Source organism: Microbispora sp. NBRC 16548 (genome assembly GCF_030268985.1).
Taxonomy (GTDB): domain Bacteria; phylum Actinomycetota; class Actinomycetes; order Streptosporangiales; family Streptosporangiaceae; genus Microbispora; species Microbispora catharanthi.
On the sequence record NZ_BSSF01000030.1, the window covers coordinates 1 to 55169 of the forward strand.

Sequence of the window (55169 nt, forward strand, 5' to 3'; positions counted from 1 at the left end):
AACGTCCGCCTGGCCCCCGACAGCCGCATCCTGACCTCCACCATCGCCGGCCAAAACGGCTGGGACGACACCTCCGAAGCCAAAGCCAGGGAAATCATGCCCGGCGGGCACCGCACCTTCACCGCACACGTCACCGGCACCTGGCCCCTGGGACCCATCGGCACCACGATCACCGCGATCCCCTCCCCTGCGGGCAAACCCCTGCCCGGCGTCACCGCCGAACGCATCGCGATCGACACCACCGTCTGGGCCATCCCCTGGCCCCAGCTCACCCTCCTGGCCCTCCTCGCCCTCGCCATCCGGATAACCAGCCTCCGCCGCCGCAGGCGACTCCAGAAACTGATCATCCTCAGCGGCCGAGGCACGCCTCTCGGAGCGTGAACATCCGAGCGCGCGGGTGCAAAGAGTGCGCGCAGCAGCGGCAGACGTGGCGCATCCAGGAAGAGTCGCTGTGCTTCCGCAAGAGGTTCAGGTCCGGCGCCGAGCAGGGCCGCTCGCACCCATCGCAACGATGGATGACCGCGCGGCCCGATGCCCCCACAGCATGCAGGCCGCGCGGCGAGAGGAGGGGTCAGACGCCGGTCAGGGTCCAGGCGAGGTTGGGGCTGGAGACGGGTGCCCACAGCTTCACGTTGGAGCCGGCGGTGGTGGTGCCGCCGCTGTCGAGGGCGGTGCCGGTGCCGCGGTTGACGATTTGGTACTGGCCGTTGCCGAGGCTGTTGAGCTTCCACTGCTGGTTGTTGCCGCCGTTCCAGGCGGCCTGCTTGCAGTAGGCGCCGTTGGTGGCATCGCCCCAGCTGTCGGCGACCATGCCGTTGGTCCGGTTGTTCAGGCGGTAGTAGCCGTTGCCCAGGTCGACCAGCTGCCACTGCAGGTTGGTGCTGCCGTCCCAGTTCCACTGCTTGAGCGCCGAGCCGGAGGCGACGTTCCCACCGCTGTCCAGCACCAGACCCGTCGCCACGTTGGTGACCCGCGCCCAGCCGGTCGGGATGCCGGTGCTGTTGCCGCCTGAGCCGTACCCGGCGGCCACGAGGTTGGCCTGCACGGCGTTCTCCGTGGCGTCCGACGGGTAGCCGGCGGCAATCGCCCCCTCGTAGAAGGTCCCCGCGCTTTGGTTGGTGTTGGTGGCGCAGCAGTCGCCGCCGCTGCCCAGGACGATCGCTCCCTGCTTCTTCATGGGGCTGTATCCGTTGGGAAGCGCGCCGTCCCACAGGGTGGTCAGGCCACCCGACTGCGTGTTTCCGCCCTTGATCGCGAACCGCGACGTGCCGTTGTTCTTCAGCATCGCCGTCACGTACTTGCTGGTGAATGCCCGCTGGTTCGGGTTCCACGACGAGCTGCCGCCGGGGTAGAGGCCCCATTCCAGGTCGGCCTGGACCCAGGGACCCGTTCCGGAGCACCCGCCGAACCAGCAACTGGTGCCGAAGTAGATGGCGTCCATCGCGCCGGCGCCGTCGGCCTTCCTGGTCGTCTCGCTGTTGCCGTAGTCGAAGCAGCAGCCGCTGTTGACGTGGGTGCCGCTGGTCACCATGTACATGCCCTCGGGCGCGCTACCGGTCGGCACGCCGGTGAGGTGACCGTCCCGCCAGTAGCTGTTGCCCGCGTTGATGTAGAGCGAGTAGACCTTGTCGCCCCCGACCGTCAGCGACTCCCTGGTCGCGCCGGCGGGGGTGTCCTGGCCGCCGGCTCCACCGGGTCCCTGGTAGGCGAGGTTGTTGCCGTGCCCGGACTGGTCATAGATCACGGTGATGACGCAGGAGGTGCCGGCACAGAACGAGTCCTGTGCGGCGGCGTCGGCCCGGCCGCCCGCGGCCAGCACGCCGATGTTCCTGGTGGTGTTGTCCGACGAGCGCCTGACCTGGTACAGGTTGCCGGTGTAGGAGCCGTAGAGCGCGCGGACGGTGCTGTGCGCGGCCACACAGGGCGTGCCGCCCGAGGCGTAGATGTCGCACGGCTGGGACGTCGCGGCCTGCGACGGCGCCGCCGACCAGGTCAGCGCGGTCGCCGCCACAGCGGCCAGCGCCGTCAGCAGCCGTGCGGCGACGGCCGCCGGTGAGCGCCGCCGAGGGCCGCCGCGGCCTGAGGGGGAAACGGACGAAGGCTCCACGTTCTGGTCCTTTCACGTGGGGTTGGGGGGTCGCGGCCCAGGCGGCCGGGAGCGGACGGCCGCGCGGCCCGATGCCCCCACAGCATGCAGGCCGCGCGGCGAGAGGAGGGGTCAGACGCCGGTCAGGGTCCAGGCGAGGTTGGGGCTGGAGACGGGTGCCCACAGCTTCACGTTGGAGCCGGCGGTGGTGGTGCCGCCGCTGTCGAGGGCGGTGCCGGTGCCGCGGTTGACGATTTGGTACTGGCCGTTGCCGAGGCTGTTGAGCTTCCACTGCTGGTTGTTGCCGCCGTTCCAGGCGGCCTGCTTGCAGTAGGCGCCGTTGGTGGCATCGCCCCAGCTGTCGGCGACCATGCCGTTGGTCCGGTTGTTCAGGCGGTAGTAGCCGTTGCCCAGGTCGACCAGCTGCCACTGCAGGTTGGTGCTGCCGTCCCAGTTCCACTGCTTGAGCGCCGAGCCGGAGGCGACGTTGCCGCCGCTGTCCAGCACCAGACCCGTCGCCACGTTGGTGACCCGCGCCCAGCCGGTCGGGATGCCGCTACTGCTGCCCGATGTGGAGTAGCGGGCGGCGACGATGTTCGCCTGGACCGCGTCCTCGGTGGCGTTCGACGGGTAGCCGGAGGTCATGACGCCTTCGTAGAAGGTGCCGCGGGCGCCGTTGCTGTTGTCGCCGCCGATGCCGAGGAGGATGGCCCCTTCCTTCTTCATCGGGTTGTAGCCCGGGACGTTGGGACGCGCGCCGTCGTAGAAGGTGCCCAGGCTGCCCGACTGGGCGTTGCCGCCGCGGATGGCCCAGTGGTTCGGCTCACCCTTGATGATCGCGGTCAGGAACCGGTGGCTGATGGACGGGTCGCCGGGGTTGTTCTTCTGGTTGACGCCGGAGAACAGGCCGTTCTCCAGGTCGGCCATGATCCACGGGCCGTTGCCGGCGCCGGTGCCCCAGACGGTGTTGTTGCCGAAGTAGATGGCCTCCATGGTGCCGTTGCCGTTGTCGCGGCTGTTGGTCTCGGCGTTGCCGTAGTCGAAGCAGCAGCCGCCGTTGTAGTGGGTGCCGTCGAAGATGGCGTACATGCCCTCGGGCTGGTCGCCCTTGGCGACGCCGTTGGTGGCGTTGTTGCGGTAGCCGGTGCCGGGGGGAATGTAGACGCCGTAGGCCTTCTGGCCGCCGACGGTGATCGGCGCGGCGGTGGCGTTGGCAAGGTTGTCGTATCCGCCCGGGGCCGGTCCGTTGAACCCGCCGGGAGGCGCCTGGGTGAGGCGGTTGTTGCGACCGGACTGGTCGTAGATGATCGTGATGAGGCAGGTCGTGTTCGCGCAGAACGAGTCCTGCGTCGCGGCGTTGGCGACGCCGCCCGCGCTCAGCACGCCGATGTCGCGCGTGGTGTTGTCGGAGGCGCGGCGCACCTGGTAGAGCGGGCCGTTGTAGCTCCCGTACAGGGCGCGGGTCGTGCTGTGGGCAGCGACACACGGGGTGCCGCCCGCGGCATAGATGTCACACGGACCCTGCGTCGCGGCCTCCGACGGTGCGGACAGACCGGTCAGCAGGCCGGCCGTGAGCGTGATCGCCGAGCCCGCGGCCAGCGATGCCCTCTTCAGGCGTCGTAATGCGGAGATCATGATTACCTTCTGTGCCTTTCTGGTGATGGAGGGTAACGCCGCCGGCCGTGGTGGAGATGGTGGAAGACCGGCGGCGGGAGCGGCCGTCAGACCGCGGTGATGGTCCACTGGAGGTTGGTGCTGGAGCCGGTCGCCCAGAGCTTCACGTTGGAGCCGGAGGTGGTGTTGCCGCCGCTGTCCAGGCACGTGTTGGTGCCGCGGTTGACGATTTGGTACTGGCCGTTGCCGAGGTTGTTGAGCTTCCACTGCTGGTTGTTGCCGCCGTTCCAGGCGGCCTGCTTGCAGTAGGCGCCGTTGGTGGCGTCGCCCCAGCTGTCGGCGACCATGCCGTTGGTGCGGTTGTTGAGGCGGTAGTAGCCGTTGCCCAGGTCGACGAGCTGCCACTGCAGGTTGGTGCTGCCGTCCCAGTTCCACTGCTTGAGCGCCGAGCCGGAGGCGACGTTCCCACCGCTGTCCAGCGCCAGGCCCGCCGCCACGTTGGTGATCCGCGCCCAGCCGGTCGGGATCGTGCCGCCGCCCGTGCCCAGGGTGGGGATCTGACCGGAGAAGGTCAGCTTGACCACGTACGCGTTGGCGGCGAACGGGGCGCCGGACGACGGCATCGAGATGCGCAGGCCGGAGGAGTCCTGCGTACGGTTGGGCAGGTTCACATACGACCCGGCCGTGGAGTCGAGCAGCTGCACCGAGACCAGGCTGCTGAGATTGATCCGGCTGGAGTTGAGCGTCGTGATGTTCAGCGTGCTTCCCGGCCAGCCCAGCACGGTGGCGTACAGCACCGTGTTGTCCTTGCTGCGGGTGAAGCGGATGTCCGTGCTGGTGCCCTCCCGCGGAGTGGTGAAGGAGCCGCCGCCCATCTGCGTGGGGCCCTCACCGTGCGTCACCCAGGCCCGGGTGGAGTAGACGGACTCACCGAAGCGCTTGAGGTAGTCGCCGAAGCCCTGCAGGATCGTGCGCTGCCCAGAGGGGATGGTGCCGTCCGCCATGGGGGCGATGTTCAGCACCATCGTGCCGTTCTTGCTCACCCGGTCGATCAGCGCGTGCAGCAGGGCCTTGGTGGAGTAGTAGCCGATGCCGACCGTGTAGCACCAGCTGGAGCTGGAGACGCTGTCGTCGGTCAGCCAGTAGGGGGTCTGGATGCCCGCCGGCCCGCCGCGCTCGAAGTCGTAGATCTCGCCGCGGTTGTTGAACCCGTCCTTGTAGGTGGCGGTGACGTCCTTGTTCCAGGCGACCGCCTGGTTGTAGTAGTACGACAGGAAGTTCAGCCGCTGCGCCTCGGGAATCTTGCTGAGGTTGAAGTCCTGGTAGATGATGTCAGGCTGGTAGCCGTCGATCACCTCCTTGAGCTTGTCGTACCACAGCTGGTATTCCGTGTTCGCGTCGAGCTGTCCGTACAGCTTCTTCAGGGTGGTGGTGGACTGCGCCGGGACGTGGTCGTAGTACCCGGTGAAGTTGTACGCGTGGTGCAGGGAGACGTACAGCTTCAGGCCCTTGGCCCGGATGGCGTCCGCGTGCAGGCGCAGCAGGTCGAGCTTGGGCCCGGTGGCGACCGAGTTCCACTCGTTCACCCGGCTGTTCCACATCGAGTAGCCGTCATGGTGCTCGGCGACCGGCCCGGCGAACTTCGCGCCGGCGTCCGCGAACAGCTGGGCCCACTCGTTGGGATCGAAGTTGCCGCCGGCGGACTTCAGCTTCGGCGCGAACTGCACGAAGTTGCCGGCCTTGTCCCGGGCGCCGTTGATGAAGTTGTGGTAGGGCCACACCGACGGATCGCCGTAGACGCTCTTGTGGTGGGTGTTGCAGCCGTCGCCCGCGATGTACATCTTGCGCGGATACCACTCGTCCGCGTAGGCGGGGACGCTGAACACGCCCCAGTGGTAGTAGATGCCGAACTTCGCGTCCTGGAGCCACTCGGGTGCCGGCGGGTGCTGGTCGACCGACGACCAGCTCGGCGTGTAGCTCTGCGGACCGGCGGTGGCCCACGCGGGGCCCACCCTGAGGATGCCGGCGGCCGTGCCGAGGCCCGCCACGACAAGCAATTGGCGGCGGCTGAATTGGAACGATGAGGAAGACATGAGGCGAACCTTCCGAAGGGGGGCGTTCTTTCGGTTACTTCCGCCACTGGGTGACGGTCCCGCCGGGACCGTCCCGGCGGTCGGCGGTGCTCCGGATCGGGAGCAAAGGCGGGCTGTCTCGGGTGTCCCCGCGCAATCGGAGCCGCTCGGCGGCCGCAGTGCGGGACACGCGGACACCTCAGGCGGCAACACCCGGCGAGCACGATCTCCGGCCGCTCCGGCGCCGGCGCCGAGCAGTCCAGTCGCGGTGCCGAGCCTTCTTCGTGGGAAGCGACTGAGACATGACCGTTCCAATCGGTAGGGAGGCGCCATCGGAACCGCCGTAGGACGGAGGCGTGCAGAAGAAGTGCCACAACACGAGATGTGCGGGGGAAAGGGCCTACCCCGCGAACTCCACGGCCGACCCGCGCCCGGTGCACGCCGCGATCGGCGTCACAGCCCGAGATCCCTGCCGCTCCACCACCGAGCCCGGCAGGAGGCCGTTTCGGGACTCAGTGTGGAAACCCCAGCGAAACATGTCAAGGCAATGTCACGAAGCTTTCGGTCGGCCCACGTGGACTGAACCTCGTCTACCTGCGCTGATCTCTTCCCTGGGCTGCGTAAGTTTCCGTCCCTCCCGCAAATCTGCTCTCCCATCCTCACAGACGCCTCCTCCGGAACGACGTCGCGGCGGAGATGTCATGAAAGTTTCATACGGTGCTCGACGGGTGACCGCCCCCCGCTTGCGTAGCAGCAGATAAGGGGGTTCGCAGGCTGAGGGGCGGCGGGTAGAAGAGCCAGGGCCTTGACAGAAATCATCGGATCATATTTGCTCCGCCGCACCACCACCACCCCAAATCCGCCAGGAGAGAAGGGCGCATCAGTAGACCAATTGTTAGCGCTAACACCCCTTGGAGCACGGTCGATGGCTGGAGCAACCCGAAGCGGCCACAGAGTGGCCTCGCCCTCACGCTGAGGTGCGTGTGACGTCATACATCATATGTTAACGCTAACAAAACTTTCCTTCGGACGTACCTCCAGGAGTACATACAGATGAAGCTTCCTCGCTTGCGGCTCTGGCTCGCCGCCGGGGTCGCCGCCATGACCGGCGCGGTGGGTGCCCTGGCCGCACCTGCCGCACACGCCGCCGCCGGCTATCGCTGACGGCCTCCGTAGGCCGCTGCCCGTCCCTCCCCAGACGGGCAGCGGCCTAGGGACAACCCGCCGGCCAGGTCCGGCATTCGGCGTACGAGTCGCGGATCGACCAGTGCGCCGACGACCACCGCGACGACCAGTCCGTTCGCGCCCCGTGACCCCGGCGCGCGAGAGGAACGCAGGCCGCCGCGCAGGCTCCACCCCTTGATCAGAAAGGCAAGTTCGTGACCCTGTCCCGGAGAGATTTCACCAAGGCTGCCCTCGCCTCCGCCGCGCTCGCCGCCACCGGCGTGGTGAGCTTCCCCCATGCGGCGTCGGCGGCGACGTACACCGCCTATGTGTTCGCCTACTTCACCGAGTCGCCGAGCTTCCAGGGGGCGGATTACGGCCTGCACCTGGCGGTCAGCCGGGACGGCCTGAACTGGACGCCGCTCAACCAGAACAACCCGGTGGTCACGCCGACGGCCGGGCAACTGGGCCTGCGCGACCCGCAGGTGTTCCGCAAGAACGACGGCGCGTTCGTCGTGATCGCCACGGACCTCAAGGGCACGAACTTCGGGCTGAACAGTCAGTACCTGCACGTGTGGGACTCCACGGACCTCACGAATTTCACGGGATATCGCCGCATCCAGATGCACACCATGAACACCCACACTTGGGCGCCGACGGTCTTCTGGGACGCCTCCCGGGGGCAGTACGGCATCGTCTACTCGGCTGACAGCGGCGGCCGCGCTGTCTTCATGGTGAACTACACGACGGACTTCCGGACCGTCAGCGCCGCCCAGACCTTCTTCAGCCCGAGCTTCGGCGTTCTGGACGGTGACATCGTCGTCGACGGCGCGACCACCTACCTGTACTACAAGAACCTCAACGACGGCCGCATATACGGCGCGCGGTCCACCACCGGCGCCCCCAACAGCTTCACCACGTACGCCAGTGGCCTGATCCAGGGCAACGCCATCGAGGCGCCGCTGCTGCACAGGACCAACGAGGGCGGGTGGCGCTTGTGGGGCGACTCGTTCAGCCCCGTCAACAACGACTACTACGCCTGGTCGACGAGCAACGTCGGCGGCGGCTCCTGGACGCTGCTGAACCAGCGGGACTACACTCCGCCGCTGAACTCCAAGCACGGCTCGATCGCCCAGATCACCGACGCCGAGTACAACGCCCTGGTCACCCGCTGGGGTGCCCCCGCCTGGGTCCGGCTGAAGTCCTCCAACTTCCCCGACCGTTTCGTACGTCACCTCAACGGCGTCGCCCGGATCGACGCCTATCCCTTCGACCCGTATCGGGACCAGCTGTGGCGGATGGTCCCCGGCCTCGCCGACGCAAATGGCGTGTCCTTCGAGTCGATCAACGTCCCCGGCAGCTACCTGCGGCACAGCAACTACGAGCTCAGGCTCGCCGCCAACGACAACACCTCGACGTTCCGCGCCGACGCCACCTTCTACCGCACCGCCGGCCTGGCCGACTCGGCGTGGACGTCGTTCCGCTCCTACAACTTCCCCGACCGCTACATCAGGCACAGCAACTACGTGCTGCGCATCGACCCGCTCAGCGCGTCCTCCAGCGCTTCTGACCGGCAGGACGCCACCTTCCGCATCACCTCCTAGGACCTCCGGCGACCGCTCGGCCGAATGGCTCGCTACGCCATCCGGCCGGGCCCGGCCGGATGCTGCCGTCGGCGGGCTCATGCTCGCCCGTCTCCCGCGGTACGCGTCTGATCCATCTCGGTCATGTGCACCTCGGCCCTCTCGTAAGCGAAAGGACCCGCTGTGGATCGACAAACGGGGCCAGGGCGGGAAGCCCGGGAAGGGGAGCAGGCCGCACAAGGTCGTGGAGGGACAGGCCGAGCTCCTCGCACTGGACGAGGTGCTGCCCGCCCCGGCGTCGCCTCCCGTCACGCGGTCGGCCGCCGAGGCGGCCGGCTTGTCGCCGCGGGAGCGTTTCCTGGACGAACTGCTCGCCTCGGACCTGTTCGAGGAGCAGCGAGCCCGGGCCGGCAGAGCTGCCCCGGAGGTGACCCGGGTGCGCGGTGTGCCGGCGGCGCTGCTGGAGGGCGGCGGCAGGCTACACGAGTCCACGCTGTCAGGGGCGGCGCAGGTGTCGGCCGCGCGACTGCGCACTGCGCTGGCCGCCGTCCGGCGCGTGATCAGCGTGGACGGATACGACCCCATCGGCTACGACCCGGACGGCGTCACCGTGGTCCTCTCGGTCGACGTGCTCGCCGAGCAGTTTGGTATATCGGCACCATGACAGCGGGGTCGGTGAAGGTCAGCGAACGCCGCCGCAAGATCGAGCACCGGCTGTTCTCCCACATCACGATGAACTGGCGTGGACGGCCGCTGACCAGCCACGAGGTCGTCGTCAACACCATCGCCTCAACGAAGACCCGCACCGGGCTGCGGGTCGAAGCCGAACTCGACACCACCTCTTGTGAAGCGACCCAGGACAGAGCATCCGGCTTGCACTGGCTGCAATCCCCAGCATGCAGAACGCCTCGGTCTCGCCCAGACCGGAGCTACCGGCGACGCCTTGTCCGGGGCAGCGCGCCCCGCCCCAACGTCAGTCTGGCATGGGAGGTGACGGCTCATCGGAGGTCAGGTTGGGGTCAGTGATCAAAAGACGCATCCCTGACTCGGGGCCCAGCGCGTCGCGCTGTAGGCGGAGATTCCCGCGAACGACAATCGTCCTCCCATGCTGCTGACCTGCACGATCGCGCCGGACCGCCGTGCCCGCAGGTGGGGGAGGGCGGCGCGGGTCAGCGCGGCGGGGCCGAAGAAGTGGACCTCGAACAGGGCCCGCTGCTCGGCCTCGCCGGTTTCCTCCACGGCACCGACGTGGCTACGTCCGGCGTTGTTCACGAGGATGTCGATGCGACCACGTCGAGCGATGACCTCGGCCACTGCCTCGTCATGGCTCGGGTCCCGGGGAGGGCGCTGGCTTCTGCGCAGGTCTCGCCTGCTTCATGCTGATCTGCTTGAGCACGGGCTGCGGACCTGTCGCGGCAATCAGTGACCTCGTTCCCGGCCGAGGAAGCACGACAGGAGTCGCCTGAAGTCGTGCGGGTGCTCGAGCGCCGGCACGTGCCCGCATCGGCCGAGCACGTGCAGACGGACATCGGCCAGGTGTTCGAGCAGGGGCAGGGCTGCCGTCCCGAGCGGGGTGACTCGGTCCTCGGCGCCGTGGACGAGCAGCACAGGCGCGCGGACCCCTGCCAGCGTTTGCGCCGAGAGGGTGAGGTCGTCGGCCCAACGTGCCCTGGGTGGAGGGAACAACGACGCGTATGCGGCCGCCCCCGCTTCCATCGCAGCCGCACGGGCCGCGACGGCCGACTCGGTCACGAGCGCTTGGTCGAAGACGAGGCGACTCAACATGTCTCGTGCCCCGGGCGGGCCGGCGGGGGCGGCCCAGACCGCGTCGAGCTCGGCGGACAGCGGCGCCCCGGGGGCGCCCATCGTCGAGACCGCCACGACACGGGTGACCTGCTGGGGACGCGCGGCCGCCAGCGCCAGCGCCACGGCACCGCCCATGGAGTGGCCCACCACGGCGTAGTGCTCGACACCGAGAGCATCCATCAGGCCCGCGGCCTGCTCCGTCCACAGCCGGAGCCCACCCCTGGAGCCCGCCGGGATCGGTGTACGGCCGAACCCCGCCTGGTCAGGAGCCACCAGGTGCCAGGACATGCCCAGCGCCTGTGCCGTCGTCGCCCAGGCGCCGGATCCGGTCGTACCGGGTCCGGAGCCGTGCAGCATCAGCACCGCGGGCCCGGTGCCGCTCTCCATGAGGTGGACGGGGGAGCCGTCGACTGTGAGGGTCCGAAGTGCCGTCACCGGGACAGGCCAGGTGTGCTCATGCCGATGCGGAGTTGATGGACTTCGAGAAGACCTCCATCATCACCCTGCCGAACTGCGGCATGTCGGGCCAGCCGCGGCAGGAGACGAGGTTGCCGTCCACGACGTCGGGGGCGTCGATGACCGTCGCGCCCGCGTTCTCCATGTCACCGGTGATGGGGGGGAAGCAGGCCGTCTTGCGGCCCTTCAGCAGCCCGTACACGGCCGGCACCTGTGCGCCGTGGCACACCAGTGCGATCGGGAGGTTGCGCGCGAAGAAGTGCTCGGTGATGCGCCTGACGTCGGCGTCGGTCCGGATCCACTCGGGGGCGCGTCCCCCGGGGATGATGAGGGCGTCGTATCGCTCGACGTCGACCTCGGCCCAGGGCACGTCGACCGGCAGCTTCCGGCCGTTCTTCTCCACGTAGGCGTCGGAGTTGGGGTCGAACTCGTGGATGACCAGCTGAACGTCACGCATCGTCCGTGACGAGACGTCGACGTCCCAGCCGCCCTCCTGCACGCGATAGTAGGGATACATGGTGTCGAGCTCCTCGGCGGCGTCGCCGGTAAGGAGCAGCGCTCTGGGCACCTGCTTCTCCTCGCAACTCGGGCGGGTGAGTGGATCCGATCCGATCTGATCCAATTGCGTCAGCATTCCTCGGCCCAGCCCGCCCGTCAAGCCTTTACGCCATTCCGTCCGCGTCCTTGACTTCGTCGAACAGTCGTCGGAACCGCTCGCTGGACAGCAGGATGTGCCGGCGCAGGTGTTTCAGTACAGGCCGTACACTCGGAAGACCTCCAGTTTGGTCACGGTGCGTAGCACTGCGGGGAAGTCCTCCAGTGATCGCCGGAAGCCGGTTTTGAGGACCTTCCAGCATTTGAGGTGGGCGATGGCCCGCTCCACCGCGGCCCGGATGCGGTTTAGCGCGGTGTCGCAGGCTTTGCGGGCATCGGTCAGCTCCCGGCCGGGTGGCTTCTTGTACGGGGTACCCTTGTAGCGTCTTCGCGAATCTGTTGACGTCGGTCGCAACGCTGCTGCATGCTGACGACCACTCGGATCGTATAGGAAAGGTGACGGATGCTAGCCATCCTGCACCATCGCGGAACCGCCCGCCAGCGCTCTACTTCGACCACCTAAAGCTCCCCTGAGCATGCTCGACGTCCTGCTCGGTTCGCCACCGGGCCACACAAGGACCGAAGGACTTCTCGACTGACTGAAGACCCAGTACGTCGCGGCGTACTCGTGACGCCGGTCTGCGAGGCGGCGCCCGCGACAGCCCGGCAATTCGACCAAGGGTCACCGTCATCTTCCTCCCCTCCGATCGCGGACGCATCCGTTCTCCGCGTCGCGGAACGCGTTCTTTCATTTCATTCGGCCGGCTCATCACGACCTCGCGATCGGCCTCGTTGATCGCCCCTGCCGGCGCAACCGCCGTCGGCCTGGACCTAGGGCGTGTATCGAAAGCGCCGGTCACAGTCACCCGTTGCTCTGAGCAGGGGTAAACCGCTACTTCAGCGGTGGATGTGGCGGGTACGGTGTGGCTGTGGCCGGTGATCGCGTGCAGCGGCGGCTTACGGAGACAGACGCGCGGACACGAAGGAGCGAATGGTGCCAGGCGCTGTACTGCGAGGGGTGACTTTGGACTGTGCCGACCCGCAGGTGCTGGCGGGCTTCTACGGTGCACTGACCGGTATGCGCGAGCTCTTCAGTACGGACGAGTTCGTCGCTCTGACGGACGACTCCGGCTGTGATCTGGGATTCCAGAGGGTTGACGGATACCGGGCTCCGCAGTGGCCGGGTCAGGACGTGCCACAACAGTTCCACCTGGATTTCCGCGCTGACGACCTCGATGCGATGGAAGAGCTGGCGCTGGAACTCGGCGCGGCCAAACCGGCCCATCAGCCCGGCGATGGACGCTGGCGGGTACTCCTGGATCCGGCTGGCCACCCCTTCTGCCTGACGTCTTCCTGACATCCCCGGCGTTGACAGGTATCCCCCGTCAGACGCCGTAGCGCTCAGGCGTGGTCGGGCGGTTCATCAGCTGCTGGCCGCCTCGGAGAGGGCATGGCGTCGGCTGTGCTGGTCACAGCCACTCGTTTATGGCCGCGACGAGGACGGTCGCCTCGTAGCGGACCGCGAGCTTGTCGTACCTCGTGGCCACAGCCCGGTGCCTCTTGAGGCGGTTGATGCCGCACTCGACCGCGTGCCGAGCCTTGTAGTCCTGCGGGTCGAACTTCGGCGGACGGCCGCCGTGGGAGCCGCGTTTCTTGCGGTTGCGGGCCTGGTCGGCCTTGTCCGGGATGGTGCAGCGGATCCCGCGCCGCCGCAGGTAAGCGCGGTTCTTCCGGGAGGCATACGCCTTGTCGGCGCGCACGCGATCCGGCCGGGTGCGCGGCCTGCCCGGCCCAAGACGCGGGACACGGACCTTGTTCAGAACAGGCTCGAACTGCGGCGAATCGCCCCGCTGCCCGGCCGTGATCACGATGGACATGGGCTTCTGGCCCTGTTCGACAGCCAGGTGCAGCTTGGTAGTCAGGCCGCCGCGCGAGCGCCCGAGCCCGTGGTCGTCCGGCTCGACGGTGACGCCGCCGGGCGGCTCCTTCTGCAGCTCCCCTTTTTCCTCGCCCCGGCGGCGTGCTGGTGGGCCCGGCACACCGTGGAGTCGATGTTGATGTCCCAGGTGATCAGATCCTTCGCGTCAGCCCGGGTCTGGAGCGCGGTGAAGATCCGATGCCAGGTGCCGTTGCGCTGCCACCGGCGGAACAGGTCGTACACCCGACCCCACGGCCCGTACTCGGCGGGCATGTCCCGCCACGGGATGCCGGTGCGGACCCGGAACCGTACGCCGTCGATCAGCTGCCGCCGGGTCCACGTCGGCGGCCGGCCGGGCTTCTTGCCCTTCGGCAACAACGGTTCCAACACCGCCCATTGCGCGTCCGTCAGATCTCCACGTGCCACGAATCAAGATCATCTCACGTCCAAGATCCACTTTCGATACACGCCCTAGTGTTCGAATGCCGCCTGCAGGGCGTCGACCCGACCGCATCACCGCTCCCTTCGGAGGATGGGTCACGTGCGGCACCTACCGATGTTTCGTCGGTGATCAGGAGAAGGTCGTGCATAAATCCGCGATAGTGGTGCGCTCCAGCGTCAGCGCGGCGGGAGCGGCGATCCACCGCCCCCGCCGCGTTAACGGGTCAGCGGCGGTTGAGGTTCTGCATCCACTCCCGCAGCGCGCGCGCCTGCCGCGCGAGCTCGGAACGCGCCGCAGCGTCGCCGGAGGCCTTGTCGTTCGCCAGGTCGACGATCGAGTTCAGCGCCGGGATGGCGGTGGTGTAGTTGGTTGCCAGGTAGCTGTCCCGCGCGATGTCCAGGGCGGCATCGGCGGCGTCCGCGGCGGCCGCGGTCAGCAGCCCGGCCGCTCGGTCGGCCTCGATCAGCAGGCTGGTCTCACGGTAGGACGAGCAGTTGGCGCCCTTGCGGTCGGCGGTCGTCTCGATCCCGCCGAGGATGATCCGCATGAACGAGTCGTCGTAGTACTGCGTCCGGAAGTGGCCGAGGATGTTCGAGAACGCCTTGCCACCCTCCCAGTTCTGGCACCACGCGATCGGGTGGTCTCCGTTCATCAGCCGCAGCGGGTTGGTGGCCGCGTTGCCGCTGTTGAGGCTGCGCTGGTAGCTGTCCTCGTTGAGGCTCAGCAGCGTGTGCACGTCGGCCCGCATGTTGCGGTCGAAGTTGTAGAGCTCGTCGACCGTCATCCACCGGTCAGGGAGATGCGCGGTCGCCGGGTGCGTGTTGTCCTCGGTCACCACCTCGGTGTGGATGCAGCTGCCGCACTGGCCGAACCCGTTCTGGCCGTTCGGATGGTTGGTGAAGAACCCACCGACGAGGTCGCCGTACCACGGCCAGGTGCCGATCTCGAACGAGTCGGCGGCGCCGTGGATGCCGACATAGCCGCCGCCCTGGTGCATGTAGGCCTCGAAGTTCGGCTGCTCGGTGATCGAATTGAGCGGGCCCGGGTGCCCGACGTTGGACTCGAAGACGATCGTGTCGTACTGCTTGAGCGTGTCGAGGCTCAGGAACGGGCTCGTGGGCAGCGTGACGGTCGGGAGTTGCGGGTCGTAGACGTCGACGTTGAAGTTGTTCGCGATGCCGAGCTTCTGGATCGCGGCCACGGTGTGCGGGATGTGGTCGTGCCGGAAGCCCGTCGTCCTGGAGAAGACCAGGACGTTGTAGTCGGCGTCCGGGTTGTGCGGGAGCGGGGCGAGCACCGGGTCCGGGATGAACTTCGGGCCCTCCGCGGGCTCAGACTCGAGGCCCGTCGCGGGCTCCGGCGCGAGCCGGCCGTTGAGCTGGTCGATCAGGTAACGCGCATCGCCCACGAGTGTGCTGCGGGCCGAGCCGGGCGCGATCCGGTCGCCGGCGATCGAGACGAACTCGTTCAGGACCTGGCTCGCGCGCTTGGCCGAACCGGCGTCGGCGAGCGCCTTCGCCTGGTCGAGCTTGGCTTGGAGCGCCGCGCCGACCTCCGCCGGGACGCTGCCGGCGGTCACGAACCGGGTGATCAGCGTGCCGACGTCCGCGAACGATGTCGTCACGATGAACGTCTGCGTGTACTTCGCGCTGTTGGAAGCAGCGTCAGAGAGATGCACCGCGAGCGTGTGCACGCCGAGCGACAGGTCGGAGGTCTGCACCGGCAGCGGCGGGACCAGCTTGCCGTCGAGGTACATGTTCAGCACAGCCACTCCGCCCGAGCCGGGGGCGGGGTCCGTGCGCGTCGGGATAAGTGTGGCGACGTGACCGACGTGACCGTCGGTGATCGCCGGGTACGATGCAGCCGGCGCGCGCGTGTCGATCCGGACCGAGATCGAGCGGAACGCCGCGACGTTTCCGGCCGTGTCGACCGCGCGGTACCGGACGCTGGTGTTGCCCTCCTGCGTGATCACCGCCGACGCCGTGGCCGACGCCGGCGCCCCCTCGACGGGCACGTCGATGTAGGCGGCGCCGCCGTTGAGCGAGTACTGGAACTTGGCGATGCCGACGTCGTCGGTCGCCGACATGTTCAGCGTCACCGAGCCGCGGTACCAGTTGTTCTGGCCGGTCGGCGCAGAGGGCGACAGCGTCGCCACGTTGATCGTCGGCGGTGTCGTTTCCTCTGCCCACGACGGTGCCGCGGGGATGAGTGCGGCCGCCGTCACGCAGGCGGCCACTGCCGATGTGCGAAATCTTCTCCGCATGAGTGTCTTCTCTTTCTTGCCGCTATACGGGCGGGTTCACTAGGTGCCGATGCCCGTGCCGACGGACTCGGGTTCGTCGGCACGGGCGGGTTCGCTAGGTGCCGATGCCCGTGCCGACGAACTCGGCCCAGTTGAGGTTGAACAGGTTGCCGCCCGTGGCGCCACCCGTGACCGAGCGGAACACCAGGAACAGCTCATGCGTCCCGGACATCGAGACCGGGAACGTCTGGCTTGTCCAGGTTCCCGTCCCGCCGGTGGACACGAGGTTGGCCGTCGTCAGGATCGGCCCGGTGATCGAGTCCTGACGGACCTCGATTGCCGCCAGCGGCGACCCGGGCGTGCGGCCGGTCGCCGCGTCCGCCACGCGGAACGTGATCGAATCGATGTTGGTCAGGTTGAATGGGCCGTTGAGCTGGAGCCAGTCGCCCGAGCCCAGGCTGCCGCGGTGCACGCCGGCGCCGCCGTCGGTGTTGGTCGCCGTGTTGGTGCCGGACTGGTTGACGACGAACTCCACCTCCTGGTGCTTCTGGCGGATCTGGTGCTGGCCGGTCGTGGTCAGCGGTGGGACGCCGCCCGGACCGCCGTGGTCGGTGTAGCGCGCCTGGACCACGCCGGAGACGGTGCCGCCGTGTGAGACGTCGTCGGCCTCCGTGTGGAGCACGCCCGAGCAGCCGTTGACGGACTCCTCGGCGTGGCCGTGCGCGTCGTGGCCGAGCACGAACGTCACCTGCACCTCGGAGCAATTCACCGTCCCGTCCTCGGGGTCGGTGACCGTGACCGAGAACGGGATGTCGTCGCCGAACGCGAACGTCCCGCCCTCCACCGGCGTATTGACGACCACCGTCGGGCTCGTGTTGCCCACGGTGATCACGGTGCTGGTCGAGGTTTGCTTGCCGGACGAGTCGAGCACGGTCAGCACGGCCGTGTAGCGGCCGGACTGCGTGTAGGTGTGTGTCGGGTTCGGGTCGGTCTCGATCGCCGAGCCGTCGCCGAAGTTCCACTCGTAGCGGATCGAGTCGCCGGGATCCTCATCCAGCGAGCCGGCGCTGGAGAAGTTCACGGTCAGCGGCGTTGAGCCGTCGGTGCGGTCCGTGGTGAGCACGGCCTTCGGCGCGCGCTTGCCCTTGACGTACTCCCACTTGTACATGCCCGCGTCGGGGCTGATGACGTTGAACCCGTTGCCGTAGGTCAGCAGGTAGAACGCGCCGTCAGAACCGAACTGCAAGTCCATCGGGTTGTCGCACTCGAACCGGAACCTGCCTGCCCCGGCGTTCGCACGGCTGCCGCAATCCAGGAAGTTGTTGATCTTCTGGACGTGGTTGTTCTGCTTGTCGAGCTTGACCTCGCGCAGCGTGTCCTGCGTCCACTCGCTGATGATCACCGAGTCGTCGTAGTACGGCGGGAACTTGTGAGGGTTCGGGTTCTCCGGGTCGTAGTGGTACTTCGTGACCCCGTGCGGACCGACGCCGCCGGTGTAGAGCTCGGGGAACAGCCGCGGGCATTCGGTCGTCGAGCCGGGCGCGATCGGGCCCGGGGTCGGCGCGTAGTAGGCCTCGCACGGGGTGCCGAGCGGCGCGTTCGGGTTGTTGTCGCGGTAGGAGTACCAGATGTCCGGGTCGGTGACCGGCGGGACGTCCCTCAGGCCCGGCTCGACCGTCGGACCGCCCTCAATGTTCCACAGCGAGTCGTTGCGCTGCGTCGGCCCGTCGCAGTCGAACTTCTGAGGCGGGTTGTTCAGCGGCGTGCCCGCGGTGGTGGTGCCGGGCGCGAACTCGTGGAAGTTCCACTGGTAGTGCGCGAGGTCGCGCTTGTAGCACGTCGGCCAGCCGTAGTTGGACGGCTTGCGCACGATCTCGTAGCGGCCGGTGCCCGCCGGGCCGTGCGAGCGCTGCGGTGTCTGGGCGTCGGGCGAGTAGTCGCCGATGTAGGCCACATCGTTCTCGTCGACCTGGATCCGGAACGGGTTGCGGAAACCCATCGCGTAGACCTCCGGCCGCGTCTTGTCCTGCGGCGCGCCCGCGACCAGCGGGAACAGGTTGCCCGACGGGATCGAGTAGGCGCCCGTGCCGGAGCCGAAGTCGACCTTGTTGGCGTCGGCGGCGGAGATGTTGCCGTCCTTGACCTTGATCCGCAGCACCTTGCCGCGCAGGTCGTTGGTGTTCAGCGCGCTGCGGCGCGAGTCACCGGTGAGCCGCTGATACCAGCCGCCCGCCTGCGCCGTGTTGGTGGCGATCGCCGGCGTGGCGGTGCCGGTCAGGCCGGCGCCGTCGGCGGTGATCTGCGGCTGATCGGACTGCTGCTTGCCGCGGCGGAAGAACACGTTGACGTTCGACGTGTTGACCGGGCCGCCGCTGGTCTGGATCTCATCCGCCTCGATGTTCGAGAGCGCCTCGAGCGCCGCGTCGATCGCATCGCGATCCGCGTTCCACGCGATCGGCTCCGTCGTCTGGCCCTCGAAGGTCAGCGTGAACGTGCCGCCCGTCGCGTTGGTGACCCGCACGGTCTGCTGCTCGTCGGTCTTCTGCGAGTTGTACGGCCCGTAGCCGCCGCCGTTGATGCCGCCCGCGGGCGTGTCATCGCCGGTGACCATCCAGAGGTTGCCGTGCTTGTCGAAGTCGATGTCGCCCCCGACGTGGCAGCACTCCTGGCGGTTGACCGGCACGCGCATGATCTGCTGCTCGGAGCCCATGTCGAGGTGCGCCGGCGTGCTGTCGGTGGCGTCGACGAACTTGAAGCGGCTGAGCTGGAAATAGCCCACGTACGGATCCCACGCGGTCTTGGACGCCGCCACGTTCGGCGGGGTGGTGTTCGGCGTGATCTGGGTGACGACCGATCCGTCGCTCAGCTTGACGTCGGTGACCTCCTTCGGCGAGTAGTAGAGGTAGACCCACTTGTTGGTCGCGAAGTTGGCGTCGACCGCCGGGCCATAGAGCCCGTCCTCGCCCGCGGAGTAGATCTGCTGCGTCATCGGCAGGCTCGGATCGGCGAAGTTGGCGACGACCGTGGTGACGCCCGTGGTCGAGTCGTGCATGCGCAGCGAGCCGAGGCGGTCCGTCTGCAGAACGCGGCCGTCCGGCAGCTGGTCGAAGCCGATCGGCTCCTGCAGGTTCGGCGGCGAGCCGATCTTCGTCTGCTGGTAGTTGGCCAGCACGGTCGCGCCGCAATCGCTGTAGACCGGGTCGGCCTGGCCCGCGGCCCAACCGATCGCGCCCTTGAGGTGCTTGGTGAGGCCGGCGTCGAAGCTCGCGGCCGTGTTGCCCAGGCCGGTGTAGAACGAGCGGCCGCCCTGGAAGTCCTTACACCACGAAACCGGGTGATCGGCGCCCATCGTGCCCCCGGCGATCCCGTCGAGGTCGGCGCCCTGCGGCTGCGGCCCGAACGGATCCTCGACGACGGTGTCGAGGACGTGTGACACACCGCGGACGTTCTTCGTGAAGTTGTACCAGTTGTCGGTCCGCGACCAGAACTGCGGCAGATCCTTGGTCGCGTCGTGGACGCGGTCGGCGACCTTCACGTCACCCGATTGCACGTCGGTCCTGCCGGACGCACGCGTCCCCAGGAGGTCAGTCAGGAACGACCAGGACTCGTCGGTCTCGACCGCCGAGCCGACGCCGACGAAGCCGCCGCCGTCGCGGAAGTAGCTCTCGAAGTTCGCGCGTTGCGTGTCCGTGAGCGGGCTCGCGAGACCCGTGTCCAAGAACACGACCGCGCGGTACTGCTCCAGCTTCTTCTTCGTGAAATGGTCGCCCACGTCAGCGGGCCTGGGCGCCACGACCGTGAAATCACCGGTTCTGGCCGCATCCCGGATCGCGGCCAGGCCGGCCGACGACACCGCGTCCTGGGTGCTGCGCACCACGAGTACCTTGAAGCCGGCGTCTGGTGGTGCGGCCTTGGCGGCAGACGCGGACGGCTGCGGCAGCGCCGGTGCAGCGACGAAAGCGGGCTCAGCCGCCGTGGGGGCCTCGGCGCTCACCGGCGTCGCGAGGAGCGTGATGAAAGGGGCGGTGAGGGCTAAGGCCATCGTGGTCGCGGTGCGACGTCTCGGGCGTCGTCCGTTTTCTGGCAGGGCTGCGTCGAGCAGCCTGGCCCACGTTCGATGACGTGGTGACATGGGAAACCCTTTCCTGACCGGGGGGACGTCAGGCAAGGCGCGCGCCGCCGCGCTTGTTGCCGCTTGTTGGCGTTGGTTGCGGATACGGGGGTTGCTGGAGAGGTGCCGCCCTCCAGGTCTGTGGGGGCCGTCAGTAGGCTGTCGGCCGGGGTAGTGAATCCATGATCGTGGTCGGGTCGTCGATGATCCGGTTGACCACCATGCTCGCGGCGCCGCGGGAAGCGGCGCCGAAGCCGAGCGTGGAGGCGACGAATCGGCACTGGGCGGCGGGGGCGGCCACCACGAGCCGCTGCAGCTGATCCTGCGCGTGGGGCAGCAGCCACTCGGCCAGTGAGGCGAAGTAGCCCCGGATGACGATCACTCGCGGGTTGAACAGGTTGGCCACGATCGAGCTGCCGAGCCCGAGCCATTGGCCGACCTGCGCCACCGCCTGCATCATGCGCCGGTCGCCAGCGCCTGTGCCGTCGTTGCCCAGGCTCCGGATCCGGTCGTACCGGGTCCGGAGCCGTGCAGCATCAGCACCGCGGGCCCGGTGCCGCTCTCCATGAGGTGGACGGGGGAGCCGTCGACTGTGAGGGTCCGAAGTGCCGTCACCGGGACAGGCCAGGTGTGCTCATGCCGATGCGGAGTTGATGGACTTCGAGAAGACCTCCATCATCACCCTGCCGAACTGCGGCATGTCGGGCCAGCCGCGGCAGGAGACGAGGTTGCCGTCCACGACGTCGGGAGCGTCGATGACCGTCGCGCCCGCGTTCTCCATGTCACCGGTGATGGGGGGGAAGCACGCCGTCTTTCGGCCCTTCAGCAGCCCGTACACAGCCGGCACCTGCGCGCCGTGGCACACCAGTGCGATCGGGAGGTTGCGCGCGAAGAAGTGCTCGGTGATGCGCCTGACGTCGGCGTCGACCCGGATCCACTCGGGGGCACGTCCCCCAGGGATGATGAGGGCGTCATAGCGCTCGACGTCGACCTCGGCCCAGGGCACGTCGACCGGCAACTTCCGGCCGTTCTTCTCCACGTAGGCGTCGGAGTTGGGGTCGAACTCGTGGATGACCAGCTGAACGTCACGCATCGTCCGTGACGAGACGTCGACGTCCCAGCCGCCCTCCTGCACGCGATAGTAGGGATACATGGTGTCGAGCTCCTCGGCGGCGTCGCCGGTAAGGAGCAGCGCTCTGGGCACCTGCTTCTCCTCGCAACTCGGGCGGGTGAGTGGATCCGATCCGATCTGATCCAATTGCGTCAGCATTCCTCGGCCCGGCCCGCCCGTCAAGCCTTTACGCCATTCCGTCCGCGTCCTTGACTTCGTCGAACAATCGCCGGAACCGCTCGCCGGACAGCAGGATGTGCCGGCGCATGGCGTAGGCGGCGGCGTCGGGGTCACGCGCGGCGATCGCGGCCACAACTTCTTCGTGCTCGGCCATGGCCAGGTGAGTGACCTGGGTGTCGTGGAGAAGCCGGAACAGGTGCACGTGCGTGTGCAGGCGAGCGAGCGCTTCGCGGATGACCTGGTTCTCCGCGCTCAGGGCGACGAGATCGTGAAAAGCGGCGTCGCGCAGCCCGAAGGCGCCATAGGCCATGATCCCGTTGCCCCCCTCCAGCTCCGCCATCTCCTCCAGCATTCGTCGCAGACCGGCCACCTGCTGCGGGGAGGCGCGTTCGGCGGATCTGCGCGCCGCTGCCGGCTCGAGGAGCAGGCGGAGCTCAAGCATGTCCTCGAATCGTTGACGGGTGATCTGGGGGGGAATGCGATAGCCGGCATGGGGCACACGCACGACCAGGCCCTCGGCCTCCATGCGGTTCAGAGCGTCTCGGATCGGCGTCTGCGAGACCCCCAGCTCTCGCGCCAGGACGTCGATCGTGACGCGGGAGCCAGGCTCGATCCGTAGCGACATCAGCTGTCCGAGCAGCGTGTCGTACACCTCGTCGGCAAGCCGGCCGCGAGATCTTCCCGGCGGTGTTCCGCCCGTCATGGCCCCACGGCGCCGCGCGATCATCGCTTCGTCGTCCATCGTTGACATGAGGTCCTTTCTTACGTCTTCGGGAACCTGTTGACATCGGTCACAACGCTGCGGGATGTTGACGCCCCCACTCGGATCGTATAGGAAAGGTGGCGGATGCCGGCCACCCTTCATCCATCGCGGAACCGTCCGCCATCGCTCCGCTTCGATCAGTTGGGGCTCCCCATGAGCATGCTCGACGTCCTACTCGGTTCGCCGCCGGGCCGCACAAGGGCCGAAGGACTTCTCGACTGCTTGAAGCCCCATTACGTCGCGGCGTACTCGTGACGCCGGTCTGCGGGCCAGCCCCTGCGACAGCCGGCAACACGCCTGAACAACCCCCCAACCGCTCGGCGAAGCACGCAGCAAGGCTCCAGAAGTCCCCACCCAGAAAGCAGGCAAGAGGATGCGGTATCCACAGCGAATAGGACGACTGTCCGTTCCCGGTCGAAAGGTGCGGCTGGCGACGGCGGCCATGTTGGTGGCCACGACCATGGCGGCTTGCGGCCAGGACGACGGCGCGCAGTCGAGCGCCCCCAAGGCGCCGGCGACCATCCCGGAACTCACCAAGGACCCGCTGACCCTCAAGTTCATCTGGTTCGACTGGCCCCCCGCCCACGCGCTGGAGGACTTCGCGAACGCGGAGTACACCAAGGAGCGGCCGAACGTGACCATCAAGGTCAACACCGTGCCGAACGCGAACTGGCACGACGCGATGTTCACCCAGTTCGCAGCGCACAAGACCGACTTCGACATCCCGATCCTGGACTCGCAACACATCGGCGAGGCCGTGACGAACGGCAACATCCTCGACATCACCGACTTCGTCAAGAAGAACATCGACGTCAAGGCATACAACCCGTACCTGCTGGCGGCCTACGGCCAGTACCCCCAGGCGGAGACCGGCAAGCGCGACGAAAACGCCAGCATGTACGGACTGCCGCTGCTCGGCGACACCTGGACGATGATCTACCGCAAGGACCTGATCGGCGACAAGCCACCGCAGACGTGGGACGAGATGATCTCAGTCGCCGAGAAGTGCCAGGCGGACCACCCCGGCGTCAGCGGGCTGGCTTTCCACCAGGCCAACGGCTCCGACGCCGCGGCCGTAACCTACAACACGGTCAACGGCGTCTACGGCGGCAACCTCTGGGACGCCAAGACGCGCAAGATCGACGGAGTCCTCAACGACGCTGCGGGCCAGGAGGCGATGGACGTCCTGGTCAACAAGATGAAGCCGCTGACCGCCAAGGGCTCCGGCAACTGGTTCATCGACGAGGTGAACGCGGCGGTCGCCCAGGGCAAGGCATGCATCGCGTTCAACTGGATCGCCGCGAGCGGCGGCCTGCTCGACCCGAAGCAGTCGACGCTCGGCACCACGCGGGAGCAGATTCTCGACAAGCTGGGTTTCGCCCCCCTGCCGAGCCAGAAGACGAACCTGGTGCCTCTCGGCGGCATGGGGATGCACGTGTCGGCCTACTCGCCCACGGCGAACCAGGCGGAAGCCCTGAACTTCATGAAGTGGTTCGAGCAGGCTGACATCCAGAAGAAGTGGGCCGCGGCCGGTGGCGTGCCATCGCGTACGGACGCCCTGTCGTCGCCCGAGTTCCTCAATGCCGGGCCGTTCAACAAGGTGTACGCCGACTCGGTTCCGCGGATGCGGGACATGTGGAACGTGCCCGAGTACGCGCGACTTGTCGACATCGAGAACACCAACGTGAACGCGGCTCTCAACGGCGCGAAGAAGCCGAAGGACGCGCTCGACGAAATCGCCAAGCAGCAGCAGAGCGTGCTCGACTCCGGCAACCGCAAGGGCGGCGGCGGACTGTGAGTGACCCCGTCCCTCTGACGGCCGACCACGGGCAGGTGGCGTCCGCGACGCCGCCTGCACCGGGTCGGGCCCGCCGCCGCTTTGGCGACCGCGGGCTCGCCGTAACCTTCATCTCCCCCGCGCTGCTGCTGTTGCTCGCGATGTCGGTGTTCCCGTTGCTGTGGGCGTTGTACCTGTCTTTCACCGACTACTCGGCCACCCGCGGGGGGCCGGCCCACTTCGTCGGGCTCGAGAACTACACCGCCATCCTGACTTCGGCGCAGGTCCACCTGAGGGCCTTGACGACGTTGATCTACGTGGTCGGCGCGGTCGCCCTGCAGACCGTGCTCGGTTTCGCGATCGCCTACCTGATCGCGCGGCGCACGCACGGGCGAGGAGTGCTGACCACTCTGTTCCTGGTTCCGATGATGCTGTCGCCGGTCGTGGTCGGGCTGTTCTGGCGATTCATGCTCGACGCGCAGTTCGGCGTGATCAACAGCATGCTCGGCTCGCTCGGCCTGGGGCAGGTGGAGTGGCTCACCCGGCAGCGAACGGCACTGATTTCCCTGATCGTGGTCGACACCTGGCAATGGACGCCGTTCATCATGCTCATCGCACTTGCGGGCCTTACCGCGGTCCCCAAGTACTTGTACGAGGCCGCCTCGATCGACCGGGCGTCCGAGTGGTTCCGGTTCCGCACCATCACTCTTCCGCTGGTGTGGCCGCTGCTCCTCATCGCCGTGTTGTTCAGGGCCATCGAGGCGTTCCGGCTGTTCGACCTCGTCTACATCCTCACCAACGGAGGTCCCGGGGTCTCCACCGAGACGTTGTCGTTCCACGTCTACAAGGTCGGGTTCCTGGGCTTCAACACCGGAACCGCCTCGGCGTACGGGATCCTCATGGTCCTCGTCGTCATCGTCCTCACGCAGCTCTACCTGCGCTACTTGAACAAGCTCAAGGAGGACTGATGGCCGTCTCCGTCGACGAGGCCGTGTCCACGGGTCCTGCCCGGGATAACACGCCCTCCGCGCGTCGCTCGGGCGGCCGGGGCCGCTCCGTGCTGGAGGTCGCGCTGCTGGCCGTGCTGGCCGTCGTGATGCTCTTCCCGGTGCTGTGGATGATCGAGACGTCCATCAAGGAGAACCGGGACGTCTACGCCATCCCGGCCAAGTTCTTCGACTTCAAGGTCACTCTGGACCATTTCAAGGACGTGTTCGTCGCCTCCGGCAGCGGTCGCTCGGCCTTGTCCGTCTCGTTCCTCAACTCCGTCGTGGTCGCCGGGGTCTCCACGGCGCTGGCCACCGTGCTGGGGGTGCCGGCGGCCTGGGCCTACTCACGCTTCTCCGTGAAGGCCAAGAAGGACCAGCTGTTCTTCATCCTGTCCACCCGCTTCATGCCGCCTGTGGTGGTCGTGATCCCGATCTTCCTCATGTACCGCCAAGTCGGACTCATCGACAGCAAGCTCGGCCTGATCCTCATCTACGCCGCGTTCAACGTCCCGTTCACGATCTGGATGATGAAGGGGTTCGTCGACGAGGTGCCCGCCGAGTACGAGGATGCCGCCATGCTCGACGGCTACACCCGCCTGCAGGCGTTCCGGAAATTCACCCTTCCCCTGCTCCTGCCCGGCATCGCCGCGACGGCGGTCTTCGCACTCATCTTCTCGTGGAACGAGTTCGTGTTCGCCATCTTCCTCACCTCCAGCGACAGCGTGCGGACGGCCCCACCCGCCATCGCCGGCCTCATCGGCGGAACCACTGTGGACTGGGGTCTCGTGGCCGCCGCCTCCGTGGTGTTCGCCCTACCGGTGCTCGTCTTCGCCTACCTGGTGCGCAAGCACCTCGTCGCCGGTGTGACGCTCGGGGCGGTGCGACGCTGATGGCGGGCATCGAGGTGACCGCCCTGCACAAGCGCTACCCGGACGGGACGGTCGCGGTTGAACACGTCGACCTGTCCATCGGCGACGGCGAGCTGTTCGTGATGCTCGGCCCTTCGGGTTGCGGCAAGACGACCACGCTGCGGGCCATAGCCGGCCTGGAGAGGCAGACGACGGGCGACATCCGCATCGGCGACACGCTGGTCAACGACCTGCCGCCGGCCGAGCGCGACATCGCCATGGTGTTCCAGTTCTACGCTCTCTACCCGCATCTGAGAACCCGCGACAACCTGGCGTTCCCACTGCGGGCCGAGGGACTGCCCAAGGCGGAGGTGCGCGAGCGGGTCGACGAGGCCGCCCGGCTGATGCGGCTCGGTCCGCTCCTGGACCGGCGACCGCACCGGCTGTCCGGCGGGGAGCAGCAGCGCGTCGCGCTTGCTCGCGCCCTGGTGCGACGACCGCGCGCATTCCTCATGGACGAACCCCTCACCAATCTGGACGCGGAGCTGAGGGAGGACATGCGCACGGAGATCAAGCACCTGCAGGGGGAGCTGGGGGCGACGATGGTCTACGTCACCCACGACCAGGTCGAGGCGATGTCGCTCGGTCACAGAATCGCCATCCTCAACAAGGGCCGCGTCGAGCAGATCGGCACGCCGCTGGAGGTCTACGACCGTCCGGCGAGTCTTTTCTGCGCCGCATTCATCGGCTCCCCGCCGATGAACCTGATCGAGGTGGAGGTGGCCGAAGGGAAGCTGCGCGGTCAGGGCGGACTGGTCCTCGCGCCACCGCCGGGCCTGCCGCGCGACCGTCGCCTGGTCGCGGGCGTCCGGCCGGAGGCGCTGGAAGTCACAGAACCAGGGGCGGAAGGTTCGGTCCCGGCCCGCGTGGTCTCGGCGGAGTGGCTGGGCGACGAGATCATCTACGTGGTTGACCACGGCGGCCAGCGCGACGTACGGGTCCGGATGCCACCGACTGTCCGTTTCGCCGCTGACGCACCGGTCGGGCTGCGGCACACCGGCGGGCCCCCGCCGGTCTACGACGTGAGCACGGAAGAGCTGGTGGCCTGATGGGAACCCTGGCAGTGCACGGGCTGCGCAAGTCCTTCGATAAGGTCCAGGCCCTGGACGGGGTGACGCTGGACGTGCCGGACGGCTCGTTCTTCGTCGTGCTCGGACCCTCCGGGGCAGGCAAGACGACGACCCTGCGAGCGATCGCCGGCCTTGAGAAGCTTGACGCCGGGTCGGTGCACCTCGACGGGAGAGACGCGACCGGTGACCCCCCGGCCGCACGCGACCTGGCCATGGTCTTCCAGAGCTACGCCCTCTACCCGAAACTCACGGCGTACGAGAACATCGCTTCGCCGCTGCGGGCACGCCGCCGTTCCTCGAGCGAGATCGCCGCTGCCGTCGAGCGGATGTCGAGCCTGCTGCACATCGAACGTCTGCTGCAGCGTCGTCCCGCGCAGATGTCGGGCGGTGAGATGCAGCGTGTCGCCCTGGCCCGGGCGCTGGTCCGTAGCCCGCGCGCGTTCCTCATGGACGAGCCGCTGACGAACCTCGACCTCAAGCTCCGCGTCGAGATGCGCACCGAGCTCACCCGCATCCACCGGAGCCTCGGAACGACCTTCGTCTACGTGACCAACGACCAGGTCGAGGCCCTGTCCATGGCCGACCAGGTGGCGGTTCTCAAGGAGGGGAAGGTGCAACAGGTCGGAACGCCGACCGAGGTGTACGAGCGTCCGGCCAACCAGTGGGTCGCGGGATTCGTCGGAAGCCCGCGGATCGGCCTGCTCGCCTGCCACGCCGAGGGAGATCGTCTGGTCGGGGCGGCAGGCTGGACGCTGCCGCGGCCCCGCTGGACCACGGCTGAGAACGGTCGTCCGCTGCTGCTGGGCCTGCGCTCGGAGGACCTGTCCGTCGAGCGGCGTGGGGACGCGTCGTTGCCGGGTGAGCTCTACGGCCTTGAGCCGCTCGGTGACCGGACGGTGGTCGACGTCCAAGTGGGGACGGAGATCCTCAAGGTCAAGGCACGACCCAGCTTCACCGGTACGCCGGGCGAGCGGCTGCAAGTGACGGTCGACCTGGACCGTGCGCACCTGTTCGATGCGGGCACCGGGCTGGCGCTGTCCGAGGCCGGGAGGTAACCGCACAGGGGCGGCGACAGGGCGGCGACGTCCCACATGCGCCGCACGTGGCGATCGAGCCTCGGCGGACCGTCACCGGTGAGCACGGTCTGACGACGCTGAAGCAGCCATGGCCCGAGAAGGCGATCGGTGGCGTGGGGCGTCGCCCTGCGGCCGGGGCCAAGGCCACGTTCGGCCTGCTCGCAACCTCGACCCCGACGAGGTCGTGTGACCCGTTCGTCACGGGCGTGGCGCGATCGCCAAGGTCACGCCGGACATCACCAAGAACATCACAGGAGGCGACGCGATGAGTGACCCGATGAACGTCCTGGCCCCCGAGCACCGGCGGCTCCGGATCGGCGACGCCTGGCGCGACGCCGCCGGCGGAGCCACCTTTGTCGTCGAGGACCCGGCCACCGGCAAGACCATCGCCGAGGTGGCGGACGCCGGAGTCGTTGACGGGCTCGCCGCTCTGGACGCGGCGAGCAAGGCGATGGCGGAGTGGGCGGCGACCCCGCCGCGAAGACGGTCAGAGTTGTTGACCGCGACGTACCGGGCACTGACCGACCGATCCGAGGAGGTCGCCCGGCTGATAACGCTCGAGATGGGCAAGCCGCTCGCCGAGGCTCGGGCAGAGGTGGCCTACGGTGCAGAGTTCTTCCGTTGGTTCGCCGAGGAGGCGGTGCGCGTCGAGGGGCGCTACAACACCGCTCCCAATGGTGGATATCGCATCCTCACCGTGCCGAAGCCGGTCGGACCGTGCGTCTTCGTGACGCCTTGGAACTTTCCGTTGGCCATGGGTGCCCGCAAGATCGCCCCTGCGCTGGCGGCGGGCTGCACGACGATCACCAAGCCGGCGGCCCAGACGCCACTCACCATGCTGTTCCTGGCCCGCATCATGGAGGAGGTCGGCGTTCCCCCGGGCGTCGTCAACGTCGTGACGACCAAGCGTTCCGGCGAGGTGGTCTCGGCACTGCTGGCCGACCGCCGGACCCGCAAGCTTTCGTTCACCGGGTCGACCGAGGTCGGGCGCGTGCTGCTACGACAGGCGGCGGACAACGTGCTGCGCACCTCCATGGAATTGGGCGGCAACGCGGCCTTGATCGTGTGTGCCGACGCGGACCTGGACGTCGCGCTCGACGGTGCCATGGTGGCCAAGATGCGCAACATCGGGGAGTCCTGCATCGCGGCAAACCGCATCTACGTCGAGGAGCCGGTGCGCGAGGAGTTCACGGCGCGCTTCGCCGAGCGGATGGCCGCGCTCTCGGTGGGCCATGGTCTCGACGACGGCGTGGACGTCGGGGCGTTGATCGACGGGGCCTCGGTCACCAAGATCGACGAGCTCGTCGCCGACGCGGTCGATCGCGGCGCTCGTGTCCTGGTGGGCGGTGAGCGTCCGGATGGGCCGGGCCACTTCTACCCGCCCACGGTCCTCGTCGACGTGCCCGAAGACGCGCGGATACTGGAGGAGGAAATCTTCGGCCCGGTGGCGCCGATCATCTCGTTCACGTCCGACGACGAGGTGATCGCGAAGGCCAACGACACCGAGCACGGCCTGGTCGGATACGTCTTCACCCGTGACCTCCAGCGGGCGCTCCGGTTCACCGAGGGGCTGGAGACGGGGATGGTCGGCATCAACCGTGGTCTGATCTCGGACCCGTCAGCTCCGTTCGGAGGCGTGAAGCAGTCGGGGATCGGCAAGGAGGGGTCGCACGAGGGCATCCTCGAGTACCTCGACGTCACCTACGCGGCGATCGACCTACCGTGACCGGCCTGCTGCTCCGGGTGCCCGCCGAGGATCACCGCGCCCTGTGCACACATGACCTGACCGGCCTCCACCCGTGGGCCGGGACCCGGGCCATGGTCGGCACGAATCCGCCGGCACCCGGGGACGCCGTCGACTCCGCCGGTGTGCGCGCCACAGACGCGGCCGCGGCGGTGGGTGGGGCGATCAGCCCTTTCGGCGGTCCCGAAGGCTACGCCCGCGGGCTCATGATCGAGGTGCTGGTCGCGACCTTGACTCGTACCGCCCTTGGCGACGATGTCCGCGGGACCCTCGGCCCGACTGACCCGCCCGCCAAGGGCGACGTCTTCATCGCGATGGACCCGAGGGCGCCCGGGCACGACCGAGTCTGGGAGCCCGGCGCGCGCCTGCGCCACCCGGCAGCCAACCTTGCCGACGCCGTCCCGGTCTCGCAGGTGACCTGGACGTCCGCCCAGCAAATCACCGCCGACGTTCCAGAGAGGCACTGACATGCTTGAGACCGTCCGCGGACCACGCCAGCTGATAGTGGGCGAAGGGGTCGCGCAGAACATCCCACGAGTGGTGGCCGAGTGTGGCTCGCGAGTCCTCATCGTGACCGACCGGGTTCTTCTGGGGCAGCCGGGCGTGGCCGAGATCGTGGCCGCCGTGCGGGAGAAGGCCGAAGTCGTCGGGGTGTTTGCCGAGGCGACTCCGGACGTGCCACTCGCCGATGTCGCCCTGGCCGTCTCGGTCGCCGCAGAGGTGGACGCCGACGTGATCCTCGCCATCGGGGGTGGCACGGTGATCGACCTCGCCAAAATCGTCGGCGTCATCCGGCGCCACGGTGGGACGCCGCGCGACTACTACGGCGAGTCGAAGGTGCCGGGACCGACGATTCCTCTCGTCGCGGTCCCGACGACGTCAGGCACCGGCTCCGAGCTCACGCCCGTCTCGGTGTTGACCGACCCGGACCGCGAGCTGAAGGTGGGGGTCTCCAGCGTCCACATCGTGCCCGACTTCGCCATCGTCGACCCCGAGCTCACCTACACCTGCCCTGCGACCGTCACTGCCCACTCCGGCATCGACGCGTTTTGTCACGCGGTGGAGAGCTACACCGCGCGCCCCCGGGCCCACGGACCGCGCGACCCCGTGGAGCAGGTCTTCCTCGGCCGCAACCCGATCACCGATCACTATGCGCTCCTGGCCGCGGAGCGGATCGCCCGCAGCTTGCCCCGTGCCGTCAGGGACGGAGGCGACAAGGACGCGCGCGCGGACATGTCCTATGGGTCCATGCTAGCCGGGCTCGCATTTTCCCACGCAGGCACCGCGGCTCCGCACGCCCTCCAGTACCCCATCGGCGCAGCCACCCACACGCCGCACGGCCTGGGCGTCGGGCTGCTGCTGCCCTACGCGCTGGACGCGGCCAGGGATGCCATCGGCGACCGGTTAGCCATCCTCGCCGGGGTGTGCGGGCTCGACGTGACCGACGCCTCGGATGCCGAGGCCGCAGATACGTTCCTCACCTGGCTCGACGGGCTCCTTGCCGACATCGGCATCCCTCGCACCTTGGCGGACATCGGCGTGGCACGCGCCGACCTCCCGCGCTTCGCGGAGATGGCCAGTGGCGTCACCCGCTTGATCCAGAACCATCCAGGCCCGACCGACACCGCCAGCCTGACCGCGATCCTCGAAGCGGCCTGGATCGGGGACCGGACCCGGCACGTCCTGACTCCGGAGCAGAGATAGTGACGGGCCTTTCACATGACGACGAGTTCCCTGCTCCACCCTGGGTATCGGAATCGTCGGCTACGCCTTGATGGGAGCCGCCCATTCCCGGGCCTGACTCGCGGCTGCGTGCCCACCAGGCCGGCCACCACCCAAAGATCATTTCACTACCCGTCTAACAGGTGGCCGGTGCTTCGGGCCTCGTCGCCCGGACGACTGTCGACGACACGTGAAAAATGGCTCTGGCACAGATTTCGTACGGTAGCGATCTCCTCCTGATCGACCGCCTGGGGCTCCGCCTGGCGCCGGGCATGCTGCGCGACACCCTCGCGCACATGCAGCTCAGGCGTCGGGCTGCCGGCGTGCTTCGCTGAGCAGTCGGTCGCCGAGTTCAGTCCGCGAGTAGAGCACCTGCCGGCCCGCACGGCGCGAGGTGAGCAGCCCGGCGGCGCGTAGCGCCTGGAGGTGCACGCTGAGTGTCGGCGCGGAGAGCGCCATCTGAGTGGCGGCCTGACTGGTCGACATCGGCAGGTCGAGCTGGGCCAGCAGGGCGGCCCGGGTCTGCCCGAGGACGCCGACAAGCGCCGAGCCGGTCTGATCGGGGTGCTCCTCCCAGAGCCGGCCGAGGCCGCGCGGGGAGTAGGAGACGCTGGGTGCCTCTGGCTGCGCGGTCCGCAGCAGGACGTCCGGCCAGGCGAAGGCGCACGGTACGAGAAACAGGCCGCGCCCGCCGCAGTCGGCGTGGCCCTCGTAGTACTTGACGATCCTTAGCGTTTGGTCGGCGAACGTTACCGACGGATGCAGGTCGCTCATCATCCGGTCGACGCCGCCGTCGGCCAGGGCGTCGAGCCGGTAGGCGATGTCGTCGTTGAGTAACGCATCGATCCGCGGCCAGTCTGGGGCGATCGCGACCCGGTGGTACGCCTCGAGCGCCTCCGTGACGAGGCCGATGCCCGCATCCGGCCGGTCCACCAGCGCCTGGAGCCGGGCTCGCCGTCCTTCGCGGCCGGGCCCCTGCTGGGCGACCGGATGGGCCGCCAGGTGCGCCAACTCCTGCGCCACGATCTCCGGATCGGCGTCGGCGATCTGCGCCAGCGCGTCCGCGAAGGTCGAGGACCGGCGACCGGGCGGCGGCACCAGGAAGTCGGGGATGTAGCCCTCCGGACGCACCAGCGCCCGCAGTAGGTCGAGGTCGCGCTCGCGCAGCCGGCCCGCTCGCTCGGCGAACCTGTCGATCCAGGGACGGTGCAGGTGCCGCCCCTGCCTGCGGGCGGCCAGCGTACGCAGGCTGGCGACGGTCTCCATGAGGGGCGAGGCGGCGAAGCGCACGCGGGTCAAGTCCGTCGCCGTGAAGTGCAGGTGGATCACGCGGCCGCCCCTTCCGATTAGATCTGAGCCTAATCGTGGCCGTGCGCGTGAGATCACCGCAGACTGAGGACATCCACCCCGACCACGGATAGGACATCGAAGATGCGCACGCTGATCTACACCGCCTTCGTCTCGCTGGACGGTGTCGTCGACTCTCCCGGCGGCGGCAGCCGCTCCGAGGCCCACCGCAGCGGCGGCTGGACCTTCAAGGACATCGAGTTCCTGCCCGAGGCGTACGAGCTCAAGGGGCGGGAGACCGAGGAGGCCACCGCGCTGATGTTCGGCCGGACCAGCTACGAGGTGTTCTCGCCGGTGTGGCCGGACATGGAGGAGTTCGCCGCTCTCAAGGAACTGCCGAAGTACGTCGTCTCGACCACCCTCGGCCAGGACGCCCTCGTCGACAACTGGGGTGACATCACGATCCTGCGCTCCCTCGAGGACGTCGTGAAGGTCAAGGAGACCGACGGCGGCTCCATCTTCATCCACGGCAGCGCCACCCTCGCCCGCAACCTCTCCGACGCCGGCCTGATCGACCGCTACCACCTGCTGGTCTTTCCCGTGCTGCTCGGAGCCGGCAAGCGGATGTTCAGCGACGCCGACAAGGACAAGCAGATGCTGAAGGTGGTCGAGTCCGAGACGTACGCCAACGGCATCACCAAGCTCGTCTATGACGTCGTCCGCTGAGGTGGCCGTCATGACCCGCGAATCGATGACGGAGGCCCTGCCCGCAGCGTACGAACGACTGCACGCGTACGGGCCGGAGTTCGGCGGCGACGAGGAGGGCAACCACGGGCTGACCAACCACGGTCCGATGGCCGTGGAGGTCATGGTCCGGCGGGGGCTCGACATCGACGTCGAGGGCTGGCTCGACCGCTACGTACGCCGCCTGGCGGAGCTGCCCGGAACGAGCGCGGCCATCCAGCCCGGCGACTGGGGCGCGGCGCTGGGGCAGGCGCGACGGCTGCCCGACTGGGCCGCGTACTTCCGGCACAAGCTGACCGAGCGCCCGTGGCAGGAAGTGCTCGCCGTGTGGTGGCCACGGCTCCTGCCGGGCATTGTGGCCGGCTCGACCCACGGCGTGATCCGGGTCAGTCACGCGGTGCGTACACTGCGCGGCACCGCTTGCGCCCCAGCACGCCAGACCCTCGACGAGCTGGCCCACGGGCTGGCGTTCTGGGCGGCGCGCTACCGCGAGCTCGCCGGGGTGGTCGCGCCGGAGGGCACCCTCACACCGCAACAGGCCCTGCCAGCCGTCACCCGGCTCAACGACCAAAGCGGCTTCATCGCCCACCGGCTCGACCGGCTCGAGCGCAGCCCGGGCTGGACTGCGAGCCTGCGCGCGCTGAAACCCGCCGCGTCCGCCGAGGAGGTCCCCGCGCGGCTGGAGTCGCTCGTCGACAGCGCCGCCAAGGCATACCTCAGGCTGGGCCACGGCTCGCCGGTCCTGCTGGTCCACGCCGCTACCGCGCCCAACGCCGTGCGGCACGTGCTCCCGGTCCTGCCGACCGAGCAGTGGCTGCCGAGCCTGACGGCGGCCTGGGCGGCCGTGGCGGCGGTCATCGCGACGTACGCCCCGGCCCGGCCGGCCCCATGCGCGGAGATCGTCCGGCGCTATCCTGAGCTAACCCGCGAGGACGCGCTCCAGCGGGCAGCTGAGCACGGCGACGAGCACGTCCTGAAGTTCGCCGACACGGCCGTCGAGTCGTACGACTGCACCGGCGACCCCGAGTTGCTCGCCGCGACCCTGCACGTCGGCGAGCTGATCGACCGTCCCTGACGCGAGAAAAGTCAGATCCGTACGACGACCTTAGCGCGGACGTGCGCGACCTCGAGGTGATGGGTACTCCAGCTCCGCCCACTCCTACGTCTGGCAGGAAGCTCGGAAACTCGCCCTCACGCCGGCCCAGGTCGCGTCTCCGCCGGCGGCCCGATCCTACGACCTGCGCACGCGGGCCTGTCGCTCTGGGGGTCGAGGGGGCGCGGGTTCGAATCCCGCCGTCCCGACACTGCTCTAGCAGGTCAGAGGGTTGATCCGAAACATCGGGTCGGTCCTTTCGGCATTTTGGAGACCACGATCGTCTTGCGGCCTGCACTGGTGGCGTTGCTTGACCGTGGTCAAGTGCAGCGGCTAGTCACTGCTGAGGGGAGGGGTGCAACCGGCCGACATCGCCGATGCGCCGCCCAGTGTGATGGTGAACTCGTCGAGCATCCCCGCGCGGCGTGGCAGGTGGCGTGATCATCGGCAAATCACGTGGACTCGGATGGCTGGCCTTTCTTGGCGGCTAGCTTTGGGACGGCGAATTCATCGTAGGTGCGGGGACTGATGGGTGGGAGATTCCGTTGGCGCGTCGGCTTGATACGTGAGGTGTCGAAGCCATCGGGCCATTTGGTCTTCTCGTCGAAGACCACTCGTTTCAGCGAGGCGCCTGTCAGGTCGGCGCCGGTGAGCGTGGCCTCGCGAAGGTCGGCGTAGTCCATGCGAGCGCCGCGTAAGTTGGCATTCCGCAGGTCGGCCCTGGTCAGATCTGTTCCACGGAGGTCAACGCCCTCCGCGATGACCCCGGTCAGGACGGCGTCGCGTAGGTCGGACTGGTAGAGAACGGCGTCAATGAGGTTCGTCCTCGCCAGTCCTACTCCGGTGAGATCCGCTCGGGTCAGATCGGCTCCGATGAGGGAAGCCTCCGTCAGGTCGCTGAAGTGGAGATCCGCGTCCCGGAGCCGAACGGAGGCGAGGTTGGCCTTGGGAAGGATCAGGCGGTCGAGAAAGAGCACCTGACCTCGGATCGGGGCCCGGCGGCCGAGCACAGTCAGCGCTGCGTGGATGTCGGGGGCGCGGAGGGAAAGGTTGACATCGTTGCCAGGCGGTGTGCCGGCCTGCCGCGCGTGCCCGGCACCTCGTTGAGGATCGCGGGTGCGGTTGCCGACGAACGAGGACAGGATCTCCGAGATGGACCGGCGATCGGCTGAGAAGGAGCGGGAGATGCGTTCGAGAGCGTAGATGCCGCCGAGGCGGACATCCAGGTTCGGATCGCCCAGGTGGGTGATGGCAGCGGCAAAGGACTCGGTGGCCTGCCCGTGACGGCTGAGCTGTAGTTGACGCCAGGTCAGATAGGCGCCGATCAGAAGTACCAAACCACCGACTCCTTGGAGCAGGGCGGTTCGGATGCCGTTCACTGCGGCGGCGTAGTCGTCCGGTGGCTTGGCGGTGCCCAGGTCCCATGCGAGGACATAGCGGGGAAGGAACAGGGCGCAGGCCAGTGTGATGAGTCCTAAGAGCGCAGTGAAGACGAGCGGCGCGGATATCCAATATCGCCATGGGGCGCGTCCCCGTGCGATCTTGTCTGTTCGCACAGGGTGGCCGGGGAGACGAGGTATGCGATCTTCGAAGCGGCTCATGGGCACCTGAGGGATCGGCAATGGGAGCGGGGTTCCACTGTCTCGCGAGCGCAGTTACATGGCCAGGAGCGCCACTGTACGGTTTTCGACTCTGGGCGGTGTGGGGTAGCCGATACCAATGACTGGGGTACCGCGGGCTGAATAAGGCGGGGACCATCTGGGGACCGCACGTCATGCGTACGGTTGAACGTTTGGCACGTCACCAAACGTCATCCATTCCCACCTGAACGCCGCCGAGCTGCAAGAACGCGTACTTCAACGTCCTGGGGGTCAAGGGGTCGTGGGTTCAAATTCCGCCGTCCCGACACCTCTCAATCCGGGTCCTGACCAGGGAGTTCGCGGTTAACGAGGGTGCTGCTGGCGGCCGTGTTCGAATGAGCTATTTCGCCGTCGTGAGAGCCGTCCGTACCGGCCGGATCTCATAGGTCCTGGATCTACGCATGGGCTGCCGAGTGGTCTCTGATTTCCTGGCTTACGCGCTCAAGCCTGGGGAGTCCTGGCGCCGCTGGCCCTGCTGGCCCTGCTCGCCCTCGTCGTGGGGTACTTCCTGCCCCTGATGGGCATCTCCCTGGCCGCGTTCCTGGTGATCGACACCCTGCTCGGGCTCCGCTCCAGGATGGTCAGCTAGGCGCATCGCTTGTGCGACCGGAGCCCGGACGCACAAGGAACTCCGGGCTCCGGAGCCGCCTCGCCCGCCAGGTGGTGAGCGGCGGGGCGTGTGGACACGACCGTGAGGTGCGTACGGCGGACAGGGCGCGACCACTCGCGACTCGTCGCGGACTCCCCTTCGCGGCTCAGGCGGCGAAGAGGAGGAGCAGGCCCACGACGGTGTAGGCCACCATCAGCACGAGCAGGGGAATCTGCCCGAGGACGGCGGTACGCCGGGGGAACAGGGCCAGCGCGCGGTCGTGCGCCAGGACGGTGCCCAGCACGTGGCCGATGACGATGACCGTGACCTGGAGGGTGGCCACTCCGGCCGGGGTTGTGCCGAGCGCCTGGATGGTCCACCCGGCGGTGCCGAGCCAGTCGGCGCCGGTGTCCAGCGGATCGGACAGCAGGGCGATGGTCCGCTGCCCTTCCAGCAGGAACAGGGTGTAGTAGTGGGCCACCACGTATCCGACGGCGATCGGCACGATCGAGTGGGCGATCTCGCCCGCCGTCTTACCCGGCTCCGCCGCGCCCCATCGGCCGGCGAGCGCCGTCGCGGCCCGGTACGCCGCGAGCACCAGGCCGATGACGGCGACCAGGCCGGCAGTGCCCGTGACCGGGGCCGGTACCGCGCTCTCCTGCATGAAGCGCACCCATACCGGGGCGTTGGACAGGCTGTCGTACATGGTGGAGCCCAGGAGCACGACCACCAGTGCCGTCAGTCCCGGTGCCGGTCGTAGCCCGGCCATGCCGTCGAGGGAGTTGCGCCACACCACGACGCCGTCGCGGCGTCTGGCGGCCGGGGCCAGCCTGCCCACGAGGTCGCTGTAGGCCTCGAACGGATCCGCGTGGTCGAACCACCGGGAGCCGAAGACGACCGCCCCGGCGAGCATGAGCACGGCGTAGGCCGCGAGCCAGGCTCCGATGACCGGCAGGGTGGCCCGCTCGGGGGCGACCAATTCCAGCCAGACGAAGGCGAACAGGCCGGCGCAGGCGGGCCAGCATCCGACACCTGTGGGCAGCGGCCTCAGGCCGAGCTCGGGGTCGCGTCCGAGCCCCCTGCAGGCCAGCAGGTGCAGCGTCCGCAGCGGGTTCAGGCCGCGCCACACCGGCCCGAACAGCAGCGACAGCGGCACCAGGCCGACCCAGAACAGGACGTAGAACGCCCCGGCCGTGGGATTGTCGGCCCGATCGGGACCGAAGACCAACCCGATGCAGAAGTACGCCGCGGCGACGAGCCCGGTGATGCGCCAGACCCACCGCCAGGCCGGCGCGGTCACCACCGTCTGGAGGGCGGCGGGCAACGAGCGGGCAGCGGTGAGGGCGGCATCCAGCCGCGGTTGTTTCCACAGTGCGCCGAGCGCCACGAACGACACCAGCAACGCGAGGGCCGCGCCGGTCAGCGCGGCCGAGAACGGGATCGGCAGGTCCTGACGACCGCCGACGCCGTGGGCCAGCAGCATCCCGGCGGCCCTAACGCACGACGAGCTGGAACAGCTGCAGTCCCGACTCGTGCGTTTCCATCTCGAACAGCCCGGTCTCGTCGGCGACGAACTCGATGCTCACGGGAGTCCCGGGCTTCAGGCCGGCCTCCTTGTCGTACCCGTGCAGATGCGCCTCGTCGGCGGTGTCGCTGGTGACGGTGATCCGCACCGTCTGGCCGTTGGTCACCTCGATCCGCCCCGGCGGCGGCGTGACCTTCCGACCGGCGATGGTGACGGTGATCTCCTTCACGGCAGAGTCGGTGGGGGCGGCCGGCTCGCTGGGGGCCGCGGGAGCCGAGTCGGCAGGAGCCGGGGCAGCCGACTCGGTCGATACCGGGGGAGCCGACTGGGCGGGGGCGGCGGCATCCGACCCGCCACAGGCCGACGTGGCCATCAGCAGGGCCACGCCGAGCGGGAGCGCGGCGAGCAGCGGGCGCAGGCGTGCAGGGGCGAGCGTCATGCGGGGTTCTCCAGTGGGGGTGCGGGCGAGTCAGCGTCGCTTGGTGGATTTGGGGCGGTGGGGGGTGCGTGACGCCGGGGCGCGTGAAGGTTTCTTGCCCTGTGGGCGGCCGGAAGGCCGCCGCGCGGCCGTGGTGGCGGGCGCTGGCCGCCGCGCCGCCCGCGCCACCAGGACACCCGCGCCCACGACGAGGAGCGCGGGCACCAGCCATACCGACAGCCCGGTGCCGGAGTCGGCCGGCTCCGCTGTCCGGGCCGCAGTGCCGCCGATCTCGGCGACCGCGGCGGGGCTGCCGCCGGTTCCGGAAACCGCGGCCGGGCTGCCGCCGCCCTGGGGCACCGCCGGGCCCATCGCCGCCGGGCTACCGCCGGTCTCCGGCATCGGGGTCTGGGTGCCGCTCCCGGGCTCGGCCGAGGCGAGCAGGATGGGGTCGGGCTCGTTGTGCGGGGCCTGCCAGCCCTTGGGCGGTCCCGAGGTCTTGCCCTTGTAGGTGAACCGCAGTTCCCCTCGCACCGGCTCCCCGTCGGAGGCGATCGACAGATACCGGACGACGTACTTGCCCCGCTCCGGCCAGTAGGCGACGGGGACCTCCGCGGGAAATCCGGTGTTGTACACGCTTGGTTCCCACACCCCGTTGACCAGGTTGTACTCCTGGACCGGCTTGTCGAGGCGTTTCGGCTGGCCGTGCGTCCAGGGCTGGTCGACCCGGGCGCCGCTGGGAGAGGTGACCGCGAAGTACGCGTTCGGGGTGGGCGCCTCGGTGAAGTAGAGGGAGAGAGACTCCAACGGCTCGTGCACCGTGCCGTCCTTCGCCGGTGTCGACATCGCCAGCTGCCCGTGGGCGAAAGCGGGCGCCGACAGGGTGGCCATCGCCACCACGCCGACGACGACTGGCAGAAGCAACCGGCCCAACCAGCGCGCCAACGTCACTTCTGCTCTCCAAGAGGTACGGCCCCTGGGCGGGGAGATGCGGCTTGGGCCCGTGGGACCAATTCCGTCGAGGTTAACGACTTTCACCACAGAAGAACAGAACTTGGATCGTTGACAGCAGAAGTAGAGAATGTTGCGATTAGCGGTGCTTTCTACCCGCTGCTACGGCGATGCGCACTGTCAGCCCCAGGGGACGACGAGAAGCCGAGTCTGTGACCTGGCATTCCGCGACTGCCGAGACCTGGTGCGGCGGTAGCGGCGAGGGCTGTGGTGCCGGGAGGACGTCGAGGCATCTCGGCGTCGTGAGTGGCAAGGCGGCAGAGGACGGTCGGGGCTCGGTGGGGAAGCAGTGCGCCGGTCCGCCTGTAGACTGCTGCTCTACGCGGCGTAGAGCAAAGGTGGAGGTCGTGCGGCGCCCGCCTGGATGGTTTCGGCTGATGCGTGCCGGGGTTTTCGCCCTGGTGTGTGTCGGCCTGTCCCAGGCAGGTCATGATCTGATGGCAGCACGGCCGGTGCCGGCATGGTCGGCCGGCATGGCCTTGGGCCTGGTCACGGTGATCGGTTACCGGCTGGCCGGTCACGAGCGGTCGGCCCGCTGGCTTCTGGCGGCGGTGGAGGCGGTCCAGCTCTACCTGCACGCGTGGTTCACCTGGACGACCCCGGCGGACGGAATCCACAGCGCCGGCACCCACGCCATGATGCCGGGGCACACGGCCTCGGTGGCCGTCGCGCACGGCGCGATTGCCGCGCACGACGGGATGTCTGTCCCGGCGATGTTCGCCGCGCACGCGGTGGCGGGCGCATTGGTCGCCTTCTGGCTGTCGGTGGGCGAACGCGCGCTCTGGCGGGCCCTGCGTTCGCTGGCGTTCGCCGTCTCCTCTCACCTCTGCCGGGTTCTCGCTCTCATCGGGCCTGTGGCGACCCCCGTCCAACCGGGCGCGGCGCCCGTGCCGTACGACGAAGACGATCTTTCGGCCACGACCGCGCTCCGGCACACCGTGGTCCGCCGGGGACCCCCGAGGGGACGGCGTATCTCCCTTCATCCCGCCTGACCACGCCGGACCTCGTAAGGGCAAGGCGCCGCGGCGTCCAAGGCACCGCGCCGCCTGCGGTCGTCCCTCGGCATCGGCCTGGTCAGGCGTGCCGTCAGCCTGCCCGAGAACGAGGAACGACCTTGACACACCCATCAATCACTTCGGCGGCGACCCGGCGAAGGTCAGCCGCGCGACGATCGGCGGCCGGGCTCGCCCTGCTGCTCCTGACCGGCGTGCTCGCCGGCTGTGCGGGATCGGCGGACACCGCCGGGGCGCCCGTACGGTTGCTCGGCCCTGCCCGCGAGTTCCACGGGACCTGGCTGGAGCAGCCGCTTCCCGAGCCCGACGTGACGCTGACCGACACTTCCAGCAAGCCGTTCGACCTGCGGCGGGACACGGCGGGCCGGCTCACGCTCGTGTACTTCGGCTACACCCACTGCCCGGACATCTGCCCGACCACCCTGGCCGACCTCACCGGCGCGCTGAGAAATCTGAGCAAGGCCCAGCGTGACAAGATCTCCGTCGTCTTCATCACCACCGACCCCGATCGGGACACCCCCGACGTCATCAAGTCGTGGCTCGCGGCCTTCGACTCCTCGATCGTCGGGCTCACCGGCGACTATGCGACGATCCGGTCCGCGGCCAAGTCGGCGGGGATCGCGCTGGAGCCGCCGGCGACCAAAAAGGGCGCATACGAGGTGACGCACGGAGCCCAGGTCATCGCCTTCGACGGCACCCATCAGGGCCGTCTGATTTTCAGCTCGGGCACGTCATCCGCCGACTACGTGGCCGACCTGCGCAAACTACTCGGACGGGTCACGCTGGAAACCTCCACTCCAGGCACCGGCGGTCAGGAGGCGGCGTCATGACCCCCCTCACGAGATCGCGCACGCCGCTGATCCTCGCGGGTATCGTCGTGGCCGCCGTCGCGACGGCGATCGCCTGGGTGTCGACCGGCCAGGCCGGCCCTGCGAGGATCTCCGATCTGCGCGTGACAGGGGCGTACGTTCCGCAACCGGCCTCGCCGGACGTGGCCGCCGCCTACTTCACCGTCACCAACTCCGGCGACGTCCCCGCTGTGCTCACCGGCGTCCACACCGACGTCTCCGACATGTCGATGATGCACGAGAACACCGGCACCACCATGACGATGGTCGACGCGGTGACCGTGCCCGCGCACGGCACGTTCACCTTCAGCCCCGGCCGCTACCACATCATGATCGAGTCGCCGGCGCGGGCTCTGAAGCAGGGCGACCATGTGGCGCTCACGCTGAGCTTCGCCAAGCTCGGCCAGATCGCCGTGACCGCTCCCGTCATGCCGGTGGGCTACCGTCCCCCGGCGCGGAATCCGTGAGCGGGGCGGGCACGCCGCGCCGGTTCACCCGGCGCGGCGTGCTGGCGGCGACCTCGGCGGCCGGCGTGGCGGCCGTCGCGGGAGCGGTGGGCGGCGACGCCGCGGCCTCGGTCTTCCGAGGGGAGCGTGCCGAGGAGGTGGGCGGACGGCGCTTTCCGTTCGACGGCGCCCACCAGGCCGGCGTCCTGGCCCCAACCGCCGCACACGGGTGGTTCGCCGCCTTCGACCTGGCCCCCGGCGTCACGGCCCGCCGGCTGGAAACTCTGCTGCGCACATGGACACGTGACGCCCGGCTGCTGACGGCGGGCGAGCCCGTGCCGGCAGACGACGCCATGGCACTGGGCCACGGGCCGTCCTCCCTGACGATCACCGTGGGTTTCGGCGCCTCGCTGTTGCGCAAGCTCAAGACGGCCGTTCCCGCCGAGCTCGCCGCGATACCGCCCTTCCCCCGCGACCAGCTGGACCCGCGGCGCGGCGACGGCGACATCGGCGTGCTGCTGACCGCCGACGACGCGGTCGTCGTCGCCCACGCCCTGCGGGCGCTGAGCCGTACGGCACGCGGAACGGCGGCCGTGCGATGGCAGATGAGCGGTTTCAACGCCGTCGACGGAGTCACCGTGGCCAAGGGAGCCACCCCCCGCAACCTCATGGGCCAGCTCGACGGAACGGGTAACCCGAAAGTGGGCGAGCCGGGGTTCGACACGCACATCTTCGCCACCGATCCGGGGTGGATGCGCGGTGGCAGCTACCTGGTGTTCCGGCGCATCCGGATGCTGCTCGACGCGTGGGACACCCTGTCGCGCGAACGGCAGGAGCAGATCGTCGGGCGGCGCAAGGACACCGGGGCCCCGCTGTCCGGCGGCACCGAGTTCACCCCGTTCGACCTCGACAGGCAGAACCCCGGCGGCGGGCTGGCCATCGGTCCCGGCGCCCACGTACGGCAGGCCGCCCCCGCATCGAACGGCGGGGCGACGATCCTCCGGAAGGGGTTCTCCTATTTCGACGGCCTCCGGCCCGACGGGGCGCCGGACGCCGGGCTGCTGTTCCTCGCCTTCCAGAGCGATCCCAGGGACGGATTCACCCGGATCCAGCAGCGCCTGGCGCTGGCCGACGAACTCAGCCGGTTCATCGTGCACGAGACCAGCGCCCTGTTCGCCGTCCCACCCGGGACGAGTGCCCGCGGTTACCTCGGCCAGAGCCTGCTCGACGCTCTGTGACCGCATCGGACCGTCACGGGCTCTTGGCCCGAGCCTGCTTTGCTGAGCCACTCTGCCGCGAACGCGAGCAGGACGTCGGCGGGTGGTCCGGGAACGACCGGAGAGCCGGTCGTTCCCTCGACGAAAGGTGCTACCAGACGACCGGCAGGGCATCGAGACCGTAGACGATGGAGATCTCGCGGAAGGCCAGCTGCTCGAACGGCACGGCCAGACGCAGGCCGGGAAAACGCCGTAGCAGCGCGGGGAAAGCGATCCGCATCTCCATCTGCGCCAAAGGAGCCCCGATGCATCTGTGGATGCCGTGTCCGAAGGCGACGTGAGGGCTCACCCTGCGCCCCGGGATGGCCCGGTCCATGTCTAGGCCGAGGGCGGGGTCGCGATTGGCGGCGGTCAGCGAGCAGAGCACCATCTGCCCCTTTTCGATGGGCTGCCCGGCGAGTACGAGATCCTCGCGGGCGAAGCGCGGGAAGGCGACCTGCACGACTGTGAAGTACCGCAGGAGCTCCTCCACCACCTGATCGACGTGGTCGTCGGTCTCGCGGACCAGGGCGGCCTGCTCGGGATTCTCCAGCAGCCACAGCGTGCCGAGAGCGAGCATGCTGGTGCTGGTGTCGTGCCCGCCGGTCAGCAGGCCGTCGGCCAGGCCGGCCAGCTCGCGATCGCTCACCTCGTCACCGTGGTCACGCAGCAGCGTGCCCAGCAGGCCGTCGCCGGGGTTCGCGCGTTCCTTGGCGACCAGATCGGTCAGGTAGGTGATCGAGTCGTTGACCGCCTGGATGGAGGCTTCGGGACCGGCGGACAGGTCGAACCTGTCGGCACTCATCCGGAGGAAATCGGACCGGTCGCCGTACGGCACACCCAGCAGTTCGCACACGACCAGCGACGGGATGGGAACGGCGAAGGCCTGGACCAGGTCTGCTTCACGCCCGCCCCGCTCCATCGCGTCCAGATGGTCGTTGACGATCTTCTGAATGCTGCCGTCCAGCCGCCGCAGCCGCCGCATGGTGAACTCGGGCGTCAGCAGGCGCCGCAGCCGCGTGTGCTCGGGTGGGTCGCGGAAGCCGAGACCGCCGGGGTCCTCCTGGTTCGCTCCCGCGGCGATCACGTTCGCGAAGTCGTTGCTGAACCTGGCCGCGTCGCCCAGCACCGCCCGGACGTCGTCATATCGGGTGACCAGCCAGACAGTGGACCCGTCGGGCATCCGCATCGGGTAGACGGGCTGTTCGGATCGAATGCGTCCGAGCTCCGCCACAGGATCGAAACCTTGGCGGAGGAACTGCATGAGGGGGAATTCGTCATCTGCCATCGAGGATGGTCCTTCATATGAGGGATGAGTTGGCGCGCCGCCGTGAGTTCGCACAAGCGATGAGGGTGCCGGAGGGGCGTCGCCCCGCGGCGGCGCCGCAGAACTGCGCCGTGCTCGATCGCGCGGGCCCTGTGGCTTTCTGTAGTGGAGCGTGTCGACGGTTAGGAAGGGGCTGTCCCTGTCGGCGGGCTCGGGCAGCGTGCGCCGGCAGCCTGAGATCCCGGCTAGGCACCGGCCGCCGTCAGGGGCGGTCCAGGCCGACGGGCCGCCGACCGACGGGCCCGAACGGCACCCCGGCCGGGGGTAGGCATCCGGGCGTTCCGAAGCTCACAGGAGTTCGGAGAACATCACACAGACAGAAGAAGCGGCGGCCCACGCCGGACGACCGCGTGCCTCAGCACGGCTTCGCGGCCCGGGGCGTCGTCCGCGGCATACGGGAACAGGCGGGGGCGGCCGGGCACGTGGGCACCGGCCTGCAGCAGCGCGAGCAATGGCGCGAGCCACCCGATCGCGCCCGCGCCGATCGTGCGCAGGATCGACCACAACACCGCCTCGCCCCGCGACAGCCACCAGCCGGTGATCAGAGCCGCGATGAGATGGGCGGTGAGCATTCCGGCGTGCACGCTCAGCGCGTGGCTGTGCGCGTGCACCCCGGACACGGCCAACACACGGACGGGCGGCACGGCGGGCCCGAGAAGCTCATGCAGGAAGACCTGGGCCGCCAAGACCAGGCCGATGACGGCCGCCGGCGACCGCTCCCGGCCCGCCACCGCCGTCGCTCCCGCCATGACGGTCAGCCCGCCCACCAGGAGGACCGGCAGGGCCGGGCCGGCGCCGCCGGCGAAGCGGTGCGCGCCCACGGCGAGCAGCACGCAGACGACCGAGAAGGCGGCCGACCGCGCGAGCCGTAAGGATAGGGAGGCGCGCATGACGAAGACGACTATTCCACACGGGTCCCTCGGCCCCCGATGCCGCCGATCCCGAGCTGAGATCCTCGATGGGCCATGGCTGGGCAGGAATGGTGACGGCAGCGCAAGGAGCACGGTGCCGGCCCATACTCAGCCGGCGCTTCGCCCGCGTCCCCGTGGTAGATCGCCTCGTGCTCATCGCTCCAGCAGGGCTGGCGTAGCCAGCACGGTCATCGGGGGCCTTCGGCGGCTTTGACCTCCCACAGAAGCATCACCGCGATCAGCGCCCCGGCCAGGTACTCCCCGACCGCCAGGGTCCCGGCCGGCGCCAGCGCCGCGATCAGGTCGACGCCCGCCCGTCCCTTCCGCAGTGCGGCGACCACCCACACCACCGCGGGCACGATGGCCACCGCGGTCCCCGCCATCCAGAACCCGTCCGCGACCCCCGAAGCCCCGGCCAACCAGGCCACACCACCGCCGACCAGCGCACCACCGGTCGCCGCCAGGAACACAGGTCGCGAAGCGCGGGCACCAGGATGAACCGGGCTGTGTGGTACCTGGAAGCGATCTTCCCGCCGCGGCAAAACCATCGTCGGTGCCGCCGTCACTGACGACGCCATGCCGTCGACGGCTCTCCACCGGCGCGAGCAGAACCTCGGTCTGCGCGACATCGCCGCCCGGCTCGTCAATACCAAGGGCAAGAAGAAGGGCCGGCACCCCTCGCCTCCGACCGTCCTGCGCATGCTCCGCCAGCACGACGAAAAGGCCGCCGCGGCGTCGGTGACGGCCACGGCTGACACTCAGCTAACCGAATATCTCTAGGTCAGAGACGGGTTCGTTGAATTTCTGCCGATTGCTACGGGAACCCCCTACGGACCCGCTGGGGTTCACCAGGTCCAGGCAGCGGAAGTAGTACGCGCCCATGTCATGCTGCGGGGTCCTTCTTCGTGGGGCCGTTGGCCAGTGCGCAGCCGGCGTACGTCTTGCCGACGTGGGTGTCTCCGACCAGGACGAGGACGGGGACTTCGGTGGCTGGCCGGCCGGGTCACAACGCGTCCGTGGGCTGGGTCAGCCGGGCCGTCGCGCCGGGGAGACCACGCCGGTCTCGCATGTGCACTACGACGAAGGCGGCAGCGACTTCCGGCCGGGTGAGTACTCCGAGACCTACGTCTACGCGGGCTGGGACTACGCCGATATCCTCGACGCACTGCGCAACGGGCGGATCTTCGTCACCCTCGGCGACCTGATCGACCGGCTCGACCTGACGGTCCGGCGCGCCGGCAAGGCCCCCCAGCACGCCGAGGCGAACGGGTCGTCCGCCACCGTCGGCGAAACTCTCACCCTGCACGGCCGCGACCGCGACGCCGAAATCGAGGTCCGCGTCCGCGAGCCCCGCACGCCCAACGCCAAGGGGCAGCGCCCGCACGTCAACCGCATCGACATCATCACCGGCCGCGTCACCGGACCGGCCGCGGATCGTTCCTCCGACACCAACCCGACCACTGCCGTCGCCGGCAGGTACGGCCCGGGCCAGTGGCGTCGTGAAGGGGACGAGATCGTCGTCCGGCACACGCTGCGCGACATCGACGGCCCGATGTACGTCCGGGCGCGCGGCACCAACACCGACGAACTCGAGCCTCAGCCCGACCCGCGTGGCTCCGACCCCTGGTCGGACTTGTGGTTCTACTCCAACCCCGTGTTCATCAGCCGCTGAACCGACACCGCGAAGCGTATGACCGGCACCCGTCGGCAGAGGGCAGGCAACGTACGACTCTGCCGGCGGGTGCGCCCTCGCCTCGCGAACGGTCTACCCCTGGGAGACCACGGCGGGTGCGCGGCCACACTCGCGACGAGTGAGGGCAACGCCATTCCGTTTGTCCAGGCACCAGACGATGCCGACTCAGGTAGCGGGTTCCTCCTCGCCTCCGCAGCAGCCATCGGAGCACGTGGCGGCGCCTGACGGTTCGCGGGTGCCGATCGTCGGCGTCGCGCAGCAGGCATCTCCGCGCCAGGCTTCGCGGCCTTCATTGACCGCGACCGCGGCGATGACCAGGGCGGCGATCGGGTCGGCCCAGGACCACCCGAAGAGGCTGTTGAGAGCCAGCCCGATCAGCAGCACCGCCGACAGGTACGTGCACAGCAGGGTCTGCTTGGAGTCGGCCACCGCCGAGGCCGAGCCGAGCTCGCGGCCGGCGCGGCGCTGTGCGGCCGACAGCAGCGGCATGATGACCAGGGAAACCGCGGCTAGCACCAGACCCGGTGTGGAGTGATCGGCCTCGCCGGCACCCAGCAAAGTGCGCACGGCGTCGACCGTGACGTAGGCGGCCAGGGCGAAGAAGGAGACCGCGATGACCTTCAGAGCGGTCTGTTCCCGCTTCTCGTGGTCGGGCCTGGAGAACTGCCAGGCGACCGCGGCGGCCGATGCGACCTCGACAACGGAGTCGAGGCCGAACCCGATCAATGCCGCCGATGAGGCCGTGGTGCCGGCCGCGATGGCCACGACGGCCTCGATGACGTTGTAGGTGATGGTCGCGGTCACCAGCAGCCGAATGCGCCGCCGTAGCCGCTCTCGCCGGGCCGGGGCCGGGCCGAGCGAGATGTCGGTCATCAGCAGCACCCCTTCTCGCCCGCGTCCGGGCAGATCCGATCGGCGGCCACGGCGATCACGGCAGTCCGTAGGTCGTCCAATGCGTGGCCGAGCCGCTCATCGGCCAGCTCATAGCGGGTCCTCCGGCCGTCGGGAAGGGCCACCACCAGGCCGCAGTCGCGTAGGCAGGCCAGATGGTTGCTCAGGCGGGTGCGGGAAATGCCGAGGAGATCGGCCAGATCGGCCGGGTAAGCCGGCGCCTCGCGAAGCGCGATCAGGATTCGGCAGCGAATGGGGTCGGCCAAGGCGCGGCCGAAGCGGGCGAGCACTTCGATGTCGGAGGCGATGGTGAACACCCCCTCACAGTACATCGAATGCTGAATTCAGTTATCCCTGAATCCAGAAGCTGAAGGGAGGGGTTCCGGACGGCCTCGTGTGATCAAAGCGACGTAGAGGCCGGGAGCAGCTCCAGTTCTGCGCCGTCGCGCCGCCGGCCGAGACCCGCTGTCCCCGACACCGCGAGCCGGTCCCAGCTCTCGTCGCCGCCCCGGTTCAGATCGGCGGCGCGGCCCTGGTGTTTCTGGGCGGCGTGGTAGTGGAGGAGCCCTACCTGATCCGTGCTCATGGCTCGCGCTACCTGGCCTACGCCTCGCGGACCGGTCGCTTCGTGCCTTCTTCGGGAAGGCTGTCGGCAGAGCATTCCTGATCGACGGGGCGGGGTTCGCGAGTCATACAGGCCAAATGACGACACACAGCAACGGTGCGACCAGCACGGCCACGGGCCCGCTGAGGAGCAGACTGGCGATCGAGTAGGCGACGGCAGGGATCCATCCCGGACGCTCCTCCGGACTGCGGAGAAGCCGTTCGAGACGGTGAACGACTCCGGTGTCGGCCAGAGCGAGCACGCCGGCTTCGGAGGAGCCCGTTCGTGGCGTAGCCATCCGCACCAGGGCGCGCGCCAGCGGCAGTTCCCCGTGCACCCGGCGGGACCTGTCGTCCGCGAGCATCTCCAGGAGGACGGGAACGACCTGGCGAGCGGTCCGCGCCGCCGCCAGCCAGGGAAAGGCCTCTGCCAGGGCGATGAACGGCAGGAGGACCAGATCATGTCTGCCCTGGGCGTGCGCTCGTTCGTGGCCGAGAACGGCCAGCAGTTCCTGCCGCTCCAGCAGGTCGAGCGTTCCCCGGCTGAGCACGATGCGGGCGCGCCGCCCGGGAACGCAGTAGGCGACACGTTCCGCGGTCGGTAGTACGTAGGCGTCATGGTCGAGGGCGTGGTCGGCCACGATGTCGACCAGCAGGCGCTGCCGTCGCTGCTCCGCGATCGTCTTCACAGTCACCCGGATGATGTGCGCGAGCAGCCATGCGAGCACGCCCAGTGACCAGGCGAGGGCGACGAGCGGGGCCGGGTCGAGTCCGGTCAGCCCGGGCCACCCGCGGTCTGCAGGGCGGTCACCAGCCGGTCGAGCCGCACGCTGTCCAGGCTCGCCCTGCGCTCTTCGGCTCTGGCCGCCTTCATGACTCGGCCGAGGAGCTGTGCCTGGCGTGCCACGACGTCCAGCACCGCGTGCCGGACGCCCATGTCCTCGATCGCGTTCGCCCAGTCCGACCGTGGGTTTTAGTGCGTCTTCAGCAGGTCATGGCCGGTGCCGAGGGCGAGCGCGGCACCGGCGACATGGACCGGGACGGGATGCGCGTCGTTGCGACTCCGGCCGGCGAGTTGCCGGTCGAGGTCGCGCAGGATCACGTCGGCTTCCTGAAGCAGGACGCGCGAGCCGCTCGTGCGCGGGGGCGCGTGCGGGCGCGAGATCGTCCAAGTAGCGGAGCAGGACCGTCGTCATCCGGCGCGCCGACTCGATCGTCGCGATGGCGGCGACACCGGAAACGGACCGCTCAGCGCAATAGACGGCGGTGTTCATCTGCTCGGACGCCTCACGCAAGAAGTCGCCGAAGACCGTTGTCATGGCTGCTCACCCGCCCAGGACAAGCTGGATGCGGGTCCCGCAACGTGAGGCGGTCAGCGCAGCAAGCCGGGCGTCCGGCGCCTTCAGATCGAGAGCCTTTTCGGCCATCACCTCGCGGAGGAGCCCGCTCAGGGCAGCCATCGCCTCCGTGACAGCCGACCGGTCGTGGGCGTCCTCTGGATGAGCAGGTCAAGCTGATTGCGCTGTTTGCCATCGCAGACCGGCGCCGGCGCAAGCGCTACTGCGTGGGCGTGTGCAGCCATGCCGGGCACCATCTCGGGAACCAGTGCGAAACGGGAACCGCCACCGTGTGAGCGCCAGAAGAGTGCGTGTGCACTAAGGCGGGCACGAGGCTCAAGAAGGGAGAAGCCTGCACGGTCAGCAGAACGGGACTTTGCGGGGACCATACGTCATCAGCGCGGCCGAACAACCGGCACATCCCTAACATCGTCTGTGCGGGCGTTCCGGCTCCGGTGGTGAAGTTCGTGGCCGTCACGGTCGCCGTCCACGGCGGGGTTCCCCTCGCGTGTCGGGGTCGTGAGAGTGAAAGTTTCGTGAGGCGCGCAGGTTCGACCTGGGAAAATTCCGGAGTGGCAGGTCCGCGGATGGCCGGGACCGGAAAGGGGCGGGTAGGGTCCCGGCCGAAAGCGCCGCTCTGCTCGCCTCCTCCTGAGGGTGAGGCCATCCCCGCCGTGGGCGGTGCACGCATGCCGGGTCCCGCCTGGTTCATCAGGGCGGCCAAGACCGGAGGGAAGGACCGACCAGGCCGGAGCGCATCCGCCGGCACCTGTTTGAGAAGGTGCCGCCAATGATTCCGTCACCGTGCGGCGACAAGAATCCGCGCGGCCGGGAATATTGTATTGATAAGGCGCCGGCTTGGTTTTTCGCGTGGTCCGGGATCGCTTATCGGTGCTACTTCCACGAATGAATCCGTGACGGCGGCTTGAGGTCGGGGCAGTTTCGGAAACGGCTGGCACGGTAAGCGCCGGTGTGCGCAAGGCCACTGCCGTCACCCTGCGGACCACAAGGCCGGCAAGGGCGTTGCATCCACAGCCATGCGCGGCCACCCGGATCTGAGCAGATTCGATGAAGCATCGTGAACAACCCGGTCCGGCCCTGACATCCCAGGATAAGAATATATATTCAGTCTTGAATTCTTCTTGAGGTGGCGATGGTTCCGTGTGATGATGACGGTCGATTACGGCAGCGGGGCCAGGTGGTGCCTATCGCTCGTATTCATGCGACGAGGGTGTCGGCTACCGGCGGGTTGGCCTGTCACTTCGGGTGGGTCGGTGTCGGTGAATCCAAGCTGCCGCGAAGTGTCACGAGCCGCGCCGCGGTGGTGACGAGAAAGGAGTAAGCCGTATGAGATTCATTCCCCGGTTAGGAGCCGCGCGTTCGCGTCTACGTCGCGGTGTGGTCGCGGTGACGGCGCTCGTGCTTACCTCTGGTGTGGCGGTGGCCACCGCTCCTGAGGCCGGTGCGGCGGCGGGTTGCCAGGTGACTTACACGGTCAGCAGTCAGTGGTCGGGGGGTTTCGGGGCCAACGTCGACATCAAGAACCTTGGTGATCCGATGTCGAGCTGGACGTTGAAGTTCTCCTTCGCGGCGGGGCAGACGATCACGCAGTTGTGGAACGGCAGCGTCAGTCAGTCCGGTGGCAACGTGTCGGTGACCAATGCCTCCTTCAACGGCGGTCTGGGCACCGGTGCGTCGGCGCAGGTGGGCTTCAACGCCACGTGGGACAACAACAGCAATCCGGCGCCCGCGGCGTTCACGCTCAACGGTGTCGCCTGCACGGGCTCGGTGACGACCAGCCCGACCCCCAGTCCCAGTCCCAGCTCGAGTCCCAGCCGGACCCCGAGTCCGACCCAGACCCCGAGTCCGACCCCGACTTCCAGCCCGAGCCCGAGTCCGACCGGTTCGGTCAAGCGGGACGGGTGGTCCACGATCCAGGCGGAAAACTACGACGCCTCGGGTGGGTCTTTGCAGGTGTGCAGTGGCGTGCTGTGCTACGTCGGGGCCAATGCCTGGGCGCAGTACAACGGTGTGGATCTTCATTCGGGAACGAACACGGTGCAGTTGAGTGTGGCCAACGGCGGCGGTAACACGGGGATTCAGGTATGGGTGGGTGGCGTGAACGCCGGCACCCTGACCGTCGGCGGCACCGGCGGCTGGGACACCTATGAGACCAAGTCCCTCACCCTGCCGGCGCAAAGCGGCGTCAGGGACGTCAAGCTCGTCTTCGTCAACGGCAACGTCAACGTCGACTGGCTCAAGTTCGCCGGAACGACGACCACGCCCTCCCCATCACCCAGCCCCACCTCCAGCCCTAGCCCCAGCCCTTCGGCGACGCCGACGGGGCCCAGGCAGAAGTTCCGCGTCGTCGTCTCGTCGGACTTCCCGACGTTGCCCGGGACGAACAGCGACCCAGATGACGTGCAGTCGATGGTCCGCTTCCTGATGTACACCAACGAGTTCGACGTCGAGGGGCTGATCGCCACGGCGGCGACTTCGGCCAACTACGCCGACAAGCAGCACATTCTGGACGCGATCGCCAAGTACGACCAGGTGGACGAGAACCTGCGGAAACACGACCCCGCCTTCCCCAGCCCCGACTACCTGCGTTCGGTCACCTTCGAGGGCCGCGATGGCACCTGGGGCAAGTCGACCAGCAACAACATCGGCGCCGGCAAGGACAGCGAGGCGTCGAACGCGATCATCTCCATCGTGGACAAGCCCGACCCTCGGCCGGTGTGGTTCACGATCTGGGGTGACAACAGCGCTGTGGCACAGGCGATCTGGAAGGTCCAGAACACACGCACCACGAACCAGTTGAACACCTTCCTCAGTAAGATGCGCATCTTCGCCATCGCGCACCAGGACGACACGATCGACTGGCTGAAGCAGAACTTCCCGAACCTGTTCATCATCCACTCGAACACCACCTACGGCGGAATGTTCTGCAACAGCGGCGACACGTCGCTGTGCGATCTGAACTGGCTCAACACGAACATCCGCTACAACCACGGGCCTCTCGGCGCCGTCTACCCGCCGAAGGGATGCTGCATCAACGGGGTGCAGGAGGGCGACTCGCCATCGTTCCTGCACCTGCTCAGCGCCAACCGCGGGCTCAACAATCCCGAGGATCCCACCCAGCCCAGCTGGGGCGGGCAGTACAAGCGCGACGGCACGACCAACCACTGGATCGACGGGCCCGGCGGAGGAACCATCTCCAAGTGGCGCCCCCAATTCCAGGCATCCTTCGCCGAACGCGCGGATTGGAACCTGCCATAAGCGCCGTTCAGTAAGGAGTATCTCTCTCTGAATCCCATCGCCTGAAGGCGCTGTTACGACAGCGCCTTCAGGTCGTTCTCAGCGATGGTTTCATGGCCGGCTTCCCCATAGGTAGCCGGCGCTCGGTGTGGATGAGGACGAGAGCGTCCTCGCGATGGCGAACGAGCACATGGATGGGGAAGATGGCCCGCGAGAGAGACGAGGCCACGCCAGATGGCCGGCGCACCCACGGGTTCGCCTGCCACGTACCCCGGTCCAGACCAAATGCAGGGCTGACAGTCCAGAGCGATTCCGTCGACCGGGGAGTGGAGCTTCCGCCGCAACGGCGATGCGATCGAGAAGTGCTGGGCCGACGGCATCCGGCGGATGAAGGAGCGACGCCGAGGCGGGGGCACGGTCGCTCGCCATACGCGGCGACGGCGACGTCAGCCTGCCTGACGGCGCCGGCGTCGACCTCATGAAGGACATCCCGCTCGAGCGCGTGTCTTGCCCGGCGCGCTGGCGGCCGTCGCCCTCGCCTCGGCCGTCACCGCGCTGCTCGACCTGCCCGTGGCGAGGATCGACGTGCGGGGACTGCTGGAGGCGGTCCAGCCACCGTCTCCGTCTCGATCACGCCTGCCGTACCGCGTTGACCACGTGGACCGAACGGCACAACAGCGAGAGCGCCGAACCGGTCCGCCTCATCCACACCTGAGTGGCTTCGCCACTGCTCGGGCGCCATTCGGAGGGCCTCCCGCTGAGTCGGGAAGTCGGCCCAGACGGGGCCGTCCGGGCGGGTCCCGTCTGGGGGCAGTGCGCTGGCTAGACCGGCAGGACAACGTCGTCACGCGGCCCGGTGGCCGGAGGGGTGGGCCCGGCGCGTCGAAGCGCTCCATCCCCGGCGGGGGTGCCGATCCCGTCGGACTGCGGCGTCGTTGATCGACGAGATCGTCCGGGAGGGCGCCCGCCGGATGTTGGCCGAGGCGTTGCGCCGAGGTCGATGCCTACATCGCTCAGTTCGCCGACCAGCGTGACGAGCGCGGTCGTCGTCTGGTGGAGCGTAACGGCTCGCACCAGCCTCGCGAGGTGCTGACCTCGGCGGGTGCTATCGAGGTGAAGGCGCCACGGGTCAACGACCGGCGCACCGACCCGGATAGGGGCGAGCGCCGCCGGTTTTCCTCGGCGATCCTGCCGCCGTGGGCGCGTAAGACCCCCAAGGTGACCGAGGTGCTGCCGCTGCTGTACCTGCACGGCCTGTCTGTCCGGCGACTTCGTGCCTGCTCTCGGCCAGTTCCTCGGCAGCTCGGCCGGGCTGTCGAGCTCGGTCATCACCAAGCTGACCGAGCAGTGGAAGGCCGAACAGCGCGCCTTCGCGGCCAGAGATCTGCCGGCGGTGGACTACGTCTACCTGTGGGCCGACGGGATCCATGTCAACATCCGGCCGGAGGAGCACAAGCTGTGCCTGCTGGTGATGATCGGGGTCCGCGCCGACGGCCGCAAGGAACTCATCGCGCTCGCCGACGGCTACCGCGAGTCGACCGAGTCGTGGGCCGACCTGCTGCGCGACTGCGCCCGGCGTGGCATGCGCGCCCCGGTGCTGGCCGTCGGCGACGGGGCGTTGGGGTTCTGGGGCGCGCTGCGGGAGGTGTTTCCCGAGGCCCGGGAGCAGAGATGCTGGTTTCACAGAAGCCGTCAAGAATCAAATTGTCGGTGTGTCCTGAGAGGTCGTTGATGTCAGGCTGTTGAGGAGTTCGGCCGCACTGGAGTAGCGGGCCGTGGAGTGGGTCACGACATAGCCGTCCTCTTCCAGCAGTGGACGGACCCATGTCCTGGCGTTGCCGATGGTGCGTC

General features: G+C 68.5%; 50 protein-coding genes and 2 pseudogenes. 23 read left to right on the forward strand and 29 right to left on the reverse strand.

Annotation, left to right across the window (positions count from 1 at the left end):
* A partial coding sequence (locus tag QSK36_RS41185) for a hypothetical protein (RefSeq protein WP_285786183.1) occupies positions 1-381 on the forward strand: 381 nt, incomplete at its 5' end.
* Between the two features lie 190 nt (positions 382-571).
* On the opposite strand, the gene QSK36_RS41190 is transcribed toward QSK36_RS41185, so the two are convergent.
* The 3 genes from QSK36_RS41190 to QSK36_RS41200 form a co-directional block, all read right to left on the reverse strand.
* On the reverse strand, positions 572-2107 hold the full coding sequence (locus QSK36_RS41190; protein WP_285786184.1) for an arabinofuranosidase catalytic domain-containing protein: 1536 nt from the start codon (positions 2105-2107) through the stop codon (positions 572-574).
* A gap of 111 nt (positions 2108-2218) precedes the next feature.
* Entirely contained in the window at positions 2219-3721 is a 1503-nt protein-coding gene (locus tag QSK36_RS41195; RefSeq protein ID WP_285786185.1) for an arabinofuranosidase catalytic domain-containing protein, read from the reverse strand.
* Positions 3722-3807: 86 nt separating this feature from the next.
* Positions 3808-5793 (reverse strand): alpha-L-fucosidase, encoded by a 1986-nt coding sequence (locus tag QSK36_RS41200; protein WP_285786186.1) that lies wholly within the window; start codon positions 5791-5793, stop codon positions 3808-3810.
* Between the two features lie 1358 nt (positions 5794-7151).
* Here QSK36_RS41200 and QSK36_RS41205 point away from each other — a divergent pair.
* The 3 genes and pseudogenes from QSK36_RS41205 to QSK36_RS41215 form a co-directional block, all read left to right on the forward strand.
* Positions 7152-8540, forward strand: a complete 1389-nt coding sequence (locus tag QSK36_RS41205; RefSeq protein WP_285786187.1) for a glycoside hydrolase family 43 protein — start codon at positions 7152-7154, stop codon at positions 8538-8540.
* Between the two features lie 223 nt (positions 8541-8763).
* Positions 8764-9183, forward strand: coding sequence for a hypothetical protein (locus QSK36_RS41210; RefSeq protein WP_285786188.1), 420 nt, complete (start codon positions 8764-8766; stop codon positions 9181-9183).
* A 35-nt stretch (positions 9184-9218) separates the two neighbouring features.
* Positions 9219-9362, forward strand: a pseudogene (locus tag QSK36_RS41215) (ISAzo13-like element transposase-related protein); the annotation flags it as partial.
* Positions 9363-9545: 183 nt separating this feature from the next.
* Here the strand turns inward: QSK36_RS41215 and QSK36_RS41220 are convergent.
* The 4 genes from QSK36_RS41220 to QSK36_RS43645 form a co-directional block, all read right to left on the reverse strand.
* Positions 9546-9881: an SDR family NAD(P)-dependent oxidoreductase gene (locus QSK36_RS41220; protein WP_285786220.1), complete on the reverse strand. Its 336-nt coding sequence runs from the start codon at positions 9879-9881 to the stop codon at positions 9546-9548.
* A 57-nt stretch (positions 9882-9938) separates the two neighbouring features.
* Positions 9939-10760 carry an alpha/beta fold hydrolase gene (locus QSK36_RS41225; protein ID WP_285786189.1) on the reverse strand — a complete coding sequence of 274 codons (822 nt, stop codon included), beginning with the start codon at positions 10758-10760 and terminating at the stop codon, positions 9939-9941.
* 19 nt (positions 10761-10779) lie between these two features.
* A complete protein-coding gene (locus QSK36_RS41230; RefSeq protein ID WP_285786190.1) occupies positions 10780-11349 on the reverse strand; it encodes a DJ-1/PfpI family protein in 570 nt (189 codons plus the stop codon).
* A gap of 180 nt (positions 11350-11529) precedes the next feature.
* Positions 11530-11790 (reverse strand): transposase family protein, encoded by a 261-nt coding sequence (locus tag QSK36_RS43645; RefSeq protein WP_352241840.1) that lies wholly within the window; start codon positions 11788-11790, stop codon positions 11530-11532.
* A 603-nt stretch (positions 11791-12393) separates the two neighbouring features.
* Between QSK36_RS43645 and QSK36_RS41235 the strand changes: the two genes are divergently transcribed.
* Positions 12394-12732, forward strand: a complete 339-nt coding sequence (locus QSK36_RS41235; RefSeq protein ID WP_231513981.1) for a VOC family protein — start codon at positions 12394-12396, stop codon at positions 12730-12732.
* Positions 12733-12844: 112 nt separating this feature from the next.
* Here QSK36_RS41235 and QSK36_RS41240 read toward each other — a convergent pair.
* From QSK36_RS41240 to QSK36_RS41270, 7 genes are all read right to left on the reverse strand, one after another.
* Positions 12845-13719, reverse strand: a protein-coding gene (locus tag QSK36_RS41240; protein WP_502883458.1) for an IS5 family transposase whose coding sequence is annotated in 2 segments (ribosomal slippage) — positions 12845-13329 and positions 13329-13719 — 876 coding nt in all. Because the reading frame shifts where the segments join, the coding sequence is not laid out codon by codon here.
* Positions 13720-13958: 239 nt separating this feature from the next.
* Positions 13959-15998, reverse strand: a complete 2040-nt coding sequence (locus QSK36_RS41245; RefSeq protein ID WP_285786191.1) for a ThuA domain-containing protein — start codon at positions 15996-15998, stop codon at positions 13959-13961.
* 94 nt (positions 15999-16092) lie between these two features.
* Complete coding sequence (locus QSK36_RS41250; RefSeq protein WP_285786192.1) at positions 16093-20019, reverse strand: ThuA domain-containing protein; 3927 nt, start codon at positions 20017-20019, stop codon at positions 16093-16095.
* A gap of 220 nt (positions 20020-20239) precedes the next feature.
* Positions 20240-20548: an ROK family protein gene (locus QSK36_RS41255; protein ID WP_285786193.1), complete on the reverse strand. Its 309-nt coding sequence runs from the start codon at positions 20546-20548 to the stop codon at positions 20240-20242.
* Entirely contained in the window at positions 20545-20703 is a 159-nt protein-coding gene (locus QSK36_RS41260) for a hypothetical protein (protein WP_221264272.1), read from the reverse strand. Before QSK36_RS41260 ends, QSK36_RS41255 begins: the two co-directional genes overlap by 4 nt.
* Positions 20704-20722: 19 nt before the next feature.
* Positions 20723-21292, reverse strand: a complete 570-nt coding sequence (locus tag QSK36_RS41265) for a DJ-1/PfpI family protein (RefSeq protein ID WP_041952814.1) — start codon at positions 21290-21292, stop codon at positions 20723-20725.
* A gap of 94 nt (positions 21293-21386) precedes the next feature.
* A complete protein-coding gene (locus QSK36_RS41270; protein WP_183541786.1) occupies positions 21387-22121 on the reverse strand; it encodes a GntR family transcriptional regulator in 735 nt (244 codons plus the stop codon).
* A gap of 442 nt (positions 22122-22563) precedes the next feature.
* Between QSK36_RS41270 and QSK36_RS41275 the strand changes: the two genes are divergently transcribed.
* From QSK36_RS41275 to QSK36_RS41310, 8 genes are all read left to right on the forward strand, one after another.
* Positions 22564-23940: an extracellular solute-binding protein gene (locus tag QSK36_RS41275; RefSeq protein WP_285786194.1), complete on the forward strand. Its 1377-nt coding sequence runs from the start codon at positions 22564-22566 to the stop codon at positions 23938-23940.
* A complete protein-coding gene (locus QSK36_RS41280) occupies positions 23937-24887 on the forward strand; it encodes a carbohydrate ABC transporter permease (RefSeq protein WP_183541790.1) in 951 nt (316 codons plus the stop codon). Before QSK36_RS41275 ends, QSK36_RS41280 begins: the two co-directional genes overlap by 4 nt.
* Complete coding sequence (locus QSK36_RS41285) at positions 24887-25798, forward strand: carbohydrate ABC transporter permease (protein ID WP_183541792.1); 912 nt, start codon at positions 24887-24889, stop codon at positions 25796-25798. The genes QSK36_RS41280 and QSK36_RS41285 overlap by 1 nt, the downstream gene beginning before the upstream one ends.
* On the forward strand, positions 25798-26865 hold the full coding sequence (locus tag QSK36_RS41290) for an ABC transporter ATP-binding protein (protein WP_285786195.1): 1068 nt from the start codon (positions 25798-25800) through the stop codon (positions 26863-26865). The genes QSK36_RS41285 and QSK36_RS41290 overlap by 1 nt, the downstream gene beginning before the upstream one ends.
* Positions 26865-27941 carry an ABC transporter ATP-binding protein gene (locus QSK36_RS41295; protein ID WP_183541796.1) on the forward strand — a complete coding sequence of 359 codons (1077 nt, stop codon included), beginning with the start codon at positions 26865-26867 and terminating at the stop codon, positions 27939-27941. Before QSK36_RS41290 ends, QSK36_RS41295 begins: the two co-directional genes overlap by 1 nt.
* A gap of 286 nt (positions 27942-28227) precedes the next feature.
* Positions 28228-29688 carry an NAD-dependent succinate-semialdehyde dehydrogenase gene (locus QSK36_RS41300; RefSeq protein WP_285786196.1) on the forward strand — a complete coding sequence of 487 codons (1461 nt, stop codon included), beginning with the start codon at positions 28228-28230 and terminating at the stop codon, positions 29686-29688.
* A complete protein-coding gene (locus QSK36_RS41305; protein WP_285786197.1) occupies positions 29685-30173 on the forward strand; it encodes an Ldh family oxidoreductase in 489 nt (162 codons plus the stop codon). The genes QSK36_RS41300 and QSK36_RS41305 overlap by 4 nt, the downstream gene beginning before the upstream one ends.
* A gap of 1 nt (position 30174) precedes the next feature.
* Positions 30175-31410 (forward strand): iron-containing alcohol dehydrogenase, encoded by a 1236-nt coding sequence (locus tag QSK36_RS41310; RefSeq protein ID WP_285786198.1) that lies wholly within the window; start codon positions 30175-30177, stop codon positions 31408-31410.
* Positions 31411-31731: 321 nt separating this feature from the next.
* On the opposite strand, the gene QSK36_RS41315 is transcribed toward QSK36_RS41310, so the two are convergent.
* Entirely contained in the window at positions 31732-32757 is a 1026-nt protein-coding gene (locus tag QSK36_RS41315) for a DUF5937 family protein (RefSeq protein ID WP_285786199.1), read from the reverse strand.
* Positions 32758-32859: 102 nt separating this feature from the next.
* Between QSK36_RS41315 and QSK36_RS41320 the strand changes: the two genes are divergently transcribed.
* Together QSK36_RS41320 and QSK36_RS41325 are read left to right on the forward strand one after the other, a co-directional pair.
* Positions 32860-33441 carry a dihydrofolate reductase family protein gene (locus QSK36_RS41320; protein ID WP_285786200.1) on the forward strand — a complete coding sequence of 194 codons (582 nt, stop codon included), beginning with the start codon at positions 32860-32862 and terminating at the stop codon, positions 33439-33441.
* A gap of 10 nt (positions 33442-33451) precedes the next feature.
* Positions 33452-34534 carry a questin oxidase family protein gene (locus QSK36_RS41325; protein ID WP_285786201.1) on the forward strand — a complete coding sequence of 361 codons (1083 nt, stop codon included), beginning with the start codon at positions 33452-33454 and terminating at the stop codon, positions 34532-34534.
* A 470-nt stretch (positions 34535-35004) separates the two neighbouring features.
* Here QSK36_RS41325 and QSK36_RS41330 read toward each other — a convergent pair whose 3' ends face one another.
* From QSK36_RS41330 to QSK36_RS41345, 4 genes are all read right to left on the reverse strand, one after another.
* A complete protein-coding gene (locus QSK36_RS41330; RefSeq protein ID WP_285786202.1) occupies positions 35005-36153 on the reverse strand; it encodes a pentapeptide repeat-containing protein in 1149 nt (382 codons plus the stop codon).
* A gap of 794 nt (positions 36154-36947) precedes the next feature.
* On the reverse strand, positions 36948-38264 hold the full coding sequence (locus QSK36_RS41335; RefSeq protein ID WP_285786203.1) for a hypothetical protein: 1317 nt from the start codon (positions 38262-38264) through the stop codon (positions 36948-36950).
* A 10-nt stretch (positions 38265-38274) separates the two neighbouring features.
* Positions 38275-38745, reverse strand: a complete 471-nt coding sequence (locus QSK36_RS41340) for a cupredoxin domain-containing protein (protein WP_285786204.1) — start codon at positions 38743-38745, stop codon at positions 38275-38277.
* Positions 38746-38775: 30 nt separating this feature from the next.
* Complete coding sequence (locus tag QSK36_RS41345) at positions 38776-39648, reverse strand: copper resistance CopC family protein (protein WP_285786205.1); 873 nt, start codon at positions 39646-39648, stop codon at positions 38776-38778.
* Positions 39649-40172: 524 nt separating this feature from the next.
* Between QSK36_RS41345 and QSK36_RS41350 the strand changes: the two genes are divergently transcribed.
* The 4 genes from QSK36_RS41350 (at position 40173) to QSK36_RS41365 (ending at position 43280) form a co-directional block, all read left to right on the forward strand.
* Positions 40173-40727, forward strand: coding sequence for a hypothetical protein (locus tag QSK36_RS41350; RefSeq protein WP_285786206.1), 555 nt, complete (start codon positions 40173-40175; stop codon positions 40725-40727).
* 122 nt (positions 40728-40849) lie between these two features.
* Positions 40850-41578 (forward strand): SCO family protein, encoded by a 729-nt coding sequence (locus QSK36_RS41355; protein ID WP_285786207.1) that lies wholly within the window; start codon positions 40850-40852, stop codon positions 41576-41578.
* The gene (locus tag QSK36_RS41360) at positions 41575-42063 is read left to right on the forward strand and encodes a copper chaperone PCu(A)C (protein ID WP_285786208.1); all 489 of its coding nucleotides are present in this window, start codon (positions 41575-41577) and stop codon (positions 42061-42063) included. The genes QSK36_RS41355 and QSK36_RS41360 overlap by 4 nt, the downstream gene beginning before the upstream one ends.
* The gene (locus tag QSK36_RS41365; protein ID WP_285786209.1) at positions 42060-43280 is read left to right on the forward strand and encodes a Dyp-type peroxidase; all 1221 of its coding nucleotides are present in this window, start codon (positions 42060-42062) and stop codon (positions 43278-43280) included. Before QSK36_RS41360 ends, QSK36_RS41365 begins: the two co-directional genes overlap by 4 nt.
* Positions 43281-43410: 130 nt before the next feature.
* Here QSK36_RS41365 and QSK36_RS41370 read toward each other — a convergent pair whose 3' ends face one another.
* The 3 genes from QSK36_RS41370 to QSK36_RS41380 form a co-directional block, all read right to left on the reverse strand.
* Positions 43411-44586, reverse strand: coding sequence for a cytochrome P450 (locus QSK36_RS41370; protein WP_285786210.1), 1176 nt, complete (start codon positions 44584-44586; stop codon positions 43411-43413).
* Between the two features lie 347 nt (positions 44587-44933).
* Positions 44934-45515 carry an MFS transporter gene (locus QSK36_RS41375; RefSeq protein ID WP_285786211.1) on the reverse strand — a complete coding sequence of 194 codons (582 nt, stop codon included), beginning with the start codon at positions 45513-45515 and terminating at the stop codon, positions 44934-44936.
* A 209-nt stretch (positions 45516-45724) separates the two neighbouring features.
* Positions 45725-46006, reverse strand: a complete 282-nt coding sequence (locus QSK36_RS41380; RefSeq protein WP_285786212.1) for a hypothetical protein — start codon at positions 46004-46006, stop codon at positions 45725-45727.
* Positions 46007-46112: 106 nt separating this feature from the next.
* On the opposite strand from QSK36_RS41380, the gene QSK36_RS41385 reads away from it, so the two are divergent.
* Complete coding sequence (locus tag QSK36_RS41385) at positions 46113-46316, forward strand: hypothetical protein (RefSeq protein WP_183541829.1); 204 nt, start codon at positions 46113-46115, stop codon at positions 46314-46316.
* Between the two features lie 169 nt (positions 46317-46485).
* Entirely contained in the window at positions 46486-47208 is a 723-nt protein-coding gene (locus QSK36_RS41390; protein WP_285786213.1) for a CehA/McbA family metallohydrolase domain-containing protein, read from the forward strand.
* 186 nt (positions 47209-47394) lie between these two features.
* Here QSK36_RS41390 and QSK36_RS41395 read toward each other — a convergent pair whose 3' ends face one another.
* The 7 genes from QSK36_RS41395 to QSK36_RS41425 all read right to left on the reverse strand — a co-directional run bounded on the left by QSK36_RS41395 (position 47395) and on the right by QSK36_RS41425 (position 50183).
* Positions 47395-48102 (reverse strand): cation efflux transmembrane domain-containing protein, encoded by a 708-nt coding sequence (locus QSK36_RS41395; protein WP_285786214.1) that lies wholly within the window; start codon positions 48100-48102, stop codon positions 47395-47397.
* Positions 48102-48437, reverse strand: a complete 336-nt coding sequence (locus QSK36_RS41400) for an ArsR/SmtB family transcription factor (RefSeq protein WP_183541841.1) — start codon at positions 48435-48437, stop codon at positions 48102-48104. The genes QSK36_RS41395 and QSK36_RS41400 overlap by 1 nt, the downstream gene beginning before the upstream one ends.
* A gap of 83 nt (positions 48438-48520) precedes the next feature.
* On the reverse strand, positions 48521-48706 hold the full coding sequence (locus QSK36_RS41405) for a hypothetical protein (protein ID WP_285786215.1): 186 nt from the start codon (positions 48704-48706) through the stop codon (positions 48521-48523).
* A gap of 103 nt (positions 48707-48809) precedes the next feature.
* A complete protein-coding gene (locus QSK36_RS41410; RefSeq protein ID WP_285786216.1) occupies positions 48810-49451 on the reverse strand; it encodes a M56 family metallopeptidase in 642 nt (213 codons plus the stop codon).
* A 47-nt stretch (positions 49452-49498) separates the two neighbouring features.
* Complete coding sequence (locus QSK36_RS41415; protein ID WP_183541845.1) at positions 49499-49660, reverse strand: hypothetical protein; 162 nt, start codon at positions 49658-49660, stop codon at positions 49499-49501.
* A gap of 36 nt (positions 49661-49696) precedes the next feature.
* A complete protein-coding gene (locus tag QSK36_RS41420; RefSeq protein ID WP_285786217.1) occupies positions 49697-49825 on the reverse strand; it encodes a hypothetical protein in 129 nt (42 codons plus the stop codon).
* Between the two features lie 223 nt (positions 49826-50048).
* A complete protein-coding gene (locus tag QSK36_RS41425) occupies positions 50049-50183 on the reverse strand; it encodes a hypothetical protein (RefSeq protein WP_285786218.1) in 135 nt (44 codons plus the stop codon).
* Positions 50184-51467: 1284 nt separating this feature from the next.
* Here QSK36_RS41425 and QSK36_RS41430 point away from each other — a divergent pair.
* Both QSK36_RS41430 and QSK36_RS41435 read left to right on the forward strand, forming a co-directional pair.
* Positions 51468-53339: a nucleoside hydrolase-like domain-containing protein gene (locus tag QSK36_RS41430; RefSeq protein ID WP_285786219.1), complete on the forward strand. Its 1872-nt coding sequence runs from the start codon at positions 51468-51470 to the stop codon at positions 53337-53339.
* Between the two features lie 914 nt (positions 53340-54253).
* A pseudogene (locus QSK36_RS41435) lies at positions 54254-55005 on the forward strand (IS256 family transposase); the annotation flags it as partial.
* Between the last annotated feature and the right edge of the window lie 164 nt (positions 55006-55169).

Excerpts from the sequence above, each read along its gene's own strand:
- QSK36_RS41195 (WP_285786185.1), bottom strand. The coding sequence starts at position 3,721 with ATGATCTCCGCATTACGACGCCTGAAGAGGGCATCGCTGGCCGCGGGC.
- QSK36_RS41200 (WP_285786186.1), bottom strand. The coding sequence starts at position 5,793 with ATGTCTTCCTCATCGTTCCAATTCAGCCGCCGCCAATTGCTTGTCGTG.
- QSK36_RS41245 (WP_285786191.1), bottom strand. The coding sequence starts at position 15,998 with ATGCGGAGAAGATTTCGCACATCGGCAGTGGCCGCCTGCGTGACGGCG.
- QSK36_RS41250 (WP_285786192.1), bottom strand. The coding sequence starts at position 20,019 with ATGGCCTTAGCCCTCACCGCCCCTTTCATCACGCTCCTCGCGACGCCG.
- QSK36_RS41255 (WP_285786193.1), bottom strand. The coding sequence starts at position 20,548 with ATGATGCAGGCGGTGGCGCAGGTCGGCCAATGGCTCGGGCTCGGCAGC.
- QSK36_RS41270 (WP_183541786.1), bottom strand. The coding sequence starts at position 22,121 with ATGGACGACGAAGCGATGATCGCGCGGCGCCGTGGGGCCATGACGGGC.
- QSK36_RS41285 (WP_183541792.1), top strand. The coding sequence starts at position 24,887 with ATGGCCGTCTCCGTCGACGAGGCCGTGTCCACGGGTCCTGCCCGGGAT.
- QSK36_RS41290 (WP_285786195.1), top strand. The coding sequence starts at position 25,798 with ATGGCGGGCATCGAGGTGACCGCCCTGCACAAGCGCTACCCGGACGGG.
- QSK36_RS41295 (WP_183541796.1), top strand. The coding sequence starts at position 26,865 with ATGGGAACCCTGGCAGTGCACGGGCTGCGCAAGTCCTTCGATAAGGTC.
- QSK36_RS41300 (WP_285786196.1), top strand. The coding sequence starts at position 28,228 with ATGAGTGACCCGATGAACGTCCTGGCCCCCGAGCACCGGCGGCTCCGG.
- QSK36_RS41310 (WP_285786198.1), top strand. The coding sequence starts at position 30,175 with ATGCTTGAGACCGTCCGCGGACCACGCCAGCTGATAGTGGGCGAAGGG.
- QSK36_RS41320 (WP_285786200.1), top strand. The coding sequence starts at position 32,860 with ATGCGCACGCTGATCTACACCGCCTTCGTCTCGCTGGACGGTGTCGTC.
- QSK36_RS41325 (WP_285786201.1), top strand. The coding sequence starts at position 33,452 with ATGACCCGCGAATCGATGACGGAGGCCCTGCCCGCAGCGTACGAACGA.
- QSK36_RS41330 (WP_285786202.1), bottom strand. The coding sequence starts at position 36,153 with ATGAGCCGCTTCGAAGATCGCATACCTCGTCTCCCCGGCCACCCTGTG.
- QSK36_RS41335 (WP_285786203.1), bottom strand. The coding sequence starts at position 38,264 with ATGCTGCTGGCCCACGGCGTCGGCGGTCGTCAGGACCTGCCGATCCCG.
- QSK36_RS41340 (WP_285786204.1), bottom strand. The coding sequence starts at position 38,745 with ATGACGCTCGCCCCTGCACGCCTGCGCCCGCTGCTCGCCGCGCTCCCG.
- QSK36_RS41350 (WP_285786206.1), top strand. The coding sequence starts at position 40,173 with ATGGCAGCACGGCCGGTGCCGGCATGGTCGGCCGGCATGGCCTTGGGC.
- QSK36_RS41360 (WP_285786208.1), top strand. The coding sequence starts at position 41,575 with ATGACCCCCCTCACGAGATCGCGCACGCCGCTGATCCTCGCGGGTATC.
- QSK36_RS41370 (WP_285786210.1), bottom strand. The coding sequence starts at position 44,586 with ATGGCAGATGACGAATTCCCCCTCATGCAGTTCCTCCGCCAAGGTTTC.
- QSK36_RS41375 (WP_285786211.1), bottom strand. The coding sequence starts at position 45,515 with ATGCGCGCCTCCCTATCCTTACGGCTCGCGCGGTCGGCCGCCTTCTCG.
- QSK36_RS41385 (WP_183541829.1), top strand. The coding sequence starts at position 46,113 with ATGCCGTCGACGGCTCTCCACCGGCGCGAGCAGAACCTCGGTCTGCGC.
- QSK36_RS41395 (WP_285786214.1), bottom strand. The coding sequence starts at position 48,102 with ATGACCGACATCTCGCTCGGCCCGGCCCCGGCCCGGCGAGAGCGGCTA.
- QSK36_RS41405 (WP_285786215.1), bottom strand. The coding sequence starts at position 48,706 with ATGAGCACGGATCAGGTAGGGCTCCTCCACTACCACGCCGCCCAGAAA.
- QSK36_RS41415 (WP_183541845.1), bottom strand. The coding sequence starts at position 49,660 with ATGGGCGTCCGGCACGCGGTGCTGGACGTCGTGGCACGCCAGGCACAG.
- QSK36_RS41425 (WP_285786218.1), bottom strand. The coding sequence starts at position 50,183 with ATGGCTGCCCTGAGCGGGCTCCTCCGCGAGGTGATGGCCGAAAAGGCT.